The organism is Acinetobacter populi, from assembly GCF_002174125.1.
Taxonomy (GTDB): Bacteria; Pseudomonadota; Gammaproteobacteria; order Pseudomonadales; family Moraxellaceae; genus Acinetobacter; species Acinetobacter populi.
This window is the reverse complement of record NZ_NEXX01000003.1, coordinates 1-57671: the sequence shown is the minus strand read 5'-3', so window position 1 is coordinate 57671 and position 57671 is coordinate 1. Positions and strand designations below refer to the sequence as shown.

The 57671-nt window shown below is 39.5% G+C and carries 43 protein-coding genes, 1 tRNA gene and 1 pseudogene (1 of these 45 running past the window's edge); 30 read left to right on the top strand and 15 right to left on the bottom strand.

The annotated features are described in order from the left end of the window. Together CAP51_RS09310 and CAP51_RS09305 are read right to left on the bottom strand one after the other, a co-directional pair. Positions 1-867 carry the 5' portion of a helix-turn-helix transcriptional regulator gene (locus CAP51_RS09310; RefSeq protein ID WP_420535105.1) on the bottom strand. Its footprint begins 150 nt before the window's first position, so the window shows 867 of its 1017 coding nt (coding positions 1-867); its start codon is at positions 865-867; the stop codon falls past the left edge of the window. A gap of 234 nt (positions 868-1101) precedes the next feature. Further along, positions 1102-2925 (bottom strand): ABC transporter ATP-binding protein, encoded by a 1824-nt coding sequence (locus CAP51_RS09305; protein ID WP_087620488.1) that lies wholly within the window; start codon positions 2923-2925, stop codon positions 1102-1104. 319 nt (positions 2926-3244) lie between these two features. Between CAP51_RS09305 and CAP51_RS09300 the strand changes: the two genes are divergently transcribed. Then, a complete protein-coding gene (locus CAP51_RS09300) occupies positions 3245-5275 on the top strand; it encodes an NADPH-dependent 2,4-dienoyl-CoA reductase (protein WP_087620487.1) in 2031 nt (676 codons plus the stop codon). 148 nt (positions 5276-5423) lie between these two features. Next, positions 5424-5513: transfer RNA gene (locus tag CAP51_RS09295), tRNA-Ser, on the top strand. A gap of 283 nt (positions 5514-5796) precedes the next feature. Here CAP51_RS09295 and CAP51_RS09290 read toward each other — a convergent pair. Further along, entirely contained in the window at positions 5797-7761 is a 1965-nt protein-coding gene (locus CAP51_RS09290) for a sigma-54-dependent Fis family transcriptional regulator (RefSeq protein ID WP_171294769.1), read from the bottom strand. A gap of 460 nt (positions 7762-8221) precedes the next feature. On the opposite strand from CAP51_RS09290, the gene CAP51_RS09285 reads away from it, so the two are divergent. The 13 genes from CAP51_RS09285 (at position 8222) to CAP51_RS09225 (ending at position 26288) form a co-directional block, all read left to right on the top strand. After that, positions 8222-10162: a hydantoinase/oxoprolinase family protein gene (locus CAP51_RS09285; RefSeq protein WP_087620485.1), complete on the top strand. Its 1941-nt coding sequence runs from the start codon at positions 8222-8224 to the stop codon at positions 10160-10162. A gap of 2 nt (positions 10163-10164) precedes the next feature. Continuing rightward, a complete protein-coding gene (locus tag CAP51_RS09280; RefSeq protein ID WP_171294768.1) occupies positions 10165-10560 on the top strand; it encodes an acetone carboxylase subunit gamma in 396 nt (131 codons plus the stop codon). 24 nt (positions 10561-10584) lie between these two features. Beyond that, a complete protein-coding gene (locus tag CAP51_RS09275; protein WP_087620484.1) occupies positions 10585-12732 on the top strand; it encodes a hydantoinase/oxoprolinase family protein in 2148 nt (715 codons plus the stop codon). Between the two features lie 70 nt (positions 12733-12802). Next, positions 12803-15082, top strand: a complete 2280-nt coding sequence (locus CAP51_RS09270; protein WP_087620483.1) for a hydantoinase B/oxoprolinase family protein — start codon at positions 12803-12805, stop codon at positions 15080-15082. Beyond that, a complete protein-coding gene (locus CAP51_RS09265; protein ID WP_087620482.1) occupies positions 15079-15945 on the top strand; it encodes a hypothetical protein in 867 nt (288 codons plus the stop codon). Before CAP51_RS09270 ends, CAP51_RS09265 begins: the two co-directional genes overlap by 4 nt. An 80-nt stretch (positions 15946-16025) precedes the next feature. Next, on the top strand, positions 16026-17252 hold the full coding sequence (locus CAP51_RS09260) for a CobW family GTP-binding protein (RefSeq protein WP_171294767.1): 1227 nt from the start codon (positions 16026-16028) through the stop codon (positions 17250-17252). A 23-nt stretch (positions 17253-17275) separates the two neighbouring features. Beyond that, positions 17276-17986, top strand: coding sequence for a CoA transferase subunit A (locus CAP51_RS09255; protein ID WP_087620480.1), 711 nt, complete (start codon positions 17276-17278; stop codon positions 17984-17986). 15 nt (positions 17987-18001) lie between these two features. Next, positions 18002-18631, top strand: coding sequence for a 3-oxoacid CoA-transferase subunit B (locus tag CAP51_RS09250; RefSeq protein ID WP_087620479.1), 630 nt, complete (start codon positions 18002-18004; stop codon positions 18629-18631). A 414-nt stretch (positions 18632-19045) separates the two neighbouring features. Continuing rightward, positions 19046-19423, top strand: a complete 378-nt coding sequence (locus CAP51_RS09245) for a carboxymuconolactone decarboxylase family protein (RefSeq protein ID WP_087620478.1) — start codon at positions 19046-19048, stop codon at positions 19421-19423. Between the two features lie 492 nt (positions 19424-19915). Continuing rightward, positions 19916-20509: a TetR/AcrR family transcriptional regulator gene (locus CAP51_RS09240; protein ID WP_087620477.1), complete on the top strand. Its 594-nt coding sequence runs from the start codon at positions 19916-19918 to the stop codon at positions 20507-20509. Positions 20510-20605: 96 nt separating this feature from the next. Continuing rightward, on the top strand, positions 20606-21751 hold the full coding sequence (locus tag CAP51_RS09235; RefSeq protein ID WP_171294766.1) for an efflux RND transporter periplasmic adaptor subunit: 1146 nt from the start codon (positions 20606-20608) through the stop codon (positions 21749-21751). Between the two features lie 2 nt (positions 21752-21753). Beyond that, the gene (locus CAP51_RS09230) at positions 21754-24876 is read left to right on the top strand and encodes an efflux RND transporter permease subunit (protein WP_087620475.1); all 3123 of its coding nucleotides are present in this window, start codon (positions 21754-21756) and stop codon (positions 24874-24876) included. Further along, positions 24876-26288, top strand: a complete 1413-nt coding sequence (locus CAP51_RS09225; RefSeq protein ID WP_087620474.1) for an efflux transporter outer membrane subunit — start codon at positions 24876-24878, stop codon at positions 26286-26288. Before CAP51_RS09230 ends, CAP51_RS09225 begins: the two co-directional genes overlap by 1 nt. Before the next feature lie 234 nt (positions 26289-26522). On the opposite strand, the gene CAP51_RS09220 is transcribed toward CAP51_RS09225, so the two are convergent. The 3 genes from CAP51_RS09220 to CAP51_RS09210 are packed head-to-tail and all read right to left on the bottom strand — an operon-like array spanning position 26523 to position 30613. Next, the gene (locus CAP51_RS09220; protein ID WP_087620473.1) at positions 26523-27569 is read right to left on the bottom strand and encodes an HlyD family secretion protein; all 1047 of its coding nucleotides are present in this window, start codon (positions 27567-27569) and stop codon (positions 26523-26525) included. A gap of 18 nt (positions 27570-27587) precedes the next feature. Further along, the gene (locus tag CAP51_RS09215) at positions 27588-29156 is read right to left on the bottom strand and encodes an MFS transporter (RefSeq protein WP_087620472.1); all 1569 of its coding nucleotides are present in this window, start codon (positions 29154-29156) and stop codon (positions 27588-27590) included. Next, complete coding sequence (locus CAP51_RS09210; RefSeq protein ID WP_281249267.1) at positions 29156-30613, bottom strand: efflux transporter outer membrane subunit; 1458 nt, start codon at positions 30611-30613, stop codon at positions 29156-29158. The genes CAP51_RS09215 and CAP51_RS09210 overlap by 1 nt, the downstream gene beginning before the upstream one ends. A 194-nt stretch (positions 30614-30807) precedes the next feature. On the opposite strand from CAP51_RS09210, the gene CAP51_RS09205 reads away from it, so the two are divergent. From CAP51_RS09205 to CAP51_RS09185, 5 genes are all read left to right on the top strand, one after another. Continuing rightward, positions 30808-31413, top strand: a complete 606-nt coding sequence (locus tag CAP51_RS09205) for a TetR/AcrR family transcriptional regulator (protein ID WP_087620470.1) — start codon at positions 30808-30810, stop codon at positions 31411-31413. Between the two features lie 580 nt (positions 31414-31993). Then, on the top strand, positions 31994-32881 hold the full coding sequence (locus CAP51_RS09200) for a DMT family transporter (RefSeq protein ID WP_087620469.1): 888 nt from the start codon (positions 31994-31996) through the stop codon (positions 32879-32881). 271 nt (positions 32882-33152) lie between these two features. After that, positions 33153-33461, top strand: a complete 309-nt coding sequence (locus CAP51_RS09195) for a helix-turn-helix domain-containing protein (RefSeq protein ID WP_420535106.1) — start codon at positions 33153-33155, stop codon at positions 33459-33461. Beyond that, the gene (locus CAP51_RS09190; protein ID WP_087620467.1) at positions 33461-34678 is read left to right on the top strand and encodes a type II toxin-antitoxin system HipA family toxin; all 1218 of its coding nucleotides are present in this window, start codon (positions 33461-33463) and stop codon (positions 34676-34678) included. Before CAP51_RS09195 ends, CAP51_RS09190 begins: the two co-directional genes overlap by 1 nt. A gap of 315 nt (positions 34679-34993) precedes the next feature. Continuing rightward, positions 34994-37201 (top strand): OsmC domain/YcaO domain-containing protein, encoded by a 2208-nt coding sequence (locus CAP51_RS09185; protein ID WP_087620466.1) that lies wholly within the window; start codon positions 34994-34996, stop codon positions 37199-37201. A gap of 86 nt (positions 37202-37287) precedes the next feature. On the opposite strand, the gene CAP51_RS09180 is transcribed toward CAP51_RS09185, so the two are convergent. After that, positions 37288-38058, bottom strand: coding sequence for an IclR family transcriptional regulator (locus CAP51_RS09180; RefSeq protein ID WP_087620465.1), 771 nt, complete (start codon positions 38056-38058; stop codon positions 37288-37290). A gap of 218 nt (positions 38059-38276) precedes the next feature. On the opposite strand from CAP51_RS09180, the gene CAP51_RS09175 reads away from it, so the two are divergent. From CAP51_RS09175 to CAP51_RS09150, 7 genes are all read left to right on the top strand, one after another. Continuing rightward, a complete protein-coding gene (locus tag CAP51_RS09175) occupies positions 38277-39632 on the top strand; it encodes an MFS transporter (RefSeq protein ID WP_087620464.1) in 1356 nt (451 codons plus the stop codon). A gap of 32 nt (positions 39633-39664) precedes the next feature. Further along, the gene (locus tag CAP51_RS09170) at positions 39665-40480 is read left to right on the top strand and encodes a shikimate dehydrogenase family protein (RefSeq protein WP_087620463.1); all 816 of its coding nucleotides are present in this window, start codon (positions 39665-39667) and stop codon (positions 40478-40480) included. Then, entirely contained in the window at positions 40467-41297 is an 831-nt protein-coding gene (locus CAP51_RS09165; RefSeq protein ID WP_245809117.1) for a sugar phosphate isomerase/epimerase family protein, read from the top strand. The genes CAP51_RS09170 and CAP51_RS09165 overlap by 14 nt, the downstream gene beginning before the upstream one ends. A 4-nt stretch (positions 41298-41301) precedes the next feature. Further along, positions 41302-43071 carry an FAD-dependent oxidoreductase gene (locus CAP51_RS09160; RefSeq protein WP_087620461.1) on the top strand — a complete coding sequence of 590 codons (1770 nt, stop codon included), beginning with the start codon at positions 41302-41304 and terminating at the stop codon, positions 43069-43071. After that, positions 43058-43957 carry an FAD-dependent oxidoreductase gene (locus CAP51_RS17470; RefSeq protein WP_425426781.1) on the top strand — a complete coding sequence of 300 codons (900 nt, stop codon included), beginning with the start codon at positions 43058-43060 and terminating at the stop codon, positions 43955-43957. Before CAP51_RS09160 ends, CAP51_RS17470 begins: the two co-directional genes overlap by 14 nt. Beyond that, entirely contained in the window at positions 43857-44831 is a 975-nt protein-coding gene (locus CAP51_RS17605) for an FAD-binding protein (protein WP_425426780.1), read from the top strand. Before CAP51_RS17470 ends, CAP51_RS17605 begins: the two co-directional genes overlap by 101 nt. Then, positions 44828-45445 carry an NIPSNAP family protein gene (locus CAP51_RS09150; RefSeq protein WP_087620460.1) on the top strand — a complete coding sequence of 206 codons (618 nt, stop codon included), beginning with the start codon at positions 44828-44830 and terminating at the stop codon, positions 45443-45445. Before CAP51_RS17605 ends, CAP51_RS09150 begins: the two co-directional genes overlap by 4 nt. Positions 45446-45579: 134 nt before the next feature. Here the strand turns inward: CAP51_RS09150 and CAP51_RS09145 are convergent, their stop codons facing one another. The 5 genes and pseudogenes from CAP51_RS09145 to CAP51_RS09125 all read right to left on the bottom strand — a co-directional run bounded on the left by CAP51_RS09145 (position 45580) and on the right by CAP51_RS09125 (position 50923). Next, on the bottom strand, positions 45580-46650 hold the full coding sequence (locus tag CAP51_RS09145; protein WP_245809115.1) for a Gfo/Idh/MocA family protein: 1071 nt from the start codon (positions 46648-46650) through the stop codon (positions 45580-45582). Positions 46651-47031: 381 nt separating this feature from the next. Continuing rightward, positions 47032-47271, bottom strand: a pseudogene (locus CAP51_RS09140) (helix-turn-helix domain-containing protein); the annotation flags it as partial. 117 nt (positions 47272-47388) lie between these two features. Further along, positions 47389-48375, bottom strand: coding sequence for an NAD(P)H-quinone oxidoreductase (locus tag CAP51_RS09135; RefSeq protein WP_087620458.1), 987 nt, complete (start codon positions 48373-48375; stop codon positions 47389-47391). Positions 48376-48458: 83 nt separating this feature from the next. Next, positions 48459-49904, bottom strand: coding sequence for a coniferyl aldehyde dehydrogenase (locus CAP51_RS09130; protein ID WP_087620457.1), 1446 nt, complete (start codon positions 49902-49904; stop codon positions 48459-48461). Between the two features lie 122 nt (positions 49905-50026). Next, positions 50027-50923 carry an acetoacetate decarboxylase family protein gene (locus CAP51_RS09125; RefSeq protein ID WP_087620456.1) on the bottom strand — a complete coding sequence of 299 codons (897 nt, stop codon included), beginning with the start codon at positions 50921-50923 and terminating at the stop codon, positions 50027-50029. A gap of 339 nt (positions 50924-51262) precedes the next feature. Between CAP51_RS09125 and CAP51_RS09120 the strand changes: the two genes are divergently transcribed. Together CAP51_RS09120 and CAP51_RS09115 are read left to right on the top strand one after the other, a co-directional pair. Further along, positions 51263-52093 (top strand): alpha/beta fold hydrolase, encoded by an 831-nt coding sequence (locus CAP51_RS09120; RefSeq protein WP_087620455.1) that lies wholly within the window; start codon positions 51263-51265, stop codon positions 52091-52093. Between the two features lie 339 nt (positions 52094-52432). Then, positions 52433-53671 (top strand): NADH:flavin oxidoreductase/NADH oxidase family protein, encoded by a 1239-nt coding sequence (locus CAP51_RS09115; protein ID WP_087620454.1) that lies wholly within the window; start codon positions 52433-52435, stop codon positions 53669-53671. A 364-nt stretch (positions 53672-54035) separates the two neighbouring features. On the opposite strand, the gene CAP51_RS09110 is transcribed toward CAP51_RS09115, so the two are convergent. From CAP51_RS09110 to CAP51_RS09100, 3 genes are all read right to left on the bottom strand, one after another. Next, the gene (locus tag CAP51_RS09110) at positions 54036-55067 is read right to left on the bottom strand and encodes an acetoacetate decarboxylase family protein (protein WP_087620453.1); all 1032 of its coding nucleotides are present in this window, start codon (positions 55065-55067) and stop codon (positions 54036-54038) included. A 169-nt stretch (positions 55068-55236) separates the two neighbouring features. Beyond that, complete coding sequence (locus tag CAP51_RS09105; protein WP_087620452.1) at positions 55237-56043, bottom strand: type 1 glutamine amidotransferase domain-containing protein; 807 nt, start codon at positions 56041-56043, stop codon at positions 55237-55239. A gap of 93 nt (positions 56044-56136) precedes the next feature. Next, positions 56137-56550 carry a MerR family transcriptional regulator gene (locus CAP51_RS09100; RefSeq protein WP_087620451.1) on the bottom strand — a complete coding sequence of 138 codons (414 nt, stop codon included), beginning with the start codon at positions 56548-56550 and terminating at the stop codon, positions 56137-56139. A gap of 88 nt (positions 56551-56638) precedes the next feature. On the opposite strand from CAP51_RS09100, the gene CAP51_RS09095 reads away from it, so the two are divergent. Next, positions 56639-57331 (top strand): type 1 glutamine amidotransferase domain-containing protein, encoded by a 693-nt coding sequence (locus CAP51_RS09095; protein ID WP_087620450.1) that lies wholly within the window; start codon positions 56639-56641, stop codon positions 57329-57331. Positions 57332-57671: the final 340 nt, after the last annotated feature.

Below are 57671 nucleotides of genomic sequence, written 5' to 3'. Positions count from 1 at the left end.
GCGATAACGTACTTCATCGACAATGGTTGAGAAGGAAGTGCCTTCTGAAGCAAGCTGGCGTTTTAAGGTGCGGTCTGACATGCAAAGCTGCTCTGCCACTGCTTCAATCCCCAGATGGACTTGCTCGTGATGGCTGAGAATGTCACGTACCCGCATGGAAATACGACGACGTTCGCCTAGTGCAGATAGTTCGGCTTCACACTGGTTAATGGCAATCTGGCTGGAAATCGGATCGGCATGTACCATCTCCAGACCTAAGTATTTTTTATCAAAACTTGCAATTAAATGCGGCTGATTAAAGCGGACTTTGGAATTTAGTCGTTCAAGGTAGCGTTCAAATCCTTTGGGCATATCGAAGTCGAAATCAATTTCCGAGCTGATTTCTACACCTGTTAATGCCTTTGCCATGGTATGGATACCAATGGTTAAGGCGATAATAATTTCATTGCGTAAGGGTTGCAGGTCGATATTACATTTTAGTTCGATGGTGGCTTTGTCACCAAAAGTCGAAAAATAAAGCTGTAAAAATGGCATACGTAATTGGATAAAACGGGAAGCTAGTGCCAGTGCCTCAGTAGTATTGGTGGCGGTCATGATGGCATAGCCGATAAAACCGTGAATAGAGATGCGCATCTGTGTACCCAGATGATAAGCCAGACTGTATTCACCAGTCAGTTGTAGTGCACGTTCTACCAGCGCATTGGCAATATCCACAGGAATACGCATATCTGGATGTGCTAGTTGCTCACTGGTTAAGCCAAAGGGTTCAAATAATGAAATATCGTTGTAGCCCCAACGAGAAACCACATCAAGCAAAAGTAAGCCATATACACCTGGAATACCTTGGTCTGGGTGCAATGTCGCCATTTTAATATCCTATACAATGTAATTGCAGAACCAATCACGATAACTTCTTGTTTGTCGTGAATTCATAATGCCATGAGCAAAATATGAATGACAACCATATTGTCAAACAAAACAATCAATCATTGGCAGTATTTTATCGAATTTCACCAATCAACAGGTTTATTTGAATATAAAAAAGACAGGACTTAGAGAATAAGTCCTGATACATTTTTTGTATGGTGCTATCGAGTGGAATTAACTTTCCAGAAAACCACCGCTTTGTCGTGCCCATAACTGGGCATATAAACCATTTTGTGCAATCAATTGTTCATGTGATCCCTGTTCAATGATTTGTCCCTGATCCAGTACAATTAAACGATCCATTTTGGCAATCGTGGAGAGACGATGTGCAATGGCGATCACAGTTTTATTTTGCATCAATTGTTCCAGACTTTGCTGAATGGCAGCTTCCACCTCGGAGTCCAGCGCACTGGTTGCCTCATCAAGCACCAAAATAGGCGCATCTTTGAGGAACACCCGGGCAATAGCTATACGTTGTCTTTGTCCGCCGGACAATTTAACACCACGTTCACCGACATAAGCAGCCAAGCCTTGATTGCCTTTTAAATCGGTTAATTGCGGAATAAATTCGCTGGCCTGTGCTTTAAAAATCGCATGTGCAACTTCTTCATCAGTGGCAGTTGGACGACCATACTGGATATTTTCTGCGACGGTACGATGTAATAGCGATGTGTCTTGCGTCACCAATGCAATGTTTTTACGTAAACTATCCTGTGTCACATCTTCAATATTTTGCCCATCAATCAGAATTTTGCCTTGTTGAATTTGATAAAAATGCAAAAGTAACTGAATCAGTGTTGATTTACCTGCACCGGAACGTCCGACGATACCAATTTTTTCACCAGCTTTAATCTCCAGATTAAAGTGATTAATCACCTTTTTATCATTATAGGCAAAGCAAACATCCTGAAACTGGATGCTGCCTTGAGTAACCTGCAATTCTTTGGCATCTTGTTTATCCTGAATGGCAATCGGTTTGCCCATACTGTGCATACCATCCTGAATGGTCCCGATATTTTCAAATAATGCGGTAATATGCCACATCAAAAATTCAGAAACGCTATCGAGCTTTAATACCATTGCTGTTGTTGCTGCAATCACACCGACTGCAATTTGACCATCCATCCACAACCATAACGCCGTACCAATCATACTTAAATATAAATAGCCACTTAACAGATTGATGGAAATCTGATACATCACCCCCAAACGCATTTGTTTATAGACTGTGACCATAAATTCTTGCATGGATTCTTTGGCATAACGACTTTCACGGCCAGCATGTGCAAATAGTTTGACGGTCTGGATATTGGTATAAGCATCGGTAATGCGACCAGTCATGACCGCACGGGCATCAGCTTGGGCTTTGGATACCTTCCCCAGACGTGGAATAAAATAGGAGGCAATGAGAATAAAAAGCAGTAACCAGATCATCAGTGGCAACATCAACAGTGGTGAAATTGCGCCGAGAACCAGATTGATGGTGATAAAATAAATCAGTACATAGGCCAGCATGTCTGCCAGAATCATCCAGAACTCACGTACTGCTAGCGCAGTCTGCATCACTTTGGCCGATAAACGCCCTGCAAAATCGTTATGGAAAAAATCCAGACTTTGCCCAAGCAGCAGATTATGGTATCTCCAGCGTAGACGCATCGGAAAATTACTATAAATCACCTGATGTTTGATCAATGACTGCAAGCTTGAAAACAGAATATTGATGAGCAATATCGACACCAGTAAAATTAAATTCTGCTGATGTTGCTGTAAAAAGGTACTTGGTTGACTTTGGCTAATCCAGTCCACCAGCTTACCAATATAGCTAAACAGCATGACTTCAAATGTTGCTGCACCGGCAGTACATAACAATAAAATCAGCAGATAAGGACGAATCCCTTCGGTGGCTTGCCAGACAAACGCAAAAAATGTTTTGGGTAGAGGCTGGTTTAAATTTTTACTGGGGTATGGATCGACAAGTTTCTCAAACCAACTGAACATAACAAACCTATGACATCATTGGTCAGTTTTTTGACCAAAATTTTAACAATACAAATTGAATAGGGGTAAAACTAGAAAATTATACGAATGAGTCGTTTATGCTATTTCATGAACAAAATTCAATCTACCTAGGGTCTGTCGCCATTTAATCTAATGATGACAGACCCTAATATGAGGATACAGATACTGTTTCGCTAAGCTTGACTTATTATACACAAAATATGCGTTTATATAGTCATTTACAAGTGGCAAAAATAATTCTAAATTATTATGCAACAAATTGCATAAATGCTTTGCAGCCAGATGAAGGACAAATCCTATGACCAGCTATAGCAATGTTTTAAAACCATTACATTTGGGGTTTACCACAATTCGTAACCGTGTGGTAATGGGGTCCATGCACAGTGGTTTGGAGGATCGTTTTTATCATTATCCCAAACTTGCCGCTTATCTTGCAGAACGCGCCAAAGGCGGTGTTGGATTGATCATTACCGGTGGAATTTCCCCCAACCGTCAGGGCTGGTTACTGCCTATGGGCGGCACCATGAATAGCTGGGGTGATGTATTAAACCACCGTCTGGTGACACATGCTGTACATAAACATGGTGGCAAGATTCTGATGCAGATTTTGCATTCTGGTCGTTACGGTTATCAACCTTTTGCAGTATCTGCTAGCCCAATTAAATCTCCAATTTCTCCATTTAAACCCAGAGCACTGTCTGATAAACAGATTTTAGCGACCATTGACGATTATGCACGAGCTGCTTATCTGGCTAAAAAAGCAGGCTATGATGGGGTTGAAATCATGGGCTCAGAAGGTTATTTACTCAATCAGTTTTTAAGCCGCCATGTCAATCAACGTGAGGATCGCTGGGGCGGTGATATTCAGGGGCGTATGCGTTTGGCAGTCGAAATTGTTAAAGCCATTCGTGCCAAAGTCGGTGAAAAATTTATTATCTGTTTTCGCTTGTCTATGCTTGATCTGGTCCATGATGGCAATACTATGGATGAAGTGTTGATTGTGGCGCAGGCACTGGAAAAAGCCGGCATTACCTTGCTCAATACCGGTATTGGCTGGCATGAAGCCCGTGTTCCAACAATTGTGACTTCCGTACCGCGCGCAGCCTTTGTCGATGTGACAGCTTATGTCAAACAGCATGTCAAGATACCTGTTATTGCCTCAAACCGGATTAATATGCCGGATACTGCCGAAGAGATTATCGCATCGGGTAAGGCCGATATGGTTCAGATGGCACGACCTTTTCTTGCCGATCCGTATTGGGTGAATAAAACCGCAACAGGGCGAGTCAATGAAATTAATACCTGTATTGCCTGTAATCAGGCATGTCTGGACCATACTTTCAAAAATCAGCGAGCCAGTTGTCTGGTCAACCCTCGAGCTTGTCATGAAACAGAACTGGTCTATGTAAAAACCAAAAAACCTAAACGTATTGCTGTGGTCGGTGGCGGTGTTGCTGGAATGTCTGCGGCAACCATCGCAGCCAGTCGTGGTCATCATGTCACTTTGTTTGAAGCAAGTCATGAAGTGGGTGGACAATTTAATTTGGCCAAAGTTGTACCGGGCAAAGAGGAATTCCACGAAACCATTCGCTATTTCAAGGTTCAGCTTGAAAAAAATGCAGTGGAAGTCCGTTTAAATACGCGTATTAATCGGGAGCAAATAGAGCGAGAAGGTTTTGATGATGTCGTGATTGCAACAGGTGTAGTACCACGTCCACTGAAAATAGACGGTGCAGATTTGCCGCAGGTTTTATCCTATGCCGAAGTACTGCGAGGAGCAGAGGTTGGACATCGGGTTGCAGTGATTGGGGCAGGCGGTATCGGTTTTGATGTTAGTGAGTTTTTATTAAAACCACCTTCTCAGCCTCAACCACAACCTTTGGCGGACTGGCAACGTGAATGGGGGGTAGATCCTCATGCCAATTATATTTCGGAAGGCGGACTGGCACCTGCTGAAGTCGATTTACCTTATCGGCAGATTTTTTTATTACAGCGTAAAACTACGCCACTTGGGATTGGTTTAGGTAAAACTTCCGGCTGGGTACATCGAGCTCAGTTGAAAAAACATCATGTCCGCATGATGCGCGGGGTACAATATAAATCCATTACACAAGAAGGTCTATGGGTTGAGGTTGATGGTATTGAACAACTTTTGCGGGTAGATACAATCGTGGTATGTGCCGGACAGGAATCGGTTAAAGAATTGATGCCGCAAGACACCGAACATACATTGGCAAAATACCACATCATTGGTGGGGCAAAACTAGCAGGTGAACTGGATGCAAAAAGAGCCATTCGAGAAGGTGCGGAATTGGCTGCAAAGCTTTGATTTCAACCTTATTCATCTGTGAATTGGTAGGGTTATATGGATTATGATAATGGATCAAACCAAATTTGTTTAATCCATATGCAATTGAGTATGAAGCAATAAAATTTTTCTTGTATAAAGATCAAAAGCTTTGTATTCTTGCGCCACTGGAAGCGTGGCAGAGCGGTTTAATGCACCGGTCTTGAAAACCGACGAGGGCGCGAGTCCTCCGTGAGTTCGAATCTCACCGCTTCCGCCAAATAGTTAAATAAGTCCTTGTTTTTACAAGGGCTTATTTTTTTATTTATGATTTTATCCCTCATTGTAACGCATATAAAAATTTTGATTAGATCATTATTAGTGAGATGGACATGGGTAAGTCTAGACAATAGGTAATGATCTCAATACTTTGAAACGTAGAACCCTTGATCCAGTAAGATTTTTTTGAATCAGCTTTGTTATAATTTTCTCAGCCTAATTTTCTTCGCTACTGTCACCTCCTACACTGTGGTAGATTATCCAGAACGGAAAACTATTTAAATTTAGTTTTCTCTAAGTCCTATAACTAAATCATTTAATGAATATTTTTTTATTTTTAAATATAGGGTACTTTTTGCTAAACCCAGCGTTTTTGCTGCTTTGGTTATATTACCATGACAATCCAATAATGTTTGCTTCATCAAATCATATTCAATATCTTGTAAACTTTTTGTAGATCGCTTTATTTGAGCTGTAAATGTACATGATTCGGTCTGATATTTATGTTCTGTTTGACCACTTAAAATATCTTCGGGAATATTGGAATGATCCATGATCGAAGTGTTGCAAGTAACAGCCATAACTTCAACCACATTGCGTAGTTCACGTATATTACCAGGCCAAGTGTATTGTTTAAGAAGATTTTTTGCTACCTGAGTAAATTGAAGATGGGGCAGTTGATGTTTTTTTATAAATTGCTGTAAATAATGATCAAGTAATAATTCAATATCTTCTTTTCTTTCTTTTAAAGAGGGAATACTAATTTGTGAAACTGCAATACGATGTAATAAGTCTAATCGAAAGTTTTTGTTTTCTACCTCTTCTTTTAGATTACGATTGGTTGCAGATATCAGGCGAAAATTGACTTTACGTGGTTTATTTTCGCCAAGTCGATAAATTTCACCATGCTCTAGTACTCGAAGAAGATGTGTTTGTAGTTCTAACGGAAGTTCGCCAATTTCATCTAAAAATAATGTGCCTCCATCTGCCTCTTCAATTTTGCCTTTCATGCCACCTTTCCGGGCACCTGTAAATGCGCCTTCAACATAACCAAAAAGCTCTGCTGAGATGAGTTCTTTAGAAAAGCTTCCGCAGTTAATTACAACAAGCGGTTGATTGTGAAGTAAACTGTGTTGATGGATAAATTGTGCAAAAAGCTCTTTACCAACTCCCGTTTCTCCATGTAGTAGAATTGGGATAGACGTGCGTGCTAGTTGTCGTGTTTTATTGAGGACATCAACCAAGATGCGTGATTGCCCAATGATATATGGATCCTGATTACGTTGTTCAATTTGGATATCTTGCGCTGTAGCGGTTTTAAAAGTACAGTAAATAACTTGTCCAATCGAATTATTTTGATGAACAATCAATTCATTATGTAATTCAACATGCAGATCATTCAGTTTAAAAAATTCATCAATATGGCGAATATTTAGATTTTTAAAAATTTGTTTAATTTTAAATTCATCAAATGGGCTATTCTTAAGGATTAATTCTTTCATCAAAGCATTGGCTTGAATGGCCTGCCCATGATGATTAAATAGAATTGAAGCACAGCGATTGAATTGCTGAAAAGACATAAATTTATCTAATAAGATATTTTGATTTTCAATTTCTTGTATATACAGTTGATGCTCTATTTGTGAAGCTAAAGACGTGACTAATGCCAATGTTTGCTGATTGTAGGATGCTTTTAAACCTGAAACATCTAATACGCCTAAAATTTCTTTACTGGCTGGCTGGCGTATCACATTGGCCGTACAAGTCCAGCGTTTGATTGTGGTGCAATAATGTTCATTGGCATGGACCTGTACAGCAGAACCAGTTTCTAGTGCTGTACCAATTGCATTGGTTCCACAAGTTTGTTCCGACCAGTTTGCCCCAGAAACAAGATGTAAGGATTCTGCTTTATGATGAATCCCCATATCGCCCATTGTATGCAGAATTACGCCTTTGGCATCGCTAATAATTAATAATAAATTATGGTAATCAATTAAGGGTTGATACTGTTTTAAAATGGGTAAACTAGATTGTAATAGTTGTTGATGGTTAAATAGATATTCGGTCAGATCATGCGATTGTAGAATGACAGGGGCATCAGAAGTATGAATTGATACACCTGCATGTCGAGATCTAATCCATGAGTCATTAATGATTTTACGAATCTGTGAAGATTCCAGTTGACCATGATGGACAAAATGCTGCCATTCTGATTGAACGACAATATCTTTTTCTGGTTTTGAAAACATCTGTTCTATCCTTGTATAACCCATAATTCTAATTGGGGAATTTCTATTTCCATCCTAGAAATAGCGATGTCTTAAATGCAGTAAGATATGTATCTTTTAAATCTTTCAGATATCTAAAGTCAATATCTAAAGTTGTTATTAATTATAAATTACACTAATTATAGAATTTAAGTTATTAATATTATTAAATTTTTTAATTGGTTTTTACGTTAGACAATTAATATTAAGATTTATTCAAGTTACCATAAAAATTCATGATCATACGTCTGATTTTCGGACGTTGCCGTTTGATTTGTGGACAGTTTTTCATGCTAACTTAGCTTTATTTTTAATTAAATATTATTTATCAATAACTTAAACTTAAATATAAGAGTTGGCATGTCATGTGCAATATTTAATTGTAAACAAAGAGGAAAGCTTTGTTTGACAAGAGGATATTTTTGGTTAGGAGAACCAGTGCATGACTTTACAGATAAACATCGATAACGGTGGAACACTTACGGATATTTGTATTTTCCATGGAGATGAATTAAAAAAAACAAAGGTGATGACAACACCTTATGATTTAAGTAAGTGTTTTTTTGAAGGGTTACAAAAAGCATCTACTGTTTTATATGGAAATACCGATGTTGCAAAACTTCTAGAAGAAGTTGATTTGATTCGTTATTCCACAACACAGGGTACCAATGCAATTTGTGAGCGTAAAGGTCCAAAATTAGGTCTGATTACGGATATACAGGGTAAGGATCTTGTTGCCGCATTAAAGGCACAGGAAGAAGATATTTTTAATGCGTTGATTGCAGATCGTATCGTTTTTCTGGGTGGTGTTACAAGTGATCAAGAAGCATATGAATTAGAAATTGTAAAAGCTATTAATGTATTGACTGCCGCAGGTGCTAATCGTGTCGTCATTAGTTTGAGTGATGAAAGTTTCGAGGCAGGTGAAAATTATATTAAAAATATGGTGTTACGTCGTTATCCACGGCATTTGCTTGGTGCAGTACCTGTTTTATATGGTTGTGATCTGAATAAAGATGAGCATTTTGTACGCCGTACATGGAGTGCTTTAATTAATTCATTTTTACATCCATCTATGGAGCATTTTTTATTTAATGCAGAAAATCGGTTACGTGAATACAAAACTAAAAATCCATTGTTGATTTTCCGTAATGATGGCGATGCGTCACGTGTTGCCAAGACAATTGCAATCAAAACATATAGTTCTGGACCACGTGGGGGTATGGAAGGCATGAAAACTTTTGCCAATACGTATCGTTTTCCAAATATGGTTGCCATCGATATTGGTGGTACGACAACGGATATCGCGCAGTGTGTTGATTATCAAGTGAGGGAAGTACGTCGTGGCCGTGTTGAAGGTATTGATGTGTCATTTCCTTTAACCGCCATTCATAGTGCTGGTGCAGGAGGAAGTTCGGTATTTAAGGTGGTGAATGGCGCAATACAAATTGGACCTGAAAGTGTAGGGGCTGTACCTGGTCCAGCAGCATTTGGTCGTGGTGGCAAACAAGCAACCATTACTGATGCGAGTTTGTTATCAGGTTTGTTTGATCCAGCATCTTATTTCGGCGGTGGTATGAAGCTGGATCTGCAACGTGCGCAGACAGTAATTGAGACTGAGATTGCACAACCATTAGGGCTAAATGTAGATCAAGCATTAGGTGCAATGGAAAATGCTTACCAGAAGAAAATTGCAAAGGAGATTCATAATTTTACTGATGTTTCAGAAGATACAACGTTATTAGCATTTGGTGGTGCAGGGCCCCTCAATGCATGTGGTATTGCCGAACAGGCAGGCATTAAACAAGTCGCAATTCCTGGTATGGCAGCTGTCTTTAGTGCTTATGGTATTGGTAGCTGTGATATTTCCCAGCGCTATACAATTCCTTTGGTAAAAGATAAACGCACAGCTATTGAAATTAAAAAATTATTAACGAATTTAACCTCAAATGCTCATCGTGACATGTTTGCTGAAGGTTTTAGTTCGGATCAATACGATTTAGAGACGCAATTGGTGTTAAGCCATGTTGGTACAGAGCATACAGTGAAATTTAAGGACATTGCAGAAATCACTGAAGATTTAGACGGTTATGACATAGTTGAGTTGGAAGTTAATGCTGTAAAACGACTACGCCAAGATAATGCCAAACAATTAAGTTTTGAAAAACAGCAGCCCGCACAAGCAAGCACAACTCGAAATATTCTGACGCAAACACAGGGCCGTATTGATGTACCAGTTTATAAGTTGGCAGATTTGAAAGCAGGTGATTTTGCACAAGGACCAGCTATTTTGGAAGAGGACTTCTTTACTTGCCGAGTAAGAGATGGCTGGACGTTTGTGATTAGCGCACAAAAAGATATTTTATTGAACCAGGAGGGTTAAATATGAAAGTGGATATGACGGAATATCTTCGTGTAAATCTTGAGAGTGAAGAATGGGAATGTCGAGTTTGCAATCATACGATTGGTTCGGCACGTCAAAGTTATAAGCAAGGATTATTGGTTTATAACCGTAATCCACAGGATATTCATCCACCAATTATCGATCCTGATAAATATCGCTATACGTTTAGTCCTGATCCTGAATGGGTACGTATTCTGGAATATTACTGTCCCAAATGCGCCACGATGGTGGAAACGGAATATGCCACACCAGGTCATCCGCCACTTTATGATATGGAGCTTGATCTTGCAGCATTGAAAGCCCAATGGCAAGTACGTGGTGAAAGTATCAATGTGAAGGGGCCAACTGTTGAACGTCAGACAGGACATCAACATTAATCAGGGATCAAGGAAGGAATAACAATGAAACGTGTATCAGTAGATATTGGCGGTACATTTACCGACTGTTTTGTGGTGTGGGATGGACAATATATTGAAACCAAAGCGTTGACTACTCATCATAATCTTGCACAGGGTTTTAATGAAGCATTGGGCAAAAGTAGTAAGGCACTTGGGATTACACTGGAAGAAATTCTGGCACAAGTAGATTCTGTACGTTATGCAACGACATTGGGAACAAATGCTTTAATTGAACATAAAGGTCCGAAAATTGGCTTACTGATTACTGCGGGCTATGAAGCAACAGTTCCAATTAGTCGTGCACGTGGCTATGGAGAAGGTTTGGATGTATTAGGCCAAACTGATTTGCCAAATGCTGCACGACCAGAACCACTAGTGTTGCCACATATGATTCGCGGTGTACGTGAGCGTATTGATTTTGTGGGTGACATTATCATGCCATTAGATGAAGACGATTTACGGCAGCAAATCCGTGAACTGGTTGACGAAGGTGCACAAATTTTAGTGGTTGCAACCTTAAACTCTGTAGTCAATCCTATCCATGAACAACGGATTGAAGAAATTTTGCTGGAAGAATATCCATCGCATTTATTAGGTGCAATTCCAGTGATTTTGTCGCATCGGGTGGCTGGTCGTAAAGGAGAATATGTACGTGCCACCTCTGCCATTGTAGATGGTTATTTGCACTCAACCATGTATCACGCCCTATCAACTTTGGAACAAAACTTGCGTGCACATGACTATACCAATCCGATGTTGGTGATTCATAACTCTGGTGGTATGGCACAATTAAATTCAACAGATGCCTTACAAACCATTCATTCAGGTCCTGTATCTGGCATTGCGGCATCAGAGCATCTTGCATTGCAAACAGAACTGGGCAATGTCGTTGCGACAGATATGGGCGGCACTAGCTATGATATTGGTATCGTGGTTGAAGGTGGGGTGAAACACTATGATTTTAACCCTGTGATTGATCGTTGGCTTGTATCTGTACCAATGGTACATTTGGTTACCCTCGGTTCTGGTGGTGGATCCATTGCCACTTATGACCGTATGTATAATACAGTGAAATGTGGTCCCGAATCTGCTGGTTCCGATCCAGGCCCTGCTTGTTATGATCGTGGCGGTATGCGTCCAACCACAACAGATGCGGATCTGGTCTTAGGTTATCTTGATCCTGATAATTATGCAGGTGGTTCTATTCCACTCAATAAGCGTCGTGCCTTGAACGTCATCGAAGATACTTTATGTGAAGATCTGGATTGTGAGCCAATTGAAGCTGCGCTCTTGATACGTGAAAAGGTCGATTCGGATATGGCAAATGGTTTATTTACCGAATTACGTGCTCGAGGGTACGATCCGAAAGACTTTACGATGTTGGCATATGGTGGCAATGGACCATTGCATTGTTGTGGTATTGCACAAAATCTCAGCATAGATAAAATTTTAGCACCACCATTTAGTTCAGTATTTTCAGCGGTAGGAGCAGGAAATATTCATCAGCTGCATATTCATGAAAAATCATTATACATGGTGCTGTATGACTCTAATAATTTAAATTTATTGGAAGATTACAAAACCTTTAATGATATCGTTGATGAGTTGAAAGAGCGTGGTACTCAGGATCTTATCCGTCAAGGTATTGCACGTGAAGATATACAGCATCGTCTGGAACTGGACATGCGCTATGGTAACCAGTTGGTACAAACAACGGCAACCATTGAAAAACATCATTTGCAACGTCCGGCAGATGTTCTCAAAGTCATTGAACAATTCTCCATCGACTATGGTAAGCGTTTTGGTGAGGGTTCACAGGCGCCTGAAGCGGGTATTCGTATTAATACGATTCGTGTTGCTGCTTATGTTGAACATCAAACAGTTCAATTTAAAAATATTAAACCATTGCCAGAAAATCAGCGTCAGGATCCACCAGCGCCGGAATCGACCAGAAGATGTTACTTCGTGGGGCATAAAGGTGCTGTGGAAACACCAGTATGGTCACGTTCAAATCTGACACCTGGTACGCAAATTCAGGGGCCGGCTATTATCACATCGGAAGTGACGACTTTTCTGGTAAATCCTGGTTGGACATTTGTTACAGCTGAACAAGGCGCATCATGGTTCTTAAGAACCCCATTTACGCATTAATCGCATATATTGAGATGGATTGCGTGAAAGGAATGCAACGCAATCTATTCCATGGAATAGGAAAAAAGTTATGACACAAATTATTTCAGTTGAAAATAGCGCAAAAGAAATCAGTGCAGAAGATGCAAAATTAATTAAAAAATTCTTGGCAGATAATACATTATTTCTTGGACCAGATCCGGAAATTATGAAAGACCATGATCTTATGCCACGTACTGAACGGGAAGATGAGGCAATTAACAAAGTCAATGATTCACATTTGATTGCCCGTATTCGTGATCGGTTGCAGTCAGGTTGTGATGAAGGTTATGAAATGGTCGAGCAAATGGGAGCCGCACCAGGTGCAAAATGGGGTGATGTGATCACTGGCATTTATTCTGCAAGTGGCGACCTTGCCATTGCCAGTGCTGGTGGAGTATTACTATTTTCTGCATTGGTTCATCATCCCATCAAATATATTATCAAAAATTGGTGGAATGAACCCACAGTTGGTGTAAATGAAGGTGATGGCTTCATTCATAACGACTCACGTTATGGAAACGTACATAATACGGATCAAAGTATGATTGTTCCAATTTTCCATCAAGGTAAACTGGTCTGTTGGGTGGCATCAACTGTACATGAAGGTGAAAATGGTGCAATTGAACCGGGTGGTATGCCATCAATGGCAGAAAGCCGTTTTGATGAAGGTTTGAAAATGTCACCATTTAAAGTGGTACAGAATTATCAAATTCGTAAAGACCTGCTAACCTTCTTGCAAAACTCAGTACGTGAACCAAAACTACAATATGAAGACATGAAAGTAAAACTGTTTGCATGTCTAAGAATGAAACAACGTATTGAAGAAACACTCAAAACAGATGGGCCTGATGCATTAGTTTCAACCTTACGTTTAACAATGGAAAATGTGCGTGCTGAAGTTAAACGCCGTTTATCTGAATGGCCTGATATGAGTGTGCGCACCTATATCATTCAGGATTCTACCTTACGTGAAAATTGCATTGCCAAGGTCAATCTTAAAGCGACCAAAAAAGGTGATCGTCTGATTCTGGACTTCCGTGGTTCTGCACCTGAATTTTCTAATCGACCAACCAATACTGTTCTGGCTGGTTTAAAAGGAATGATTTCACAGTTATTCATGTGTTATATCTGGCCAGATTTGCCTCGTGGACAAGCTGCATTTGCACCGATTGAGGTGATTACCGACCCGTATTCAATTTTAAATTCATCCTATAATGCGCCGAATTCACAAAGTTTAATGTCTATTTTTACAGGATTTACTGCGGTACAGCATGCTGTAACCAAGTTTTTGTATTCCTGTCCGGAAAAGTACACCAAAGTGCAAGCACCCGCATTTAACATGATTAACACCTTCATTTGGGGCGGTCAGAACCAGCATGGTGAAATTTTAGGGAATTTATGTGCCGACCTAAATGGTATGGGCGGTGGAGCACGTCTAGATGTTGATGGTGAACCTGCATTAGCACCGATTTTTGCTACGATGGCAGATGTGGGTGAACAGGAAATTAACGAAGAAGAAGTACCCTTCTTACAACTGGTATCCAAGAAGTTTACTCGAGATGCAATCGCACCAGGCAAATATCGTGGTGGACAAGGCTATACCATGATGGTGGCAACCAAGGACAGTGAAGAGTGGGGCTTTATGACTACAACACAAGGTGCAAAAGTACCACCGATTCAGGGAACTTTTGGTGGCTATGCATGTGGTTGTTATCCATTATCCAAGATTCAAGGTGTCGATATTTATGAAGAACTACTTAAAAACCCAGAAAAATTCAAGCATTCAATTGAAGAGTTGATGAATGAACGTGCTTTTGAAAGTGCTAGCTACACCACACACCACATGGGCTTAGGATTTGAGATTTCAAAACGTGGTGAATTGATTATGATTTCTCAGGGTGCGGGTGCAGGTTATGGTGATTTGCTGGAGCGTGATCCAGAAGCTGTGGTTAAAGATATTCGTGAGAATTTAATTTCACATGCTGTTGCTGAACATGTGTATAAGCTCAAAATTGATCCTGACACATTGGTTGTAGATGTTAAAGCCACTGAACTGCTTAGAGCACAAGAGCGTAAAGATCGATTAAAACGTGGCAAACCATTTAATGAATTTGTCAAAGAATGGACGACATCACAACCGCCAGTATATTTACCCTATTTTGGTGCATGGGGTGATGATCTCGATACACTTTATATGGGCGCACCAGACAAGACCAGAAAAGCCAATGAATATAGACCAAATTATATGCCAAATCCGAAAGATGTGCGTATTGCAGCCTTAGAGGTTGCGATTAAACAACATGGTATTAGTTTGGAGGAAAAACGATGACAGGTTTATTCAGTGAAAAACTACCTCAGCCCAATGGTAATGGTTCGCTAAAAACATGGCTTCAAGCAGATGCGTATGCCAAACGTATCTTGCTTGGTAGCACAACAGCGAATCCATGGGAAACTGTATCAGGCTATGTGATGTGGTTTGCACAGGCACAGAATTTAATTAAATCTCACGTAGGTGTGATTTCTATTGCCGAAGTTTTTGATCGACACATTGAAAAAGAAGGTGGTCTGGAAAGTAAATTAGGCAATCGTAAAAAAGCGAAAGTTGCTATTCGTCGATTAATTGAGCTTGAAGATGCCAGATCTTTGATTAATGAAGTATTGACTGCGGTTTTAGATCAAGTGACACAACCTATAGTCGTGAGTATGCCTTCACCAAAAGCATGGCTATATCATGCAACTCAACTTGCAGGACTGGATACTCAAGACATCATTGATGAAGATATTGAAGATGCCGCAGCATATATTACCGATTTATTACGTGCTTTATCTTCACATCAATTGGCAGGGGTATTGCTGGAAGAGATGACAGATGACCCTCAGTGGTCTGATTCACAAGTGCAATATTATCGTCCTTTATTGAATATTGCACAGCATTATCGTTGGTCTATGGTGCTGCGTTTACCCCATGATGCGTCTATTTCATCTGATATTTCTCAATACCTTGATGCAGTAATTGGCAATATCCGCAGCAATGAAAAAATTTCAACAGGTGTAGATGTAAGTCTGCAATTTAATCAGGAACTAGAACTGCCTGTTTTATATTCGGGGGAATTCTATTTCATTGAAATTGATGAAAATAGTTTACCTGAAAAAGTTACAGAAAAAGTTTGTGCAATTCAAAAAGCAGCATAAAACCTTTGCGGTTGATTGTTTCACAGAAGTAAACAGTCAACCCACCATGTCTGGGTAGATTAAAAAGCAGGATGCGAATTATGAAAGAAAAAATAGATTATCAGGATATTAGTCAAAAAATTCCCGTAACGATTTTAACTGGCTTTCTCGGATCAGGGAAAACGACAATTTTAAATCATTTATTGGTTACATATGACATGACCGGTGTTGCATTGCTTATCAATGAATTCGGACAAATCGGTATAGATCATCATTTGATCGAATCTGCCGATGAAACGACGATATTATTGGATTCAGGTTGTATTTGCTGCACGATTCAAGGTGGTGTAGTGGATGCATTAAAACGATTATTTGATCGGGCAATCAAACAGGAAATTCCGCCTATTACACATGTTTTAATTGAAACAACTGGTCTGGCTGATCCTGTACCTGTGGTACAAACCATCATGCAAGAACCGTTTGTAGCAGCTCGTTTTATTTGTGATGGTGTGGTGACTGTGGTGGAAGCGACATTACAACCACAGGATATCGAACAATTTCAGGAAGCTATTCAACAAATTTCTAGTGCTGATAAGGTACTGATCAGTAAGGTTGATCTGAGTCATACTTCGCATTTAGCAAGCATTAAACAATATATTCAACAGTTGAATCCAGAAGTCCCTATGCTTGAAGTTCAACACGGTAAAATCAAGCGATCAGATTTTCTGGCAAAAGGAATCTACGATAAAAATGCTGCTAGACCAATAGAAAAATGGATTTCGTATCAAAAGCCTCAACAGATTAATCATCCGACAGGTCTTTTTCAAAAATCAGCAGTTTATCAACTGCAACAGCCTACCACCCATAAAAGTATAGTAGGCACCATATCTTTTACCTTTTCAGAGGCTTTGCCATGGCTACAATTTACTTTGGCAATGGGCAAGATTATAGCAAAACTGCAAAAGCGTTTATTGCGTTGCAAAGGTATTTTACGGGTGGCTGGTGAAAGTAAGTCGATCGTGATTCATGCCGTGCGCGGAGAAGTTTTTCCAGCATTACAACTGCAAACGCATGCAGCGACAATCTATGAGCAGGGGTGTTTAGTTTTTATTATCCATCAATTACAGCAAAAAGATATTGAGGTTATTCAGCACTATTTAACACATTTGGGCACTGACAATGCTGCTTTTAAGCAAATCAAACTGCATCCATTTTTACCGACGCGTAGTTGGCTAAAACAGCGTATTCAGTGGACAGCACCCTTAATTGATCATGAGTCTTGGCTGATTCAAGGTAAAAAATTCGTCAAACAGTCAACACACATATAATAGAATTGAAAAAGGAAATAATAATGGCACATCAAGGGAAAATCTATCATTCAGCACAAGCTGCATTACAGGATATTGTGCAGGATGGACAAACGTTCGCAGTCGGTGGTTTCGGCTTATGTGGAATCCCCGAATTATTGATTCAAAGTCTAAAGGATACAGGCGTTAAAGACCTTATATGTATTAGTAATAATGCAGGTGTTGATCATTTAGGTTTGGGATTATTGTTGGCCACACATCAAATTAAAAAGATGATCTCATCTTATGTGGGCGAAAATAAAGAGTTTGAGCGTCAATTTTTAAATTGTGAGCTTGAAGTAGAACTAACTCCACAAGGCACTTTGGCAGAAAAACTTAGAGCGGGTGGAGCAGGGATTCCAGCCTTCTACACACAAACAGGTTACGGTACAGATATTGCCAAGAATAAGGAAATTCGTACTTTTGCTGATAAACATTATGTATTGGAGCATGCATTAACAGCAGATATTGGGTTGGTCAAAGCCTATAAAGCAGATCCGGCTGGTAATTTGATATTTAGAAAAACTGCACGAAACTTCAACCCGGAATGTGCCATGGCATCTCGAATCACTATTGTTGAGGTCGAACAAATTGTTCAGATTGGTGAGTTAGACCCTGATGAAATTCATTTACCAGGTATTTATGTTGATCGTATTGTTCTAAATCCTCATCCAGAAAAATGGATTGAGCAAAAAACATTAAAAATAGCAGGCTAAAAGGAAGACACAAAAATGGCATGGACTAAAAATCAAATGGCACAACGTGCTGCACAGGAGTTAAAAGATGGTTTTTATGTCAATTTAGGCATAGGTTTGCCTACATTGGTGGCGAATTATATCCCTAACAATATCAATGTTTGGTTGCAATCAGAAAATGGATTATTAGGGATTGGTGAATTTCCCACTGAAGAAACGGTTGATGCTGATTTGATTAATGCAGGAAAACAAACAGTTACCGTTAAAGCAGGTGGTTCATTTTTCTCAAGCTCAGAATCTTTTGCCATGATCCGTGGTGGACATATCGATGTAGCCATTTTGGGCGCAATGGAAGTTTCAGAACAAGGAGATTTGGCTAACTGGATGATTCCAGGGAAAAAAGTTAAAGGTATGGGCGGAGCGATGGATTTAGTCGCAGGTGTACAACGCGTCATTGTATTGATGGAACATTGTACTAAAGATGGTTTCCCAAAAATTCTTAAACAATGTCAGCTACCACTTACAGGGTGTCAAGTTGTTAATCGAATTATCAGTAATTTAGGGGTATTTGATATCACCATACAAGGGATTCGGGTAATTGAATTGGCAGAGGGTGAAAGTTTGGAAAATGTCCAGCAAGTCACTGGCGTGCAACTCATACAGTAATTAAAAAAGTATTAAGCTGGAAGAGATCATCTCACTGACATTTATAATTGCAGGAGCATGTACGCCATTGGAAGAATTTCAGGGTAGTCTAGCAACATTGATTGCACCAGAATTATGTACAATCAGCATCAAAGAAATACTTAAACGGGTGAATATGTCTCTCCTTGTGTTCATGAAGCCTTAATTGGATGTGTACTTTGCGCAGGGTAAAGCAAAATCCTGCAATACAAAGTTTGATGCTGGTGGCCTTTAATCCATGAGTAATGTGCCTTATTTACTGAATAAGGCAGATAAAGGTTACTGTACTGTTATGGGATATAAAAAATTATTGGAGGAGGCGAAGTAACAGCAATTGTTATAGAATGAGTTTCATAAAATATCATTTGCTTATATATATATTTTAGGAGTTATCAGATGTCAGACGCAGATTATCAAAATGGTTTAAAGGTAAGAACTGAGGTGATGGGTGAATCTTTTGTCCAACGAGCAAAAGACAATACCACCGATTTTAACCGTCCTTTACAAGACTGGATTAATGAACATGCTTGGGGTTCGACATGGCAAAGAGGTGTATTACCGAGAAAATATCGATCCTTGATTACTTTGGCAATGTTAACCGCACTTAAAAGTCCCAAGGAATTAAAAGGACATATCCGAGGTGCTTTGAATAATGGCTGTAGTATTGAAGAAATACAGGAAACATTGTTGCATAGCTTACCCTATTGTGGTGCGCCTGCGGCACAAGAAGCTTTTAGAGCAGCTGAAGAAGTTCTTGTGGAATTGCAAAATTAAACACAATCTTGATATAGGGAATCAGGGTAAGTATGGCTTTTATCTTTAGCCAAAGATCAACTAAGTTTTATCATGAAATGACATTATTATAAAAAGCAAAACAATGGATTTTTTTTGTGATCATATTATGCGCTTAGCAAAGCGCATAAATTATATATCAACCTAATAGAACAGATGTCATCATTCATATGATTAAAATTAAAGTCTAATGATGATGCGTATATGATTGATTGTAAGGTACATTGAAATTGCACATTCTTTATTTTCATCTATTTGATTATGTTAAAATATTTTTATTAAAATAAAATGTGATGAAACACTCCGAAGAGTAGTTATTCCTTATTTAAATTTAGGATGAATTATGAAGATAGGTCATCGAAAAATAACATAAAACTGAGAATGCATATTCTCAATATTGCTACAATAAATCATCTTTCGATTAAAGTTGAAACGAGATAAGGCTGCAATATGGTAGATACACTACTCAGGAAAATGACAAAAGAAGAAAAACAACAGGCCAGGCAGCAATTTATTCTGGAAAAAACACTGCAACTGGTATTAGAACGAGGCTTAGATGCCTTGTCGATTGCCAATGTCTGTATTGTAACAGAATTGGGAGCGGGTCAGATTTATCGTTGCTTTAAGGATAAGAATGATCTATTGCAGCAACTACTTATCTATCTTACCAAGAAACGGATCCTGCATTTCCAACAGGATCAATTTAATTTATCTCGAAAGGCCAAAGAGCTGGCTTCCGGCAATATTCATCATTTACCAGCCGCAGAATTAAAGCTATTAATTGATAGTATGTTTGCCGCAGAAAAATACCATATACAGGATGTCTTACAGTGTTCAGAAGAAATGTTAATGACCGAAGGGATTCGACAACTTAAACAACATTTTCCACATACTTCGGCAGCAGAAATTAGAGCAATATCAGAAGTCTTGGCAGTATTAAGTGAAGGTATTATGCTGCGTAAGGCAAATACATTTTCACACGATGCAAATCCTGAAATTCTGGAAAAAATCTATTTTGCTTTTTTAACCACCTTGAATGATATGTTTAATGCAAAACCCTTGAATTAAGCCGGTTGTCAAACACATAAGCACGATGAGAAATTTATGGTAACTCAATATTCTATATCGCAAAAATCTATCATATATCTGTTTTTATCTTTGTATATGATCACTATTTCTGCTTGTTCTGGAGAACAAAAAGCAGCACCTGAAAAAACAGTTGCCGAAGTGGGTGTGGAAGTTTTACAACCGCAATCAATTGAAGTTCAGCAAACTTTGGCAGGCCGTTCTACTGCATATTTAAGCTCGGATGTGCGACCACAAGTGAGCGGTATCATCAAGCAGCGGTTATTTAATGAAGGGGATTATGTCAAGGCTGGCCAACCTTTATATAAGCTGGATGATAAGTTATTTGTTGCCGCTTATGAGAGTGCTAAAGGTGATTTGCAAAAAGCTCAGGCGGCCTTAATTTCAGCACAGCCCAAAGCTCAGCATTATCGTAATTTGTTAAAAATTGAAGCAGTCAGTAAACAGGATGTTGCCGATGCCGAATCAAGTTTAAAAGAATATCAAGCTGCGGTAACATCTGCACAAGCTGCATTGAATACAGCAAAAATTAATCTGGATTATACGGTTATCCGTGCGCCAATTTCTGGACAGATTGCAACATCAACTTATACACCTGGTGCGCTGGTTACTGCCGAGCAAACCACAGCATTAACCACTATTCAGCAACTTAATCCAATATATGTGGATATTACCTTATCCAGTTCGGAATTATTAAGTTTAAAAAAACAAATGGATAATGGACAGCTACAAGCTATTAGCAAAATTCCTGTCGATATTATTCTGGAGGATGGTTCAACCTACAATCAAAAGGGCCAACTACAATTTATAGGTTCCTCCGTTGATACTGGCACAGGTGATGTTAAATTGCGTGCATTGGTACCTAATGCTAATAATTTATTATTGCCGGGTATGTATGTTAAAGCCAAATTACCGATGGCGGTTAATCATCAGGCGGTATTGGTACCACAAAGTGCGGTCACGCGTAACCATAAAGGTGACGCGGTTGTGAAGCTGGTCAATGCCCAAAATAAAGTTGTGGAGCAAGTAATTGAAACCTCCGGTACACAGAATAATTACTGGATTGTCAGCAAGGGAATCCAATCGGGCGATCAATTGATTATTGATGGTGCCAGTCAGGTGTCATCAGGTGATAGCGTCAAAATTAGTGCCAAACAAAATCAAAATACAGTCGCAGCAAATACCACTACACAGACCACGACCCAAAACTCAGACAAGGAATAATAATGGCAGATTTTTTTATTAATCGACCCATTTTTTCTTGGGTCATTGCAATTGTGATTACACTGGCAGGCGCATTTTCAATTTTTACCTTGCCGATTGAGCAATATCCGGATATTGCGCCACCGACTGTTCGTGTCAGTGCTTCCTATACTGGTGCATCAGCAGAAACTACCGAAAACTCAGTGACTCAGGTCATTGAACAAAATATGACAGGGTTGGATAACCTGTTATATATGTCCTCTAGCAGTTCTTCTTCGGGGAGTTCTTCGGTGACTTTAACCTTTGCTGCCGGAACAGATCCTGATACAGCACAGGTTCAGGTGCAAAATAAAGTTCAGCAGGCCCAATCCTCATTGCCGGAATCAGTACAAACCAATGGTGTAACGGTTACCAAATCTTCGGGTAGTATTTTTATGGTGCTCAGTTTCTATTCTGAAGATGGCAGCATGAGTGGTACTGATCTTGCGGATTATATGGTATCGAGTGTCAAGGACCAGATTAGCCGCCTCGATGGCGTTGGTAACGTGCAGGTCATGGGTTCAAAATATGCAATGCGCATTTGGCTAGATCCTGATAAATTAAAAACCTATGGTTTGATGCCAAGTGATATATCCAGTGCTATTCAGGCACAAAATAGCGATGCGACAGCAGGTTCCATCGGCGCATTACCCGCAGTGAAAGGACAAGGATTAACGGCCACGGTTACCTCCAGAAGCCGTTTAAAAACAGTCGAACAGTTTAAAAATATTATTTTAAAATCTGATAGTAGTGGATCAGAAGTCAAATTATCAGATGTTGCCACGGTAGAGTTGGGCAGTGAAGATTACGCTGCTTCAAGTACTTTTAATGGTAAAAATGCCGCAGGTATGGGAATTGAGCTGGCTTCGGGTGCCAATGCACTGGAAGTCTCCGAGACTGTTGAAGCGAAACTGAAAGAGCTACAGCAATTTTTCCCTTCCGGGGTAAAGTATGATGTGGCTTATAGTACGGCACCCTTTGTTAAAATTTCCATTGAAGAAGTGATCAAAACATTATTTGAAGCCATCGTACTGGTGGTACTTATCATGTTTTTGTTTTTGCAAAGATGGCGGATTACTTTAATTCCAGTGATTGCTGTGCCAGTGGTACTCATGGGAACATTTGGGGTGCTGGCAGTTTTGGGATATTCAATCAATACCTTATCCATGTTTGCCATGGTATTGGCGATTGGTTTGCTGGTTGATGATGCGATTGTTGTGGTAGAAAACGTTGAACGTTTGATGAGCGAACAGGGCTTAACGCCGAAGCAGGCTGCGCATGAGTCAATGCAGCAGATTACCGGTGCATTAATTGGAATTGCCATGGTGCTGACAGCAGTATTTATTCCAATGGCATTTTTTAATGGTTCAACAGGGGCAATCTACAGGCAGTTTTCCATAACAATTGCTTCTGCCATGGTGTTATCTGCCATCGTCGCATTAACCATTACACCGGCATTGTGTGGCTCATTACTCAAACCACATGATGAAAATGAAAAAAAATTACGCACAGGTTTACTTGGTAGTTTTTTTGCGTGGTTTAATCGCATGTTTAACCGGAATACCGAGCGTTATCATCGTGGTGTGACATGGGTACTGCATCATAAAAAAACCATGTTGGCAATTTATGCAGCAATTCTGGTGTCGATTGTAGGGTTATTTATGATAACACCAACTTCATTTTTACCAGAAGAAGATCAGGGTATGTTGATGGTCAATGTTAAATTACCATCAGGTGCAACGCAGGAACAAACCCTGAAAGTGATTAAAGATGTTGCCGAGTATGTCAAAAAACAACCAGAAGTGGAATCAGTGATGAGTGTCGCCGGTTTTAGTATGGGTGGCAGTAGTCAAAATAGCGGCATGAGCTTTGTCCGCATGAAAGACTGGTCAGAACGTAGTGATAGTTCTAGCGAAGTCGGGATGCGTATTAGTCAGGAAATGGCCAAGCATTATAAGGATGCACAGGTTTTTGCCATGGCACCATCGGGAATTCCTGGTCTGGGACAGGGTTCCGGTTTTACCTTTGAATTATTGGATTTAAATGGCCAAGGGCATGAAGCGCTGGTGGCTGCAAAAAATCAGTTATTGTCACTTGCCAGTCAAAATAACAAATTACAAAATGTACGTTATGGTGGTCAGGAAGATACTGCAACTTTGGCATTAACCATGGATGACTCAAAAATTGGTTCACTGGGTTTAAGCCAAAGTGATGTTGATAGCGTACTGTCAACTGCACTGGGTAGTAGCTATGTAAATGATTTTATTAACAATGGTCGTATCAAAAAGGTTTATATACAGGGTATAGACAATGCACGTATGCAACCTGATGATATTAAGCGTTGGTATGTCCGTAATTCTGATGATCAAATGGTACCATTTTCCTCCTTCACACAAATTGGCTGGAGTTATGCACCAGCATCATTGGCTCGATATAATGGGACAGCATCAATTGAGTTAACCGGTGAAGCAGCTACAGGTGTAAGTTCTGGTACAGCCATGTCAGAAATGGCAAATCTTGTCACGCAACTTGGTGATGGTTTTGGCTATGCATGGTCGGGATTATCGTATCAGGAGCAACAATCCGGCAGCCTTGCACCTTATTTGTATGCAGTGTCAATTCTATTTATTTTCCTGTGTCTGGCTGCTTTATATGAAAGCTGGTCAATTCCATTTTCTGTGTTGCTTGCTGTTCCAATTGGTATTTTAGGGGCATTATTGCTTACCAATTTGCGCGGTCTATCCAATGATATCTATTTTCAGGTAGGTTTGCTCACGACCATTGGCCTGTCAGCCAAAAATGCTATTTTAATTGTCGAATTTGCGCGTGAACTAGAAGAAAAAGGGGAAGACCTGATCACAGCTACATTACATGCAGCAAAAATGCGCTTGCGCCCAATTTTAATGACCTCCTGTGCATTTTTATTAGGCGTATTTCCGTTATTAGTGAGTAGCGGAGCTGGTTCAGGTGGACGTCATTCACTCGGCACAGGTGTATTTGGCGGTACACTGGTTTCGACTGTGATCGGGATTTTCTTCGTGCCTTTATTTTATGTGTTGATACGTAGCATTTTTTCTAAAAAAACCACAACACGGGAGCAGATATAATGCGAGTTCATTTTATTGCAAACAGCGTATTAATCGGTGTGTTGGGGTTAACAGGATGTGCAAGTATGGCACCTGAATATGGACGACCATCTTCACCTGTAGAAGATAACTTTGCCAATACATCGGTTACAGGGATACAAAATACCCAAGTCACCGAACTGGCGTGGCGTGAAGTCTTTAATGATAGTCGTCTGCAACAAGTAATCGCGTTGGCATTAGAAAATAATCGTGATTTACGGGTTGCCATGCTGAATATAGAAAATGCCCGGGCACAATATCGTATTACCAGTGCAGATGCCTTACCAAGCATTAGTGCTAGCGCATCACAAACCAATAGCCGTACTGGCAGTGGCAATAGTGCAAGTACCAGTCATAATGCCAGTCTGGCAGTTGGATTTACAAGTTGGGAGCTGGATTTATTTGGACGGATTAAAAGCCTGAAAAATGAAGCACTGGAAAACTATTTTGCACTTCAAGAAACGCAACGCAGCGTACGCATGAGTTTGGTCGCAGAAGTAGCAGCAGACTGGTTAAATGTATTGGCCTATCAGCAAAAATTACAGTTTGCCGAACAGGTTTATACCAGCCAGCAAAAAACCTTGCAATTAACTTATGCCAAATACAAGGAAGGAATCGCTTCGGCACTGGATTATGAAGAAGTAAAAACCAGTGTTGACAGTGCACGTGCAGATATTGCCAGTTATCAAAAGCAGTTACAACAAGCGCAAAATGCACTGGATTTGGTAGTAGGAACCAAAGTGGCTAAGCAATATTTACCCGAGGCCTCTACACAGCTTGATAGTGTAAAACTCGCAAATATTCCTGCCAATCTATCTTCTTCGGTTTTATTAAATCATCCGGATGTGCTTTATGCGGAGCATATGCTGAAATCTGCCAATGCAGATATAGGTGCAGCACGGGCGGCATTTTTTCCGACTATCGCATTAACGGCCAGTGCAGGTCGCAGTAGTAATCAACTTACCAGCCTGTTAAGTAATGGGGTAAATACCTGGTCATTTGTCCCTACGATTAGTGTCCCCATTTTTCAGGCTGGCGAGTTAAAAGCATCTCTGGATATGAGCAAAATTCAGAAGAATATTTATATTGCCCAGTATGAACAGGCCATTCAGAGTGCTTTTGCCAATGCCGCAGATGCACTTACCACGCGTGAACACATTGTCAATCAGGTTGATGCACAACAAGATTTAGTGCGTTCTTCTTATCGGACATTCTATTTAACTGAAGCACGGTACAAAGAGGGTATAGATGACTATCTTGATGTATTAACCGCACAGCGAACATGGTATACAGCACAGCAAAATCTAATCACATTATTACTGGAAGAGGCCACAAATCGTGTCACTTTATATAAAGTCTTAGGTGGCGGAGCAGATGCTGTTGCGCAGTCTTGATGCAATCACTATTTAATCAATTGATATTTCATAGCCTAAAATAAATAATGGCACTTTGGAAAAACATTCAAAGTTGATGGTGTTTTTGAGATTGCAATAAAATGAGGCTTCGACAGGTGATGCTCGCATATAGCCCAAGTCTGTCGAAGCCTAAAATATTTAAAAATTGTCCATAGATTTAAGCATCATTCCAACAAAAAACTTGTTATAAAATACCAAATAAATATCACCATATTACGCACATTTATTCAGATCGATATGCACGACAGGTCGAACCGACATTCCCACGCGTAATTTATTAAAATTGGGCTGATCCGAATTTACGTGAATCCTTACGGGTAAACGCTGTACGATTTTGGTGAAATTTCCTGTGGCATTATGAGGTGCGATTGCCGACATGCTTGCGCCACTGGCTGCGCCCAGACTTTCAATGGTGCCGTTGAAATGTGTTTGTGGCAGTGCATCAACGTGAATATCGACCTTTTGTCCTGCGCACATATGGCTTAACTGGGTTTCACGGAAATTTGCTTCAATATAAATAGAATTCAGTGGAACAATGGTCAGTAGAGGTGTTCCTGTTTGCGCATAACCACCAACACGTGCTGTTTTCTGATTGATAAAGCCACTGATTGGGGCGTTAATATCAGTATAGGACAATTTTAACTGTAATGCATCAATCGCTGCTTTCGCTGCAATAATATCTGCATTGGCTTTTTCCAGATCTGCCTGTAAAACCGGAATTTGTTGTTTACTGGCTGAAAGTGCAGCATTGTTTTTTTGATATTGACCTTGCTGGTTTTGTAATTGTGCTTCTGCTTGCTGTTTGGCCTGTACAGTTCCCGAACCATCAGCTGCCAGATTGGAAAAACGCTGATAATCTTGTTGGGCCAGCTTTAAACCGGATTGATCAATATTTAAATTGGCTTGTGCCTGCTGGATTAAACTTTGTTGCTGAGCAATCAGGGCCTTTAACTTATGTGCATTGGCTATTTGGCTATTTAAATTTGCCTGAGCATTTTTGAGTTCAACCTGAATTTCCCGATCATCAATTTTTAATAAGGATTCCCCAACTTTGACAAACTGATTATCCTGAATGGCAACCTGTTCAATTGTCCCGGAAATTTGTGCTGCTACTGTCGTGGCATCTGCCTGTACATAAGCATCTTCGGTGGACTGCTCTTTTTGATCAGCTTCCGAGCGATTCAACAGATAATAGCAAATGATCAGCACGGCAATAACAATAATACCGATGAGTATTTTAAAACGTAAATCTTTGGTCATGATGAAAATCCTGAAAATCTATTTTGAATCATTAGGCTGAGGAGCTTTGGGGGCAGTCTGAAGTTGCGGCGCAGGAATATATTGTAGGCAGAGCACAATAGGAATCAGTACAACTGCAATGATGGCAAAAAAACGATATAAATCTGCGGTAGCCAAAATAGTGGCTTGTTGACTGATATCGGCTGCCAATTGAGCCAGATTGATATTGAATGGTGTCGATTGATGGGTATGCAAAGCTGCCTGATCAAGCAGTTGTTCATGATAAATTTTACTGCGCTGGGACAAAAATTGCCCAACCACACTGGCACCGAAGACTGTACCAAACGCCCGTAAGGTATTAATAATGCCTGCTACATAGGGACCTTCCATCGGTTGTACCACGCTGGTCCCCAGAAATAACATGGAAACTACAGCAAGCGGTTGACCAATCATCTGGAGAATTTCTGCTGGCATAAATTCCGCAATTCTCCAGTCCGAAGTAATGAAGGAAGCCATCCAGCAAGCAAGCGCAATACACATTAGACCAAGTGCAAATAAATAACGGGCATCAACCCATTTTTGATACAGTAAAAGTGCCACAATTGAACCCAAGACAAGTTGTGGTAAGCCCACAACCAAACCAATGGCAGCAATTTGTTGCAGACGGAAATTATGTAGGTGCATCAAAGTATTACTTGGTAAAACCACGGCACTGGACATCACAATCAATAAGATAAAAAACACACTAAAGCCTAAGCCTAGGTTACGACGCTGCAAAAGTTGCAGTTTCATAAAAGGTGTGGGATGTCGCCATTCTGTAATGAGAAATAAGCAGGTAAAGACAATACCGGCCAATAAACTACTTTGAATAATAGGCGAATGAAACCAGTCCAGCCGTACGCCCTGATCAAAAGCGATAACTAAAAAAGCCAGTCCGGGAATCCCCAGACACATACCCAGCCAGTTACCTTGCTTAAGACGGGGAAGTACCAGTGGCATTTTGGGAATCCCATAATTCACCAGTCCTAGCGCCATGAGTCCAAGAGGAATAACATGCCAGTATGCCCAGCGCCAGTCTTCTACATGATCAACAGACCAGGTCGCAATTGCTAGTGCTACATTTGGTGAAAAGGTCGCGGTTAGTGCGTATAAGGCCAGTCCATGTAGACGAATATGCGGTGGCAAAAAGCGCAAGGCAGCCATCATCAAAATTGGAATCAATGCCCCAGAACACAGGCCCTGCAAGGCACGAACTGTTAACAGTAAATTCAAATTATGAATAAATGGAATAATTGCAGCCAGACATAAGGCTGTGCTTAACATCAAGGAATGAAAACGGCGCATGGAAAAAGTAATTGCACACCAGGTCGCAAAAGGCATAGCAGCCAATTCACCTGCCGAATAGACAGTATTTAACCATGAGGCATCATCACTGGCAAAACCCAACGCACCTTGCATGTCTACCAATACCAAGCCTGCAACCCGGTTATTTAATCCCGCCACCATAGCCGCAATTAAAATACCTAATAAGCCACAGGCAATCCGTGGGGTAAACAGAATGATACCGGGCGGTCCCTTCGGCACAGAAGATGCGTGATGATCGGACATTAGCGCTTCTCCTGTACAAGTTGATGAGAAAATTGTGCTGCGCCTTCACCACCTAGGGCACGATATAGCGCAACAATAGATAATGCTGAAGCTGACCAATTCTGAATCAGCTCAGATTGTGTCAATAGCGTCTGTTTTTTGGCATTGATGAGTTGAGTACGATCAACCGTACCTTGCTCTAAATTACGATTGACCACATGTTGAGTGATTTGATTTTGGTTAAGCTGTTGCTGTAATAGTTCAACATCTGTTTTGTTATATTGATAATCTGTTAACGCATTATCAACCTCATGCCAAGCATTCAGAACAGTTTTTTGATAATTGATCGCGGCAATTTTTTGTCGGGTTTCATTCAGTGCTAATGTACTTTTTAGTTTACCACCTTCAAAAATCGGCAAATGAAAAGTTGGACCGATCGCATATTGCCGTGAACTCCAGCTGCCAAAATCAGAAAGTGAAAACGCCTGTAAGCCACCCTGTGCCGTTAAACCGATACGTGGATAAAAATCAGCCTGAGCAGCCTGAACATTTTCCAAGGCAGCGCGTAACTCTGCATCAGCCTGCAAAATATCAGGACGATATTTTACCAAATCGGAAGCTAAACCGATCGGTATTTGTGATGGTAGTGGTGGTAATGTTACGGAAGTGAGTAGGCTATCCAGTTGTTTTGGTGCCATTCCCAGCATTTGCGTGATACTGTTTTTAACCAAATCAATCTGTTGAGTTAATTGCTCAAGTTGCTGCTGGGCTTGGATTGCCTGTGATGTGACAGTTGCAAGATCGGCATTGGTTGCAACACCATTGTGTAATTTTTTCTGATAGATTTGAATTGTTTCCAGATCCAGTTGATAAATCTGCTGTTGTATAGTTAATTGGTTTTGCAAGCCACGAAGTAGAAAATAATATCTTGCCAGTTCTGCCGATAACGAAACCTTAACTTGCTGCTGATCATAATATTTGGCGTCTATTCCTGCCTGAGCGGCCGAGCGTAAATGTTTGAGATAGCCCCATAAGTCCAGTTCCCATGAAGACTGTACACCCATGCTCCAAAGATTGTAAGCATGATGACTTGCACCTAATTTGGCCACTGGAATATGTTGGCTAATGGCGGAGCGGGAATAATCTGCATCTAGACTGATTTGTGGCTGTAAAGATGCATTGATTTGTCCCAATGCGGCCTGACTTTCTTCAATTTTTAACAGCGCAATTTGATTATCTGGATTGCTTTGAGCCAGTTGTTGCTGTAGCTGTGTTAAAACCGGATCATTAAAAAGTTGCCACCATTGCTGTGGTAACGACTCTTGGTGAAATTCCGGATGTTGTTGCAGAAAATTTTGCTGTTGTTGATGGAATGCCTGAGCCTGATCAACTGCAATATCTGTTTTTGGCATGAGAGATGATTGCTGCACACATCCAGATAAAGTCAGCAATGTGGCAGATCCCAAAATGACTAACATATATTTATGATGAGCCAAAACAGAGTTAAAAATGTTGAGCTGTTGCATTATTAGTGTGCTAAATAACTGTACCGATCGGTACTATAGCAAGAAAAATGAGTATGTCTAATTGGTTTTTTAAATCGATTTAAATGGTTTAAATTTGATAATATAAGTAAACTACATCGTTTTTTTGAATGGAAAAGTGACTGGCAATGACAACATTAAATGAAAAATCCATGCTGATATTACATGCGGCACGTCGTATTTTTCTAACCCATGGATTTAGTGCTGCCACCACGGATATGATTCAAAAAGAGGCAAAAGTTTCAAAAGCCACGTTATATCATTGTTTTGCCAATAAAGAAGCCATGTTTGCTGCGGTGATTAAATATCAATGCCAGCAAATGGCAAACACAGTGAATGCTATTGAGACATCTTCACATAATATTGAGCAGTCTCTTAGAGATTTGGGGCACGCTTATTTAAAATTTATTTTATCACCGGACGGACTGGCTTTTTTTCGGGTTGCAATTGCAGAAGCGCCACGTTTTCCAGCGTTGGCACGACAGTTTTATCTCTCTGGTCCACGTCAAATGATGCGTATTATTGCTCAGCATTTGGAACAGGCTGTTGATGACGGACAGATCGATGTACAACAATTTGGCTATGAAACTTCAGCGTCCTTATTTATTAATTTACTCCGCGGAGAAGGGCAACTGGAATGTCTGACTCACCCAGAAGCACAACCTTCTGATGCACAGATTGATTTTTGGGTGGGCAGTGCAGTGACGACGTTTCTTAAGGCTTTTGCACGCTAAGCAATGTTGAGTGCAAGACAACATGCTCATGCTACTGCCTAACATGAGCAAACCTTGTTTGTGAATCAAGTTAAGGATAGTTGACATAAAATAACCAACATCTAGATAAATCGTGATCACTGCATGACAACAGCTTAAAATCTATCTATAAGTTGTGTAAATAGGAGGAAAAATACAGGATAAATCAATTCTGGCATTGATTTAAACCAGATCTATTCCACCATCAACAGCAATGGTTTGACCTGTAATAAAGCTATTTTGCATCAAAATATATAGGCAGACGCAACTTCTTCAATCTTGGCTGTACGTTTTAGTGGAATTTGGGCAGCCTGTGTGGTTTTAATTGCTTCGACTTGTTCAGATGGCAAATCACGCCATAAAGGTGTTTCTTTTATTTATCTTGTCTCCCAAATGCCGTTTTGTACTTGCAAAATGTGATGACTTTGTTTTTGATTCAGAACGTCTTTGCCTTGTTAAAATGATATGTCTCCCAAACGGCATCTTTATTTTATATATGGGCTAATTTCTCTGTATAAAAAAGCGTTCAGGAGAGCATTCATACATTATCTTGAGTTTTGGCATGACATTAAGTTGGATTATTTTTACGTTGATGGCTGCATTTATGCAGGCATGGCGTAATGCATTTCAAAAACAACTGAGTAGCAGCGTTGATGTCTATGGTGTGACCTTAGCAAGATTCCTGTTTGCATTACCTTTTGCCATTGTCTATTTAATTGGAATGTATTGGCAAAAACCGATTGTGGCACAGGTACAATTTTCAGCGAAATTCTGGTTTTATATCGTAATTGCCGGTTGTAGCCAAATTATTGCAACTGCGTTGATGGTTCAGCTTTTCAAACAAAAAAATTATGCCATTGGCGTCGGACTTGCCAAGAGTGAGGCGATTTTCGCTGCCATTATTGCTGTTATTCTTTTGCATGATCATTTCACTATTTTGGGATATATCGGTGTAGCAATTGGTGGTATTGCAGTATTTTTATTAAGTAAAGGACGTAATCAAAACACACTATCTTTACCCACTTTAGTGATTGGTATGGGGAGTGGTTTAAGTTTTGCACTCACCTCACTTTTAGTTCGGGAAGCCAGTCTTGAACTTGCCATGTTGCCATTTTTGCACCGTGCAGCATGGGTATTGGTTTGGGTGATTGGTTTTGAATGTGTGATCCTGCTGGTTTATCTGGGTATCTGTCGTCGGCATACTTTACTGGCAATGTGGCAACGCATCGGATTAACCTTTAAAGTCAGTGTGTGCAGTTTTTTAGCTTCCTTGGGCTGGTTTAGTGCTATGAGTATGCAATCGGTCGCTATTGTCAAAACTTTGGGACAAATTGAAATCTTTTTTAGTTTATTGATTTCTGTTTATTTTTTTAAAGAACAACTGGCCAAAACAGATCAGTTAGGTCTATTGTTAATCGTGATTGCAGCAATTATGGTGATCTGGGCTTAAACAAATTGGAATTATCAATGTATTAAATCAATTGATAGGGTCAAGAATGGTTGTTTAGAACTCTTCCTTATTAAAGATTTTAGGCTTTTTATACTATTATTTTAGAGATATTTTATAAATATAAAATTTAAGATCGGTATTTTATTTAAAAAAATTATTATAAATTTAAACCTTAATATATTTTAACTCTCAACACAAAAACTTTAATTTTGCATATATACCTGATACTATGGTTCATATATGATATTTTAAATTAGTTAAGGTGTCAGATTTGAATGTTAATGCTGATTTTTTTCCCTTAGATGGGCAATTATTTTGTGAAAAACTGGCGCTTTTGATCAAACAAAAACGACTTGATCGACAATTACGTCAGGAAGATTTAGCTCAGGCGATTGGTTCGTCACTTTCCACCATTAAAAGAATCGAACGTGGCGACAAATCTGTGGAATATGGTGTCGTCATTAAAGCATTATGGTATTTGGGTATATTAGATCAGTTAAATCAATCCTTGCCAGAAATCGAACAAAAAACCAAACAACGTAGAATTCGGCTGGCGAAAATAGATGAGGATAATTTTTGATGAAACAGGTCATTTATCTTTATGCACAATTACCAGAACAGATTGATTTTGTAACGATGGGGCGCTTATCTGTAGACAATGGCGTTGGACAATTTGTCTATGCACCTGACTATCAGCATCATTGGGTACCTGACGAAATTCATTATCCGCTGCGGAAAGCACCCTATACCATCACCACAAATGATGGTATTCCCGGCTTTGTGATGGACATTATGCCTGATGCATGGGGACAAGCAGTTTTAAAGCGGATTTATGCACATAACAAGGATAGTGCCTGGACAGATTTGGATTTTTTAATTCAGGCGCAAAATGCCGACCGTTTTGGAAATCTTTGTGTGGGTGAAATCAGGCGAGTGACCCAAAAAGCGACCACCGAAAATTTTCGGCCATTTATCCATTTAAATGAATTTCTGGATTTTTCAGATGCAATTCGGGATGGGGAAGCCATTCAACGCATGCAGCTGGCTTTGGCACAAACCACATCTTTAGGCGGCGCACGTCCCAAAATCACTTTATATGATCAACACAAACTTTATCTGGCCAAACCCAAAGACAGGGATGATATTGTCAATATACCTCGATTGGAATTTCTGTGTTTACAGTTCGCACAACAAAAAGGTTTAAACGTGGCAGGGCATTCGTTACAAACTATCACGCATCGTAATATGCCCAAAGATGTGTTAATTCTGGATCGTTTTGATCGTGAATATGACGAGCAATCCGGGCAGTTTAAACGCTATCCTATGATGAGTGGTCTTACTTTACTGGATGCATCATGGAAAAGTATTGATCATAGTCGCTGGTCATATCCACTCATGGCAAATGAAATGATTCGTAAAGGTTTGGCGCTTGAAGATATTCATGAGCTTTACAAACGTATGATTTTCAACGCCATGATTGGTAATAATGATGATCACCCAAAAAATCATGCTTTTATTTATAAAAAAGGCCGTTGGCATTTGGCTCCATTGTACGATGTTGTACCGAATGTGGAATTTAAGCCATCAACACTGAGTATGCAAATCGGCAAACAAGGCAATGTGATCAACAAAGAAAATATCCTCAGTATGAGCGAACAATTCTTACTTGAGCGACAACAAGCTGAGCATATTTTACAGGAGATGCGTGATTGGCGAGAGGAATTACAGCAAGTATATAAAGCGATGTTGACCCAGCATGACTTTGAATTTGCCAAAAGAGCAATGTCGCTGTTTTAATTTTGGGGTGTTTGTTTTTCTAAAAATATTTGAACTTCTTTAAAAGCTGCACAAATTTTCTTTAGTCAATCACTTGCCAAGTCATTGGATAATAAAAAGGCAAGGCTTTAGGTTCAACTTGGGATTTAACTGGAAAAAATGATAGATGTTTTTAAAAATTTTAATTTAGACTGTTCTAATGTTAGGCGATTTGTATAAATAAATAAGAAAAATAGATAAAAGACCTTAATCAAATACAATAATTCTGTAAAATGGCGCTCCATATTTAGCGTTTTATGTGTCTATGCCGACACATCATCATTATTAGGTGCCAGCATGGAAATCAAGGTTAATTATCTCGATAATCTTCGACAAGAGGCCAAATTCGATGACTTTAACGTCATTGCCGATCAGCCGATTCGTTATAAGGGTGACGGTTCAGCACCGGGACCATTTGACTATTTCCTTGCGTCATCAGCCTTATGTGCTGCCTATTTTGTCAAAGTCTATTGTGCAGCGCGCGATATTCCAACTGACAATATCCGTTTGTCACAAAATAATATTGTAGATCCAGAAAACCGCTACAAGCAGATTTTTAAAATTCAGGTTGAGTTGCCTGCGGATATTTCCGATAAAGACCGTCAAGGTATTCTACGCTCGATAGATCGTTGTACCGTCAAAAAGGTCATACAAACCGGGCCAGAATTTATCATTGAAGAAGTAGAAAGTATTGATGCAGATGCACAAGCATTGCTCATGCCAAGTCTTGCCGCTGAAAGTAGTACGTTTATTACTGGTAAGGATCTGCCATTAGAGCAAACCATTGCCAATATGTCCGCTATTCTGGCAAATCTGGGCATGAAAATTGAAATTGCATCATGGCGTAATATTGTGCCGAATGTTTGGTCTTTACATATCCGTGATGCTCAATCGCCTATGTGTTTTACCAATGGTAAAGGTGCAACCAAAGAGAGTGCCTTGGCTTCGGCACTGGGCGAATTTATCGAACGCTTAAACTGCAACTTTTTCTACAATGATCAGTTTTGGGGTGAAGAGATTGCCAATGCCGAGTTTGTACATTACCCCGATGAAAAATGGTTTAAACTGGGTCCAAATGATGAGCTGCCAGAAGAAATTCTCGATGAATATTGTCTGGAAATTTACAATCCAGATGATGAACTGCTTGGCTCACATTTATACGATACCAACTCTGGCAATACAGAACGTGGCATTTGTTCCTTGCCATTTATCCGTCAATCCGATGGTGAAGTGGTATATTTCCCCTCAAATTTAATTGAAAACCTGTTTTTAAGTAATGGCATGAGTGCCGGGAATACTTTAGCCGAGGCACAAGTACAATGTTTATCGGAAATTTTTGAACGTGCGGTAAAACGGGAAATTCTAGAAGGTGAAATGACACTGCCCGATGTGCCACAGGAAGTATTGGCGAAATATCCAAGTATAGTGGCAGGCATCAAAGGCTTGGAAGAACAGGGCTTTCCGGTGTTAGTCAAAGATGCATCACTTGGTGGTCAATTTCCGGTGATGTGTGTCACCTTGATGAATCCGCGAACAGGTGGCGTATTTGCCTCCTTTGGTGCTCATCCAAAATTGGAAGTGGCTCTGGAACGTAGTCTGACAGAATTATTACAAGGTCGTAGTTTTGAAGGTTTAAATGACCTACCACAGCCAACCTTTAGCAGTAATGCAGTCACCGAACCAAATAATTTTGTCGAACATTTTATTGATTCCAGTGGTGTGGTGTCTTGGCGTTTCTTTAGTGCCAAAGCAGATTTTGATTTTGTGGAATGGGATTTTTCAAGTGAAGGTGAAAATTCCAATGCCGAGGAAGCGGCAACCTTGTTTGGCATTCTTGAAGAAATGGGCAAAGAAGTCTATATGGCGGTATATGAGCATTTAGGTGCCACAGCTTGCCGTATTTTGGTACCCGATTATTCGGAAATTTATCTGGTTGAGGATTTGATCTGGGATAATACCAATAAAGCCTTGGCATTCCGCGCTGATATTTTAAATCTGCATCGTCTAGATGATGAAAGTCTTGAGGCACTTCTGGAACGCTTGGAAGAATGTGAACTGGATGATTATACCGAAATTAAAACTTTGATCGGCATTGAGTTTGATGACAATACCGAATGGGGCCAGCTTACGATTTTAGAGTTAAAATTATTGATCTATTTGGCGTTAAAGCAATTCGAGGAAGCCAAGGAACAGGTAGAAGCCTTTTTGCAATACAACACTAATACGGTTGAGCGTGGTTTGTTTTATCAGTGCTTAAATGTCGTGTTAGAAGTCGTATTGGATGACGAACTAGAACTGGATGATTATGTGGTGAATTTCCGTCGTATGTTTGGTGATACACGAATGGATGCAGTATTGGGTTCAGTAGAGGGCAGTGTACGTTTCTTTGGTTTAACCCCAACCAATATGCAGCTAGAAGGACTGGATCGACATCTACGCCTGATTGATAGTTATAAAAAACTGCATAAGGCACGTAGTAAAATGGTCAGTTTAGCCAGTGAATGAACAGTGATATATGATTAATCATGCATAAAATGCTTGAAAAAAAATCAATAAAAAGTGATCGCTTGCGATCACTTTTTTGTCATAAATCAACGGTGCACCAAATGAATAATCTGACCAATTTTTTCGGCTGTTTGGGAAAGGGCTGGAGCGAGTCGCTGTATTTTCGCATCATTTAAGCGTACCGAAGGACCTGCAATACTTACCGTCCCAAAAGGCTGACCTGTGGTCGGATTAATAATAATTTTAGCCATTGCTGTCATACCCAATTCATAGGTATCACAAATTAAACCATAGCCCCGATCAATAGAAGCTTGAATCATTTTTTCTAGTTCTGGCAGGTTTTTAGGTGAGTTGGAGCCAAAATTTTCTGCTTTCTCAAATCCTTCACGTTCCACAATACGTTTTAAATCTTGTGGATTTAAATGAGATAAATAGGCAAGACCGCATGCAGAAGCCGGAAGGTAAGCCACACCACCGGAGTCAGGATCATATTTTAAACCTGATTTTGCACCCTGTGCTTTCCCAATCCAGATAATTTTTTCATTTTCAATTAGACCTAAACGGACAAGTTCTTCTGATTGTTGGGCAAGTTCGTTTAAAAAAGGTTGGAAAGTTTCTGTAATAGAACGGGATGAAAGATAAGTCAGCCCCATTGAAGCGACTTTTAGGGTCAGTTTATAGTGTTGGGTAATTTCATCCTGATAGATATAACCCATATCCTTCATTGCACCCAGCAAACGATGCATGGCTGATTTTGGGATATCGAGATCTGAAGAAAGTTGACTCAATGCACAGCCATTCACCTCTTTTAATAACGCTTCAAGAACCTGTAAAGACCGATCATTATTACTAAGCATAAAAATCCTGATATATTTTTTTGGAACACTGTTCCAAAATTATTAAAAACACATTATAGTAGGGGTAGATTCTATCTTAAATGCAATTTTGGATGAATTGTTTTGATTAATGAAATTTAATTCGATTGGTCATATGAAAAATGAACCTGAATTGATAACAAAACCAGCCATGCACGGAAAAAGCATCATCAACTGGTCAATGCTGAGGGAGCAAGTAAATGACTCAACAGGTAGATTTAAGGGAGTTCCTCGATAAAAATCGAATTTCTCCTATGCAAAAATTCATCATATTTATATGTCTAATGATTGTCGTCGTAGATGGAATTGATATTTCCATTATGGGCTTTGTTGCCCCTGTAATTAAACAGGAATGGGGCATCAGTACCACTGATCTAGCGCCTGTTATGAGCGCTGCATTAGTAGGTCTTGCACTCGGTGCGGTAATCTCCGGACCATTGGCGGATAAATTTGGTCGAAAAATTTTATTAGTGGTCAATCTTTTGGGCTTTGGCATTTTTACATTACTGGCGGCCTTGTCCAGCAATGTAACTGAACTCATGATTTTTCGATTAATAGCCGGATTATTTATGGGTGGTGTTATGCCTCAAGCTGTTACATTAGTGACAGATTACTCTCCAATGCGGGTAAATGGTCGTCTAGTAACACTGATTCTAAGTGGATTTACGATTGGTGCGGCAATTGGTGGATTTCTAGCAGCATGGGTTATTCCACATTTTAATTGGCATGCCATGATGATTATTGGCGGCACGTTACCCATTATTTTGGCACTTATTGCCTGGTTTAAATTACCAGAATCGATTGGATATAAGGTATTAAAGAAACATCCTAAAGCCGAAATTGATGCCATTGTGCATAAAATGGCACCTGATTTTGATACCAGCAATACAGAATTTGTCTTACCAAAAGCAAAAACCAATACCATTCATAATCCAGTGAAAACAGTCCTCAGTCCATTTTATGTACTGGGTAGTTTTTTACTGTGGTGGAGTTATGCCTCCGGCTTATTTGTAGTGTATTTATTAGGAAGCTGGTTGCCAATGATGAGCCATGAATTTGGATTTAGTATCAGTGAAGCATCCTTAATCACCGCTATTTATCAACTCGGTGGTCCGATTGGCTGTCTGGCATGTGGATATTTAATGGATAAACTTAATCCGCATATTGGTCTGGTGATTGGTTATGGCATTGCGATTTTCTTTATGTTCTTTATCGGTGAAGCCGGCCATAACTTCATGTTGTACAGTGGCATGTGTTTCTTTATCGGTATGTGGATGAATGGTGCAAATGCAGGCATTAACAGTATATCCAGTTCGTTTTATCCGGTTTTTGCCCGAGCAACAGGAAATAGCTGGATGCACGGTATTGGTCGCTTGGGTGCGGTAGCGAGTGCATTTGCAGGTGCGTATTTTCTCAGTCTGGGCTGGCCAGCCAACAAAATTTTTCTGATTTTATGCCTACCCACTGCCGGAATCATGATGGCATTACTGGTGATGAAAATATTGTATACACCAAAAAAAATGCAACAACGTGAACTCGACAGTGCTCAAATTTAATTAAAACATGTATATACAAGGAGATTGAATCAATGGACATTCAATTAAATGGATCAACACGGCTCTATTTTGTGGTAGGACACCCCATCAAACAAGTGAAATCACCAGAAGGGGTAACTCAGGAACTCATCAATAAAGGGCTTGATGCGATTGTTTCACCTGCTGATGTGCATCCGGATAATTTTGCTGACTTTATCAAAACCACCAGAAATATGCTCAATACAGATGGCTTGATTGTCACCGTACCACATAAAATTTCAGCTTTAAACTGCTGCGATCAAGTTACCGAAAGAGCAAGTTTTATTGGTGCTGTTAATACCATTCGTCGCTGTGCTCAAGGGTGGGAAGGCGATATGCTGGATGGCAAAGGCATGGTAAAGGCAATTCTGGCTCAGGGAATTATCTTAAAAAATAAAAAAGTTTTACTGGCTGGTGCAGGCGGGGCAGGTAAAGCGATTGCTTATGAGCTTTTGCTGTCTGGTGTATCAGAACTTGCCATTTTTGAACTGGATGGCCAGCGGCAACAACAATTGGTTGAACAACTCAGTCAGCTTGGTAAAGCCAAAGTCTTTGCACATGATAATGATCCTACCGGTTTTGATGTGCTGGTCAATGCAACCCCAATGGGCATGAATGGTGATCCCTCTGCGGCATTTCAACTGAATCAGATTACTGCACAAATGGCGGTGGCCGATGTAGTAACCAGTCCGGAAAATACCCCACTCATTCGTCATGCGTTAACGCTAGGTTGCGCTGTAGTCAAAGGAACAGATATGTTTGCTCAGGTTCGTGATCTGATGGTGTCCTACTTGCTTGAAAACCAAAAGGATCACCATGATGCAGCGTAAATATTCCTTATCCTTTTTAACAGTAGCTGATGTAACACCAGTAGACGCAGTAAAAATTGCTTCGACCTGTGGATACAGTGCAGTAGGTCTACGCCTATTGCCGGCAGCTCCGAATGAACAAAATTATCCAATTTTAACGGATACACATCTCATCCAGGAAACTAAAGCAGCTTTGCAGGATACCGGAGTAAAGGTTGCAGATGTTGAAATTATTCGGATTACCCCTGATTTCAATCCTCAAAATTATTTAGGTTTTTTAGACGTAGCGCAGCAACTCAATGCCAAACATATTCTTGTTGCCGGGAATGATCCTGAGCAAAGCCGTTTAATTGATAGCTATGCAGAGTTTTGTCAACTCAGCGCACAATATGGTTTAAGTTGTGATCTGGAATTTATGCCGTGGACCAATGTAAAGAACTTGCAACAGGCAAAATTTATCGTTGAACAAGCTGCTCAGGACAATGCAGCAATTTTGATTGATGCCTTACATTTTGATCGTTCCGATTCCACTTTGGCACAGATCAAATCGCTTAACCCAACACAAATAAATTATGTGCAACTTTGCGATGGACTGGCCAAATATGACTCTTCAGATGAAGGTCTAATTCAAATTGCACGCTCCAACCGTTTGGTACCGGGTCAAGGTGAAATTGATTTAATTGCCTTACTTTGTGCTTTGCCAACAGACATTACCCTGGCAGCAGAAGTTCCGAACCTAACACTGGCCAAACGGCCAGCAATGGAACGGGCACAAATCAATCTAGATGCAATGAAGCAACTGGTTGCTCAGACTCAGCAGGAAACACTGGCGGGGTAAAGATATGAATGTGTCAATACAACATGATTTTCAATCATCGAAACCCCATATTCGTCATATCCATCATTGTGATGTGCTGGTCATTGGTTCAGGCGCTGGTGGATTATCAACTGCTATTACCGCAGCAGCGCAAGGATTGAATGTGATTGTGGCAGAAAAGGCAACAGTTTTTGGCGGCACAACAGCAGTTTCTGGGGGCTGGTTATGGATACCGAATACGCCCCATGCAGAAAAAGCTGGTCAGGCAGAACCGATTGATATGCCAAAACAGTACCTTAAACAAGTTCTGGCTGAATATTATGATGAAAATAAAATTCATACTTATTTAACCAGAGCGCCTGAGATGGTTGATTTTTTTGAGAAATCAACTTCGGTCAAATTTAATATGGGTACTGTTGTTCCTGATTTTTTTGATGTCGCTGGTTCTCGTGTTGGTTGGCGCTCTATTGTTGCTGCACCTTTTGATGGGCGAGAGTTGGGATCCAATTTGCATTTGCTCAAGCCTGCAATTCCGGAAACCACCGTGTGGGGGATGGGAATTGCTTCCGGCGTAGATATGAAACATTTTTTAAATACTTTTCGTCATGTTTCGTCTTTTGTCTATGCCACCAAACGTGTCCTTCGTCATTTTGTTGATCTGCTATTCAGACAGCGTTCAACACAAATCGTTAATGGCAATGCTCTAGTAGCACGACTGTTAAAATCTGCATTGGACTATCGGATAAAATTATTAGCCAATCACAAGGCCACTGAGTTGATTAAGGACAATAATCAAATTACAGGTGCTTTATTTAACACTCCACAAGGCATTGTACAAATTAATGCCAAGTGTGGTGTGGTGCTGGCAACTGGCGGATTTCCACATGATGAAGCTAGAAAAAAACAACTCTTTAAGCATGTCGCAGAAGGAACACCGCATTATTCGGCAGCACCAGAAACTAATACCGGTGATGGCCTGAATCTGGCTGAAGCAGTAGGAGGAGAAGTTGATCAACAATTACCTTGGGCGGGGGCTTGGGCGCCAGTTTCACTGATTCCACGTCTGGATGGCACATTAGGTCGTTTTCCTCATTTGGTGGAACGCGGTAAACCCGGATTAATTGCTGTTTTAGCCAATGGACAACGCTTTACCAATGAAGGAGATTCTTATCCTGCATTTATTAAGGACTTATTCAATCATAGTAAAACAGGTGAATTGGTACGTTGTTGGTTGATTTGCGATCATAAGTTTATTCGTCGTTATGGTCTAGGTGCGGTTAAACCATTTCCATTATCAATGCAACCTTGGCTGGATAATGGCTATTTAAAATCTGGCAATACACTGCAAGCTTTGGCACAACAATGTGGTATTGATATCCAGCAATTTCAAAGAACTGTAGAAAATTACAACCATTTTGCCAAAGACGGGCAAGATCCACAATTTGCTCGCGGAACCACGCCTTATCAAAAAGCACAAGGGGATAGTGAGCACTTCCCGAACCCGTGTATCGCACCAATTGAAAAGGCGCCTTTTTATGCCATAGAGATTGTACCCGGTAGTTTGGGCACCTTTGCCGGATTACATACCACAGTGGACGGCAATGTCCTGGATAAACATACACATCTTCCTATTCAAGGTTTATATGCAGTCGGTAATGACATGAACAGCATAATGGGGGGGCAATATCCAAGTGGTGGAATTACCTTGGGGCCTGCCATGACCTTTGGTTATTTAGCTGGCTTAGACCTAGCTAAACACGCCTATTTAAATCAAATACAACATGCAAAAGGATAATCACATGGAAAAAGTGGTCGATTTACTGGTGATTGGTGCCGGAGCAGCGGGTATGTCCACTGCATTATTTGCCAAGCTTAATGGTCTGGATGTCCTGCTTTGTGAAAAAACAGATCAGGTCGGTGGTACCTCCGCAACATCCGGAGGCACAATCTGGGCACCCGGTTCTCATCTAAGCGCTAAAGCGGGTGTCCCGGATGATATTGAACAGGCCCGTATTTTTTTAAAAGCAGTAGTGGCCGGACGTGGTGGAGAATCACTACGAGAGGCTTTTTTGCAATCTAGTGCTCAAATGATTCGCGATCTGGATGAAAAAACCAGTGTTAAGCTAAATGCCTGTCTAGCCCATCCTGATTATGTTAAAAATCAGCCCGGAGAGGCTTTTGGCGGTCGTGCACTTGCACCTGCTGAATTTGATGGCAGTCTTTTAGGTAAAGATTTTAGTCATATACGTCCACCACGTCCTGAATTTATGGGGCTGGGTGGAATGATGGTTAACCGCAATGAATTAACGTCGTTATTAAATCCATTTTCATCTGCTAGCAACTTTATTACAACATTAAAGGTGGTTTTGCCTTACTTTCTTTCCAGATTACGTTTTAACCGAGGCACACGTCTGGTTATGGGCAATGCGCTGGTCGGGAGTTTGTTTTATAACTTAAAACAAAAGCAAGTTCCTGTATGGTTCAATGCGCCTTTACAAACATTAATTTGTGAACAGGGCAAAGTCATTGGCGCAAAAATCATGACTGAAAAAGGGCCGGTTACCATTAAAGCACGGCAGGGTGTGGTACTTGCTACAGGCGGGATCGGCTGGGACAGTAAAATTCGGCAGCAACTTTTTCCGCAAGGNTTTAACTCAGGATTCACTGGCACCAGTATCTAATACTGCTGATGGTTTAACACAAGCCATGCACATTGGTGCAAAACTTGATCCTTCTGTAGACAGTAGTGTGTTGTATTTTCCCTGTTCTATCCATACCCATAAAAATGGCTATAAAGCAATTTGGCCACATATTATTTTGGACCGGGCAAAACCTGGTGTTATTGCTGTGAATGCGGATGGGCAGCGTTTTGTCAATGAAGCAGATTCCTATCACGATTTTTGTATGGCTCAGATCAAAAGTAATTTGGGTAAAGATAAAATCGTCTCTTATCTGGTTTGTGACCACACAGCAATTGAAAAATATGGGCTTGGCTTTGTCTTACCGGGCGCAAAAAAACTGAATTATTTCTTACAGGAAAAATATTTGTTTTCTGCCCCGACCTTACAAGCTTTGGCAGAAAAAACAGGCATTAATCCAAAAGGTCTAACACAAACAGTACAACGCTTTAATCATTTTGTAGACAAAGGTGAAGATAGCGATTTTGCTAAGGGATCTGGTGTGATGAACCGTTTCAATGGTGATGCAGAGATTCAACCGAATCCTTGTCTAGGTAAATTACAACAACCACCATTTTATGCGCTACCCGTCATTCCTATGGATTGCGCTAGCAGTGCCGGACTTGCAGGTGATGAGTTTGGTCGTGTATTGGATGACCAGCAACAGGTCATCCCTGGATTATTTGCTTGTGGAAACGATTTATCTTCAATTTTTAAAGGAACTTATCCTGGACCCGGAACAACATTAGGCCCCGGGATGGTTTTTGCTTGGCGTATTGCACAATTTGCAGCTGGAAAACTCAACCAAACAACATCTTCTTCGAATCAGCAACTCAACCAACCCCAAAGTTTAGCGCAGGAGTACAAATCAGCATGAAACTTTATCAACTTATCAATATCACCATCAAAATGGGTACTGCCGGATCCGTTGCCGAGGGTATTCAACAATTTTATCAGGCAGAAAATGCCAAAGCTAAATTATTAGGTGTTTTCTTTTCCGATATTGGTCAATTGAATCAGGTTGTCATTTTTCTCGGGTTTAATTCACAAGCCGATCAGGAAAGCGAGAATCAGCGTCTTGCGGAACAGGAAAATTTATTTAATAGTCCAGAACATATTATTCGTTATTCTGTAGAACATTTTGCCGGATTTGATTTTTTACCTGAAGTAGAATTAGGTGAATTTGGTCCGGTTTATGAAATTCGTACCTATGAATTAAAACATGGCGGTATTCCACATGTCCTGAATGCCTGGAAAAATGCTGTACCGACACGTACACAATATTCCAAGTTGACGATTGCCATGTATGCGCTGGACGGTAATCCGCGCATTGTAAGTATCTGGCCATATAAATCTTTAAATGAACGTTCTGACATCCGTGCGAAATCAGTTGCAGATGGTATTTGGCCACCTAAAGGCGGACCACAATGGCTTACCCATGAAATGAAATCAATGATTGCTTTACCCACAGCCGTATCACCATTGAAATAATCCAAGTCCTCAATTGCAATCTAGCCAGTTTTTGATTTAAAAACTGGCTTTTAAATGTGACTTACTATAAAAAATAGTTAAATAATTTAATAGATCATAAAAAAGGAACCCAAAAGTTCCTCTTAGATAGGTAATTATGCTATAGCAGCTAAAAATTCTAGTGGTTCAATAAGCACAGTACGCTGTTCTCGTGCAGATTTTTCAATACATTCCAGTAATTGAATATTTTTAATTGCATCTTCGGGTGAAGAAATAGGTGACCTTTTTCCTTCAATGACTTTAATAAAATGCGAAAGCTGATTCATATACACATCTTCATCTTTATTGGGCAACTGCTGCTTTTTAATCAATGCAGTAGACCAGCTTTTCGTCGAGTGATCAGGATAGCGCCAATATTCCAGATTTGGCACACTCAATGCACCTTCGGTACCACTAATATAATAACAATTCTGATCAGGTGAAGGTGCGAAACTTGCTTTATTTTCCTCGGTATTTTGATCCCAACCCCACGGTGAAACTGCTGCATCTGAAGCGAGAAGTGTGCCTAGCGCCCCATTTTTAAAACGAACTAAAATAGAAATTGTATCTTCGACCTCTAATTTTCGGTTCTGGTGTGAGGTCATGGCATGTACTGATTCAATTTCACCATTTAAATAACGCATCAAATCCAGATCATGGACTAAATTAATCGCTAAAACACCGGCACCAGACTTACGATGCCATTCGATTTCAAAATAACTATCAGGTTTATAAACTGTCCATAATGCATTAAATGTATTAATTTTTCCTAATATACCTTGTTGAATAAGATCATAAGCCTGTTGAATAATTTTATTATGGCGACGGTGATGGCCGACCAAAATTGGAACATTAAGTTTTTTTTGTTCTGAAATTAACTGTAATGCTTCTTCGGTATTTAAAGCCAGCGGTTTTTCCAGTAAACAGGGAATACCATGTTTCATACATTCGATCGCAGTAGATACATGGAAGCGATTGGGATTTGCAATGACGACACCATCTAATTTACATTGTCGTAATAGTTCATCCAGATCTTTAAAATTTGGTACTTGAAATTCCTGTGCCATTGCTTCCGAAAATGGATCACACACTGCAATTAGTTCAGTTTCAGGATGTTTTTGAATGGTTTGGGCATGTTGCTTACCCATAACGCCTGCGCCAATGATGGCAATTTTTTTAATCGTCATTTTAAGCAGCTCCTTGCTGTGACAGATGAGTAGGGGAAAGAGAAAATATGAGTTTGTTTAAATCTTCCAGACTGAATGTAACTGACTTCATCTTTTAATTTTGCTGAAAAACTAACAGAAATTTAATGTATCAATCTCTAACAGTCATTTCTAAATCAGCATGTACTTCACTGAAATATCAATGAAATAATTGCTGTAAAAGCTTATCTATATGCAAAATTTTTATGATGAGTAATACTCAGCACATCCATGTACCAACTGGTATATTAACAAAACTTTTTATTTTATGGAACATTGTTCCAAAATTTATGATAAGTTTATGATGAAATCTTAAAAACTACCATAACAATCTATTAAGGAGATCATCATGGCTATTATGGATTTTAGGTGAATAATCTTTTCTTCAATGGCAACTGGCGTGCGTAATTTAAGGTTCTGTGGGCATGGCTTACTGTTGACTAATCCTATCTCTCCTTTGGATTTATAATTTTTCTTCCAACGATAAAAAGTATCTTGTGAAATACCAAAATATCGACAGGTCAAGGCAACATTGCCATTTTGTTCAGCATGAGCAAACACTTTTAATTTATGGGCAATTTCCTGTTGGGCTTTTGTACTCAAAATTCAAACTCCTATGACATGAGGTAAAATGTACCAAAATGTCAATAGAAGTCTCAATTTTCACACCTCAAGTAGCCCTAATTGCTCGGCCATAACCAAAGAATTAAATTATAAAAACTACTTTTTAACGACTAAGACCAGTTTACCTACATGTTCACCTTTTGTTAGAAATTCATGGGCTTGGCGCGCCTCTTCTAAATCAAAAGATTTATAAAGTAAGGGTTTTATTTGCCCTTTTGAAATTAATGGCCAAACTTTTTCTTGTAGAGCTGCCATCACTTGTGCTTTTGCTTCTGAAGATTGTGAACGCAAGGTAGCCCCTGTATGAGTCAGACGTTTTGCCAGCATTGGAAAAATATTAACATTCTGAGCAAGCCCTTTTAATACACCAATTTGTAAAATCGTACCATTCATGGCTGCGACTTCATAATTCCTCTGGATATAATCACCAGCAATAATATCTAGAACGAAATCTACACCTTTGCCATCTGTATGCTTTTTGACTTCTTCGACGAAATCCTGCTCATTATAATTAATTGCAACATCAGCACCGATACTCAGGCTTGCTTTCTGTTGTGCTTCACTTGAAACTGTAGTAAAAATTTGCGTTGCTCCAAAAGCACGAGTTAGCATAGTTGCTGTAGTGCCAATACCAGAAGTCCCACCATGAATTAGAATTGAACTATTAGGATGAAATTTAGCATGCTGGAATAAATGCGACCAGACTGTCATAAAGGTTTCGAGTAAAATACCACCTTCGACCAAAGTAAGTCCTTCTGGAATGAAAAGTACATTATCTTGATGTGCAACAACATATTCGGCATACCCACCACCTTGTACCAGTGCACAAACTTCATCACCAACTTTAAACTTTGTGACTAATTTCCCGACTTCTTTGACGATTCCAGAAACTTCTAAGCCTGGAATATCTGTTATGCCTGGGGGAGGTGCATATAAGCCTTGACGTTGCATGACATCAGGACCATTAATTCCAGCAGCAATTACTTCAATTAATATTCCATCATTAGTAAGTTCTGGAATAGGTCGTTCGCTGACGGTAATTACGTCAGGACCACCAGCGCCATTAAAAGTAATAGATTTCATCAAGTCGTTTCCTTATTAGATGTTGTTTGTTTAAATAATGCAGGATGTAGATCGATTATCTAATCCTGCATAGGGAAAAATAATCAAACTTTTGATTTTTTCTTACCAAGCGTAATGGTAAGAGCCAACCCCATAACTTTGCCAAAAGGGGCATGCAGTAAGCTTGGGAAGTTCCAGCGTCCTTGATCAAAGACACCTTTCGCGTGACTCATTGAACGAAATCCTTCGATCCCATGATATGCCCCCATACCACTTGGCCCAACACCACCAAATGGTAGATCATCTTGTGCAACATGAATAATCGTATTGTTTATACCTACGTTTCCAGAAGTAGTACGACGTAGTAGTTTCTTACAATCCTCATCTTTCTCACCGAAATAATATAAAGCAAGTGGTCGGTCGCGCTCGTTGATATAATCAATCACTTCATCGATAGTGCGGTAAGTGCGTATAGGAAGAATTGGGCCAAAAATTTCTTCTCGCATGATCGCATCACTATCTTTTGCCCCTACGATTAGTGTAGGTACAAGTGTCCGGGCGCGATTTTTTGCAGTTTCAGGTTTTACACCTAACTCGATAACTCTTGCACCATTCTTCCTTGCATCATCAATCAGTCCTTGAAGGCGGGTATAATGTCGTTCATTTACGATCGAGGTGTAATCATCACAATCCGGTCCGTTTGGATAAAAGCGAGCAACAGTTGCATTGTATTCTTCAATAAAAGTTTCTAAATCATCTTCATGTACCAGAGCATAATCTGGAGCAACACAGGTTTGGCCACCATTAGACAATTTTCCATATGCAATACTGGTCATGGTTCTTGCATTCACATGACCGCGTCCAACAATCACTGGGCTTTTACCACCTAATTCCAGCGTCAGAGGAACAAGATTGTCACTCGCTGCTTTCATTACCTTACGGCCTACAGGCGTACTACCTGTAAATAATAAATGGTCAAATGGTAATGCGCTAAATTCTGCACCAACTTCAGCTCCACCTAAAATTACAGCCACTTCGTCAAGTGGAAATATCTCAGCAAGCATACGATGAATTACATCACTGGTTCGCGGTGTTAATTCCGATGGTTTTAACATTGCACGGTTACCTGCCGCCAAAGCAGTCGCCAATGGAATCAGTGTTAATGAAATTGGATAGTTCCATGGAGCCATCACACCAATAATACCTTTGGGTTGATATTCTACCCGTGCAGTTGCAGAACGATAAAATAGACTAACATGACGGCGCTCAGGCTTCATAAAGCGACGTAAATTACGAGATAGATAGTCAATAGATTGAACTATTCCTACGAGTTCCATGACATCAGTTTCTTGATATGAGCGATGTCCAAAATCTTCACTGGTAGCAACCTGTAACTCTTCTCTGTATTCAATGACTGCTGCCCGCAATTTGGCCAAATTAGCTTTTCTTTGCTTAAGAGAAGGAGGTTCTGTCTGTAAAAAAGCTTTACGCTGCAGAAGTAATAGATCAGATGCATTAATTGCTTTGTTTACTTGATTGAGAGTGTTCATCTTCAACCTCATCGGTTTAAGCAGGTTGTCTACTTATAAGTAAAATTCAGTACTTCATTGATATAACTAGAAAACCTAAACTATATTTTGCTGCTGAAAATATTGATCTAAAACAATCATCTTCAAAGCGGCTTTGGTAAATTCAAAACAACTTGTGCATCTTGAATCACATCTAAACGAATAATTTTAGATGCACTAAGCTCATCTAACAGTTGACTCAAAGGACCACCATGACGAACCAATTTAACTTTTCGAGGTAGAAGTTTTTGAGCAAAAGATAAGATATTCGATTGAACTAAAGTTTGATGCCATGTGTTATCAACCAAATGAAGCATAGTTGCTTGACTAATACGAGACTCAGATTTAACTTGATGTAATGAAGGTGTCGGTGTACTTAAACTTAAATCCATACTACCTTTTGTATCTATAAGATTGGCATTAACTTCTTTAGAATTTATATCTACATTAATTTCGGTGAGCCATTTAGGTAATTGATAACCATAAACACCACGAACTCTAGCAATCTCTGTATCTACTGGTAGAGCAAGGACATGAGCATAAAAATGTCTTTGACGAATAGAATTTACAAATTCTAAGGCCTGAGGAAGATGTGAGTTTGGCTTTCGAACTACGATAGCGATGGAAGCTTCATTATATGGATCGTTATCACAAACTGAATAAGTAAAGAAAGTTAAAGCGACCAATCCATATCCAGGAAAAGCTTGCAATGGTTCTAATGGAGCCGGTAACTTTTTCTTCAATTTTTTGAGTGGGGCAAGCATAAGTACTTGAACATTGCCACTACGATAATAGAAGTTAGGAGCCCAGACAGGGCCTACTCTTGATTCAACAAGTTTTTTTGGAATTTTACGAAAAAAATCAATATTTCCGGCTTTTGGATCTTTGGCAACCTCATCTAGATCTGGATTCATACGAAAGCGATCATAATAACCATCTTTTGGAACTTTGACTTTTTGCTGCCCAAATTCAACTTCAGTAAACTGTTTATTTGTATTCATATTAGTTAACCTTTACATTGATTAAATCATTCAAATAACCTGTATCGAACAAGGTCTTTCGTTGTATGAAATTACTATAAGGTTGAAGCAAGCTTTAATGTCAAGTATTTTTAGCAATTAACTTATATCTGATACAAAATAATTATCGTTAAAACGAACACTTACATTTTTAAACATTTAGGAAAAGGAAAAGCCTTGACCTTAAAGTTAACTTTAAGGTTAGTATTATTTATAAGCTTTATAAGTCATCTTTGTAGTGTTTTTCTTAATAAAGCTCTGTATGAAATTACAGCACAATGTATGAATTCAAAGTGTAAACATTACACAGGAGTAACAAAAATGGGATATGTATCAACAAAAGACGGCGTTGAGATTTTTTACAAAGATTGGGGGCCAAAGGATGCACCCGTTATTTTCTTCCATCATGGTTGGCCTTTAAGTGCAGATGATTGGGATGCACAAATGCTTTATTTCCTCAAAGAGGGTTTTCGAGTAGTCGCTCATGATCGACGAGGACATGGACGTTCATCCCAAGTTTGGGATGGACATGATATGGATCATTATGCTGATGATGTTGCTGCTGTGGTTGAGCATCTTGGTGTGCAAGGTGCTGTACATGTAGGGCATTCAACTGGCGGAGGTGAGGTTGCATATTATGTTGCACGTTATCCTAACGATCCTGTTGCCAAAGCCGTGCTTATTAGCGCTGTTCCACCTCTAATGGTTAAAACAGAAAATAATCCTGATGGCTTACCCAAAGACGTTTTTGACGATCTTCAAAATCAGCTTTTTAAAAATCGTTCGCAATTTTATCATGACGTGCCGGCAGGTCCTTTCTATGGATTTAATCGTCCAGGTGCAAAAGTCTCCGAGCCTGTCGTTTTGAATTGGTGGCGTCAGGGCATGATGGGGGGAGCAAAAGCTCATTATGATGGAATTGTTGCATTTTCTCAGACAGATTTCACAGAAGCTTTGAAAAAGATTGAAGTTCCTGTTCTGATTATGCATGGTGAAGATGATCAAATCGTTCCTTTTGAAATTTCTGGATTAAAGTCTTCTAAATTGGTTAAAAATGGTACTTTAATTAGTTATCCTGGCTTCCCACATGGTATGCCAACTACCGAGGCTGAAACTATTAATAAAGACCTCCTAGCATTTATCCGAAGTTAATTTTTTATAAAAGGGCAGTCATTTATTGACTGCCTTTTTTAAATAACCATTAAAAATTATTTATCAAGGATTAACATCATGAATGATAAATCTAAACAATTTCCAAAGGTAAAGTCTATTTAACCAAGTTTCTAACAGGCATATTTATGCGTAATCTTCTTAAATTCAGCCTAGTGATCAGACTTAACAAAACAGTTGTGAAAGTCTAAGTAATTAAATATTAAATGTAACTTCTATTAGTTACTGATTAACTTATATAAACAATAATTTGCAAAAAAGTATTGACATTAAAGTCAGCTTTAATCTTAAAGTATCTCTATATTGAAAGAGGTTATAAAAATGAAAGTATTTGAAAAATTAGCTTTACCAAATGGCTCACAAGTACCAAATCGCATTGCAAAAGCAGCAATGGAAGAAAATATGGCTGATTTAAATCAGCTTCCATCTGAAGAACTTATGCGTTTATATCAAGCTTGGGCAGAAGGTGGTGTAGGATTGATCATTACTGGTAATGTAATGGTTGATCGCCGTGCTATGACTGGACCAGGTGGCGTGGTTTTAGAAGATGAAAAACATTTAGAAGTTTTTAAACGATGGGCACAAATTGGCCGCTCTAAAGGCGCACAGATCTGGTTGCAAATCAATCATCCTGGACGTCAAATGCAGTCAAACTTAGGCCAGGAAACTTGGGCTCCCTCTGCGGTTGCGCTAGACTTGGGTAAGATGTCGAATCGCTTTAATGTTCCGATTGAAATGTCTCAGGACATGATCAATGAAGTGATTCAACGCTTTGCCAATACTGCACGTCTGGGGGAAAAAGCAGGCTTCACAGGGGTAGAGATTCATGCAGCACATGGTTATTTATTAAGTCAGTTTTTATCTCCTTTAAGCAATAAACGCCAAGATCAGTGGGGCGGTTCATTAGAAAATCGTGCGCGTATTCTAATTGAGATTGTAAAAGCTGTACGTGCGGTGGTTTCACCAACATTTACGGTTGCGGTTAAACTCAACTCTGCTGATTTCCAGCGTGGTGGATTTAGTACAGAAGATGCTCTACAAGTGGTCAAAATGCTGAATGAACTTCCTGTTGATCTAGTAGAGCTATCAGGCGGTAGCTATGAAGCCCCAGCTATGCAAGGTCAAGCTCGAGATGGTCGTACATTAGCTAGAGAAGCCTATTTCCTTGAATTTGCTCAAGAGATTCGTAAAATCGCTAAGATGCCTGTCATGGTGACAGGAGGTATCCGTCGTAAACAGGTTGCTGAGCAAGTCGTCGAAAGTGGGGTTGATATGGTTGGGATTGCAACAGCACTTGCAATTGATCCAAATCTGCCAAATGAATGGAAACAGGGACAAGACATTGCACCTGAGTTAAAACCAATTACATGGAAAAATAAGACTTTAGCTTCTCTTGCAAATATGGCAACCGTAAAATATCAACTTCGTAAACTTAGTCTTGGTAAAGTACCAAATCCGAAAGTTTCTCCATTATGGGCATTGATCTTACAACAAACAGCAATGGCACGTCGTACTCGCCAATATAAAGATCATATGCGTGATTATGTATTTTCATCATAAATATCGAAGAGTGGGGCATATACACCAGCAAAGTTAATGGATTCAAGTGATATTTTGATTTCTTAAAATTACTTGGGCTCGTATCTTTCAAATCTCACAATTCCTTGTGATCCTACTATATTTAAGCCAATTCTAAATTTTTATTTAGGATTGGCTTTTTTATAATTTTTAGTTTTTAAATAATGATAATAAGAAATAAGTTTAACCATATAAACTTATTTTATCTCGCTATGACGAAAATACTCAAAAGATTCTAATATTGATGCAAGCTATCTATTATTAGGTAAAAGCTTAGAAATTAGTATCAATAGCAGATACAAACAAAAAAGTACTTCGCTAGGAAGTACTTTTATTGGAATATAGCTTACTTTTTATTGCTTTCATCACCTAAAGACTCCAATGGAATTGGCATATTCAAAGCCAACTGAGCATCTTTGACCACATCTAAACGCAATACTTTACCAGCACCGAGTTCATCAAGTAGTTTAGTTATAGGACCACCATTTCGAACAAGTTGTACATTCCTCGGGAATAGCTGTTGTCCAAAGGCAAGCGTATTAGATTCTACAGAGGTACTGTGCCATTGACCATCAACTAAATTAAACATCGTTTTAGTTTCGATATGAGATTGTGGTTTTACATTCTTAATCTTTGGTAATGGTGCAGTTATACTCACATCTGGTTTACCATCAATATTAAAAATTTGAGCTTCTACATTTTTATTACCAATAGTCATATCAATTGTTGTCAGCCATTTAGGGAGTTGATAACCATACACACCCCGTACACGGGCAATTTCTGTATCTACAGGCAATGCCAAAACATGACCATAATATTTATGGTTACGCATTGAACTTAGCAACTCTGTGGTGTGGAACTTATGGGCGCTAGGTTGACGAACGACTACTGCAACTGATACTTCATTATAAGGATCGACATCACCCACAGCATAAGAAAAGAACGTAAGAGAAACTAAGCCATAGCCAGGAAAGGGTTGTAATGGCTCAAGTGGAGCAGGGAGCTTTGCTTTTAACTTGGATACTGGAGCAAGCATCAACAGTTGTACATTGCTAGTACGATAATAAAAGTTTGGTGACCAAACTTTACCAACACGAGTTTCCACCAATTTTTTAGGAATGGTACGGAAATAATCAATATTACCCGCAGCCGGATCTTTGGCAACTTCATCTAAATCAGGGTTCATACGAAAACGATCGTAATATCCACCTTTAGGTACATTGACTTTATATGGCCCAAACTCAACAACGGTTGTCTGCTGATCATTTTTCTCAATATTGCTAGAGGTGGTATCGGGTGTAGTAGCATAAGCAGATAAACTCAAGAATATACCAATTGAGGCAGCAGCAGAGCGACGAAATTTAACTTGCTTGAACAAAATGGTGTTCCTCCTATTAATCTTAGTTAAATGCTAAGATTAAAGTTAGGTTTAAGGTCAAGCTTTTTATCATTAATAATTAAAATTCTTTTTATGTTTATTAAAGTTATCAAAAAATAAAACCAGATTATATAAATCTGGTTTCGGAAATTGAGTACAAGAAGATAAATTAATGTATAGTTTTTAAACGTTGTATTACAGCCTCTGCAATTTCTTTACTTGATTGAGGGTTTTGTCCTGTAATGATTCGATCATCAGCAATCACATAAGAGGTGAACGGAACGAAAGAGCGCTTGTACTTAGCTCCGCGTTCAATCAACTGGTTCTGAAGTAGAAAAGGAACTTGAGATTTCATGCCTGATAAAGTCTCTTCAATATTTGCAAAACCAGTTACCTTTCTCCCCGCAATTAGTGATTTACCATTTTGATCCTGTAATGGTAATAATCCACCGACCCCATGACATACCGCAGAAACAACACCACCTTGTTGATAAATCTTTTCGCTAATCTTTTTTAGCTCTTGATTATCTGGAAAATCCCACATGGTGCCATGACCGCCTGTATAGTAAACGGCTTTGTATTGCGATGGCACAATTGCACTTGGCGCAAGCGTTGTTTTAAGGCGTTGCATAAATTGAGGATCAGCTAAATGCGCTTTTGCAGATTTATCTAAATAAATCGGTTTTAAACTACGTTCATCTAAAGGAACAGCACCACCTTGAGGACTCACAAAATCCATTTCATAGCCAGCAGCAAGTGCAACATCATAAAAATGAGTAAGTTCGGTCAACCATAATCCTGTCGTATCTTTACGATTTGGATAGGCAGAATGATTGGTCATTACCACCAGAATTTTTCCATTCGAAGTTGATGATGTAGGTGCTTGGACTGGCTCAGATGCATAAGCGAAAGTATTGGCTAGAATGAGTGTAATAAAGCCAATTAACCAGTTTTGAAAAGTCCAGAATTTAAACATGAAAGGTTCCTCATAGATTATCTATATTCAATCCTATGTTTAAAGTAAGGTTTAAGGTCAATCATTTTTATCATTTAGCGATAAGCGGAAGTTTTAGCTTTTATCATTGCTGTAGTAAAGATTGAGTAATCGTTGTGCATTCTCTTCACAGGTAATTTCATCAGGTTTGTTATTAATCGCATTAATCATGTTACGTAAATTATTTTTACTGGTTGCTAATTTTTGTTCCAGGTCCTCAATATCCTTGATCTTAGTTTCGAGTAAACCAATCAAAATATCATGATCCCATGTCGTAACATTCGATGGTAAAAAAGCTTTAATTTCAGTTAAAGAGAAGCCAACTTGTTGTGCTTGTTGAATTAAATAAAGCTGTTTGAGGTCATTTTCACTATATTCTCTATAACCATTTGCTTTACGTTTTGCCTTTGGAAGTAGCTTTATCTGCTCGTAATAGCGAATCGTAGCTGTACTTAACCCGCTTTGTTTTGATAACTCACTTATATTCATTTCACTTAATTCCACTTGACATTGAAGCCAACTTTAGACTTATAGTGTATTAAAAGCAAGATCAATAAAATTGAAAATAGAGGCGGCTATGACGAAACGTATATTACATATTGTCACTAATGTGGATACCTATGAGGGTTTAAATTATCCGACAGGGTTATGGTTGGGAGAACTGACTCATGCTTACGATGAATTTGAAAAACATCACTATCTCCAAGAGATCGTAAGTCCACTCGGTGGAAACTCACCAATTGAGCCTAAATCATTAAAACGTTTTGTTGCTGATCAATCAGTATTGAAACGTAAAAATGATCCAAACTTTATGAAACTACTTGAGAATACAAAGAAACCCTCTGAAATTAATTGGCAAGATTACGATGTGATTTATTATACGGGTGGCCATGGGGTAATGTGGGATTTTTTGGATAACCCAGAGCTCCAAGAAATTACCAAAAATATTTATGAAAACGGTGGGATCGTATCTAGTGTTTGCCATGGTTATTGTGGATTATTAAATGTGCGACTTTCGAATGGCGAATATTTGATTAAAGAAAAAAAATTAACAGGGTTTGCTTGGTGTGAAGAAGTCTTGGCTGGCGTGGCTAAAAAAGTGCCATACAATGCAGAACAACTGGCAAAAGATCATAGTGCATTTTATGAAAGAAAATTTATTCCTTTTGCCCCCAATGTTGTTAAAGATGGAAATCTCATTACTGGTCAGAATCCATTTTCCGCACGTATTACTGCTGAAGCAATTATTGAGCATCTACAAAAACTGTAGTCCCATATTTTGAAGGCGAAAGAGCTTAAAGCTATCATTCAAAATAGTTCTGAGAACGAAAGGAAGTATTAGGATAATCTATATTAATGAGCTTAGTGACACGTATTATTTATTTAACATAAAATGAAGTTATGCGACTTCAGAATGACCAGTAGCTTTAAACAATGAGTAATTATATTTATAAAAAGGTTGATACATTAATTATTGATTCTGACCTATGTGCAATTTTTTCAAACAAACAAAACTTTACTCAATCATTTAAATTGGGTGAAAATTTAGACTATTTAAGCAATCCTAATCAAGAGTTTTTTAAGGTATTTAATCACGAAAAAATCTTGAT

Excerpts from the sequence above, each read along its gene's own strand:
- CAP51_RS09305 (WP_087620488.1), bottom strand. The coding sequence starts at position 2,925 with ATGTTCAGTTGGTTTGAGAAACTTGTCGATCCATACCCCAGTAAAAAT.
- CAP51_RS09300 (WP_087620487.1), top strand. The coding sequence starts at position 3,245 with ATGACCAGCTATAGCAATGTTTTAAAACCATTACATTTGGGGTTTACC.
- CAP51_RS09290 (WP_171294769.1), bottom strand. The coding sequence starts at position 7,761 with ATGTTTTCAAAACCAGAAAAAGATATTGTCGTTCAATCAGAATGGCAG.
- CAP51_RS09285 (WP_087620485.1), top strand. The coding sequence starts at position 8,222 with ATGACTTTACAGATAAACATCGATAACGGTGGAACACTTACGGATATT.
- CAP51_RS09280 (WP_171294768.1), top strand. The coding sequence starts at position 10,165 with ATGAAAGTGGATATGACGGAATATCTTCGTGTAAATCTTGAGAGTGAA.
- CAP51_RS09275 (WP_087620484.1), top strand. The coding sequence starts at position 10,585 with ATGAAACGTGTATCAGTAGATATTGGCGGTACATTTACCGACTGTTTT.
- CAP51_RS09270 (WP_087620483.1), top strand. The coding sequence starts at position 12,803 with ATGACACAAATTATTTCAGTTGAAAATAGCGCAAAAGAAATCAGTGCA.
- CAP51_RS09265 (WP_087620482.1), top strand. The coding sequence starts at position 15,079 with ATGACAGGTTTATTCAGTGAAAAACTACCTCAGCCCAATGGTAATGGT.
- CAP51_RS09260 (WP_171294767.1), top strand. The coding sequence starts at position 16,026 with ATGAAAGAAAAAATAGATTATCAGGATATTAGTCAAAAAATTCCCGTA.
- CAP51_RS09255 (WP_087620480.1), top strand. The coding sequence starts at position 17,276 with ATGGCACATCAAGGGAAAATCTATCATTCAGCACAAGCTGCATTACAG.
- CAP51_RS09250 (WP_087620479.1), top strand. The coding sequence starts at position 18,002 with ATGGCATGGACTAAAAATCAAATGGCACAACGTGCTGCACAGGAGTTA.
- CAP51_RS09245 (WP_087620478.1), top strand. The coding sequence starts at position 19,046 with ATGTCAGACGCAGATTATCAAAATGGTTTAAAGGTAAGAACTGAGGTG.
- CAP51_RS09240 (WP_087620477.1), top strand. The coding sequence starts at position 19,916 with ATGACAAAAGAAGAAAAACAACAGGCCAGGCAGCAATTTATTCTGGAA.
- CAP51_RS09235 (WP_171294766.1), top strand. The coding sequence starts at position 20,606 with ATGATCACTATTTCTGCTTGTTCTGGAGAACAAAAAGCAGCACCTGAA.
- CAP51_RS09230 (WP_087620475.1), top strand. The coding sequence starts at position 21,754 with ATGGCAGATTTTTTTATTAATCGACCCATTTTTTCTTGGGTCATTGCA.
- CAP51_RS09225 (WP_087620474.1), top strand. The coding sequence starts at position 24,876 with ATGCGAGTTCATTTTATTGCAAACAGCGTATTAATCGGTGTGTTGGGG.
- CAP51_RS09220 (WP_087620473.1), bottom strand. The coding sequence starts at position 27,569 with ATGACCAAAGATTTACGTTTTAAAATACTCATCGGTATTATTGTTATT.
- CAP51_RS09215 (WP_087620472.1), bottom strand. The coding sequence starts at position 29,156 with ATGTCCGATCATCACGCATCTTCTGTGCCGAAGGGACCGCCCGGTATC.
- CAP51_RS09210 (WP_281249267.1), bottom strand. The coding sequence starts at position 30,613 with ATGTTAGTCATTTTGGGATCTGCCACATTGCTGACTTTATCTGGATGT.
- CAP51_RS09205 (WP_087620470.1), top strand. The coding sequence starts at position 30,808 with ATGACAACATTAAATGAAAAATCCATGCTGATATTACATGCGGCACGT.
- CAP51_RS09200 (WP_087620469.1), top strand. The coding sequence starts at position 31,994 with ATGACATTAAGTTGGATTATTTTTACGTTGATGGCTGCATTTATGCAG.
- CAP51_RS09190 (WP_087620467.1), top strand. The coding sequence starts at position 33,461 with ATGAAACAGGTCATTTATCTTTATGCACAATTACCAGAACAGATTGAT.
- CAP51_RS09185 (WP_087620466.1), top strand. The coding sequence starts at position 34,994 with ATGGAAATCAAGGTTAATTATCTCGATAATCTTCGACAAGAGGCCAAA.
- CAP51_RS09180 (WP_087620465.1), bottom strand. The coding sequence starts at position 38,058 with ATGCTTAGTAATAATGATCGGTCTTTACAGGTTCTTGAAGCGTTATTA.
- CAP51_RS09175 (WP_087620464.1), top strand. The coding sequence starts at position 38,277 with ATGACTCAACAGGTAGATTTAAGGGAGTTCCTCGATAAAAATCGAATT.
- CAP51_RS09170 (WP_087620463.1), top strand. The coding sequence starts at position 39,665 with ATGGACATTCAATTAAATGGATCAACACGGCTCTATTTTGTGGTAGGA.
- CAP51_RS09165 (WP_245809117.1), top strand. The coding sequence starts at position 40,467 with ATGATGCAGCGTAAATATTCCTTATCCTTTTTAACAGTAGCTGATGTA.
- CAP51_RS09160 (WP_087620461.1), top strand. The coding sequence starts at position 41,302 with ATGAATGTGTCAATACAACATGATTTTCAATCATCGAAACCCCATATT.
- CAP51_RS09150 (WP_087620460.1), top strand. The coding sequence starts at position 44,828 with ATGAAACTTTATCAACTTATCAATATCACCATCAAAATGGGTACTGCC.
- CAP51_RS09145 (WP_245809115.1), bottom strand. The coding sequence starts at position 46,650 with ATGACGATTAAAAAAATTGCCATCATTGGCGCAGGCGTTATGGGTAAG.
- CAP51_RS09135 (WP_087620458.1), bottom strand. The coding sequence starts at position 48,375 with ATGAAATCTATTACTTTTAATGGCGCTGGTGGTCCTGACGTAATTACC.
- CAP51_RS09130 (WP_087620457.1), bottom strand. The coding sequence starts at position 49,904 with ATGAACACTCTCAATCAAGTAAACAAAGCAATTAATGCATCTGATCTA.
- CAP51_RS09125 (WP_087620456.1), bottom strand. The coding sequence starts at position 50,923 with ATGAATACAAATAAACAGTTTACTGAAGTTGAATTTGGGCAGCAAAAA.
- CAP51_RS09120 (WP_087620455.1), top strand. The coding sequence starts at position 51,263 with ATGGGATATGTATCAACAAAAGACGGCGTTGAGATTTTTTACAAAGAT.
- CAP51_RS09115 (WP_087620454.1), top strand. The coding sequence starts at position 52,433 with ATGAAAGTATTTGAAAAATTAGCTTTACCAAATGGCTCACAAGTACCA.
- CAP51_RS09105 (WP_087620452.1), bottom strand. The coding sequence starts at position 56,043 with ATGTTTAAATTCTGGACTTTTCAAAACTGGTTAATTGGCTTTATTACA.
- CAP51_RS09100 (WP_087620451.1), bottom strand. The coding sequence starts at position 56,550 with ATGAATATAAGTGAGTTATCAAAACAAAGCGGGTTAAGTACAGCTACG.
- CAP51_RS09095 (WP_087620450.1), top strand. The coding sequence starts at position 56,639 with ATGACGAAACGTATATTACATATTGTCACTAATGTGGATACCTATGAG.